Raw genomic sequence first — 57,671 nt, 5'->3', positions numbered from 1 at the left:
AAGCATAAATAGCGGTAGCAGAAGTTTCTAAATAAGAATCATTTTTATCCAAAAGTTGATGCCAAAATCCAGATCCTGACTGCAATGCAGCAAGCCCTCTAATGTGTTTTTGCAAAAGATCCAAAACCATTGCTCTTCCAGGGTGATTTTCAGGTAATACTTTCAGTACCTCAACTTTGGTCAAAAGTGCCCAGCCATTTGCTCTTGCCCAATGAAATTCAGGATGAACTTCCATGTCAGCTACCCAGCCATGCATGTAAAGCTCTTTTTCTTTATTGAACATGCGATCAGAAAAAAGTTTAATCTGATTTACTGCTTCGTCAAAGTATTTTTGTTCGCCTGTTTTTTTACCCATCTGAGCAATAGCAGGAACACTCATGTATAAATCATCCAGCCAAAGTGTATTATTCAAAGGTCTATTTCTAGCCAAAGTACCATCTTCCAACTTGAATTCTTTGTTCATGATATAATCCATAAAATTCGAAATCAATGGATTTACATTTGCATCAAGACCATTTGCTTCAGTTTTGATAAATGATGCACAAAGTGCTCCGCAATCATCCAATGCTCCAGGAGCCACTATCGAATGTAGGGCATGTCTTTTGTCACCCATTTTTTCAAAATGCGGATACAAATCTGCTAAAAACTTAACTCTGTTTTTGGTATAATTTGTATAGGATTCATCTCCTGTAATCTCGCCAGCCAAAAGCATCGCAGAATAAGTCACTCCCCATTCGTAACTCAAAAGTCTAAAGTCTCCTTTTTTCAAAACTGACTTTTCATCAGCCTTACTAAAATCGGTAATTTCAGTACCACCCTCTTCCGTTAGGATTGTCGTATGGGTAGTTTCCTCCAAATATCCTTTTACACGATCCAAAACAGCCTTCACTTCTGAAACTTCAGGAGCTCCGTAAGGTGTCGGATAATCCGGCTGCAACAAGTGTAGCGGTGTATTGCTATCGGTCATTTCTTCCTCTGCTGTTGTGTTTTCCTCTTGTTGCGTTTGGCAATTCAAGAGAAAAAGTGAAAACAAGATCAAAGTAAAAGGCTTTGTAATTCTGGTTATAATGTTGTTCATCGTTGTTTTAATATAGTTTACACCAAATATAATTCAAAAATATACATCTGAAATTGAATTCCTTCCTGTAGTGTCGGGATAATGAATATGATTTACAAATTAATTATTATAGCTTATACTGTAGAGTGAATTCAAAACCAACTCCGCTCTTTATAGAAACTCCCAAATTTGATGTTAGAAAATTAAATCATTTGTAGTTTCTACTCAGTTTAAAACAAAAAATCACCAAAGGATAGGTATTGATCCCTTGGTGATTAAATTTTTAATTTGATGCTCAATTCTTGTCTTAGTATCCTGGGTTTTGATACTCTGATCTAGCTGCTTCATTTAGCGGTACTCCATTTTGGTCAGTCAACTGCACCAAGTAGTTAAATGGCCAAGGTCTAAAGGTATGGAAAGGTTGCATTTGACCTTTTCCATTCCCATTTTGTCCATTTCCTCCAGCTGTATTCGTAGCAGCGGGCCAGAGACCAGTTCTGTTTGATGCCATTTGGTTGAAGTGCATCACTCTATCATAAAGTATCCCAGCATTATGTAAGTCTTCCCACATAATTCCTTCGGCTAAGAACTCGCGGTTTCTCTCATTATAAATAAAATGAATAAACATGTCCTTTTTTGTATTGACATTAGTTATATATCCTTCACGAATGGCTTCGGGAGTTCCTGGAGTGAAGTGGTTTTCAGACACCATAATAGCATCATAAGAATTTCCTGCAGCTGCAAATGGGGGCTCCAGTTCAGAACCGTCCAGCTCTTGAGCTTCAGGATACCATTCTGCAAAAAGAGACGGACGATTTTCTCCACCTTTAAATGCAGCTCTTTGTCTCAAAACATTAATATCGTCTACGGCTAATCCATAGTCTCCTTTTCTACCATATGCTTCAGCTCTAATCAGGTAAGTTTCTGCCAATCGCATCAATATTGCATCTCTAGTACCTGCCTCAGAATTGAAATTTCCTTCGTCTGTACTTCCTCCTCTTGATGGATCTACATATTTTTTGACCGAAAGATATGGTGCTGTTTGCGTTGCCAGACCCATGTTAGCCCCATTGATAAATAGACGATAGTAATAGTTTCCAGTTTTTGAAGACCTTACCCATCTTACCATAAATTGATATGGCTGGCTCATGACCTCCATTGAGTCTAGGGCATTATCTCTATCATTTTCTAAATAAATGATGGCTCTTTGTCCATTTTGAATTCTTCTTTCACCAGCTCTCACTTCAGGTTGATCGGATGGTTTGTTGGCATTCCACCACGCAGCAGTTTCTTCTGTCCATCTAAACGAAGTAGAGTTAGACCCCATATTGCTTATATATTCATGGCGGAATGTCTTCGCAAACCTAGAATCATGCATTTTATCCTTAAAATTATCATAACCATAGTCTGTCGGCTTAAATGTACCGAAGGGCCTTCCATATATCATGGCTCTGTTGACTCCTGATTGTTCAGTATAGTTTCCAACATGATAGTTCACAGATCTATTTCCTCCAAATCGACCATTTAGTCCAATATTCGCATCAAACTGGGCTGACCAGAGTACTTCTGGATGCGGGCTTGTCTCAGAGATTGCTGGATCAAATAATGTTTCATAGTCAGGCGCTAAACCTCCTGCTCCTGAGATTACTTCAGATGCAATTTGAATAGCATTATCCAAATCTGTGGGTACATTTCCTTTATATAATCTTCTCAATGATTCTTCACCACTATTTGCAAATTCCGCAGCCTGAGCTCTATTGAGGTAAAGCTTTGCAAGGAAATGACCTGCGGCCCACTTATTCAGTCTTCCTCTTGGAGCAGAAGCCGGTAAATTTTCATAAGCAAAGGTTACATCGTCAATCATTTGGCTATAAACCTCCTCCAAACTAGCTTTGGGGAAATAATAGATGCCATCATCTTCTCTCCTAGGCTCCAAAAGCAATGGAATATCTCCCAATTGATTAGAAACTAAATAAAAAGCCCATGATCTCAAAAATAAAATTTCCCCCTTCCTTTGATTGGCAAAAGACTGGTTTGTACCAAAGATTCCTGGACGACCATTTTCGAGAACATCTAATGCAATATTACAATTATTGATATGTGGATAAGCCCCCATAGGAGCAAAGCTGGCATTTGAATTTCCAAGGTAATTGAATACATTATTTGCAATATTACTGAGGTCATTTCCATAAATACCCACTTCCATCCTTGCCCATGGAGCACTCGAGGTCATATAAGCGTCAGTCTCTGCTTGTGTCAACCTTGCCCCATTAGCTTCCCATTCGTGCTTTACTCGAGCGTATACATAGAGCCCATTAATTAAGGATTCTAATCCATTCTCGTCATTAAAATAATCTTGTGTAAGATTGGAGACTTGTCTTTCTTCAAGAAAATCTTGGCAAGAACTAAATATCCCAATTGCACCAATTAATATTATCCAAATATATTTTTTCATCTTTTCTGCTATTTTGAATTAAAATCCTGCTCTTAGTGTAAATACCAAGCTCTGTGGTAAAATGGTATTGTTATTCATCCCGCCAAGAGGATCTCCGGCTGAATTTCTATTTTCCCAAGAAGTGTCATCATCAGGGTTGATACCCCATCTTACTACATCTCCACCAAAAATAAACGGATTTACAACTTGCATATTCAGCTGTAGGGTTGACATTCCCAACTTCTCGATATACTCAAATGGAAAATCATAGGCTAATGAAATGTGTCTTATCGTGACGAACGAGCCATCATTAAATTGTAAAGGATTTACAATATTTTGAACATTTGCACCTATAGATGGTAAAGGCCATCTTCCATTCGGATTGTCAAAAGACCAGCGGTCATTTTCAACTCTTCCGTTTGGAAATATCCCACCGATACTTGGTAAACCTCCAAAATAAGTCTGTCCAAATCTACCATACGCCATGAAACTCAACGTCCAGTTTCTATAATTCATCGTGTTTGTTATACCACCTGTCCATCTAGGTTGTCTGGTACCTACTACTACCCTGTCATCACCATCTATTCTATTATCGCCATTTTGGTCAACGATTTTTACAGAGCCAGGATAGAAATTATGTCCATTCGCATTAAAGAGCGCCATTTGTTCTAAATCAGCCGTTGTATTTTGCCAGATACCATCGTGTCGATAATCAAAAAATGAATGAATAGGAAAACCAATAAATAAGTTATTGGCAATCATATCTTCAGCGCCATTTACCAATTCTAAAATTTGCTCTCGATTCGCTCCAAAATTGAAGTCCGTTTGCCAAGTAAAACCATTTCTTTCCAAATTGATGGTTGAAAGTGTAAATTCTATCCCCCTGTTTCTGGTGCTTCCTATATTTTCAAATTTCTGAACATATCCTGTAACCGCTGGAACGGATCTTCCAAAAATCAATCCTCTAGTAGTCATATCATAAACCTCCAGAGCACCTTTAACTCTTCCATTAAAAAGCCCAAAATCTAGACCTGCATTCCATTGTGTTGTTTTCTCCCATCCTAAATCAGGGTTTTGTACAAGCTGTGGTAAAAACCCTATTGCTGCATCACTTCCAAAAGAATACGGATTCTGACTCAATGGTCCCGTTGTTGTATATGGATTTACTGCTGAGTTTCCAGTAACACCAAAACCAAATCTAGGCTTCAATTCATAGATCCAATCAATGTCTCTCAGAAACCCTTCTTCTTGCATTTTCCAAGCTGCTGAAAATGACGGGAAAAAATCCCATTTATTCCCAGGAGCTAATACAGAGGAACCATCATACCTACCTGAGGCTGTTAATAAATATTTATCCTTTAGTGAATAATTTACCCTTAACATCCAAGATTGAAGCGTATTCTCTGTAAAAGAAGAACCATAGCTGTCAGGACGACCTACCGTGTTTGAATTGAGGTTGTACCATAAACTTGCTGGAACCACTGTGTTGGAAACATTCATTCCCATTCCTTCTCTTCTAGAATACTGCGAAGATTGCAATAATGTGAATCCAAAAGAATGGTCACCAAAAGTCTTATCTGCAAAAAGGAGATTTTCTGTTACCCAGGAAAAATTCTCATCTTTGGACATCCCAGCTGTATTTGGACGCAGATTGATATGATTAGATGAGTTTGGGCCAGTCCAAGAACCACTTCTAAAATTTCTTATTTGTCCGCCAAAATTAACTCTATACTTCAACCAAGGAGTAATCTGAACCTCAGAGAAAATATTTGCTAAAATGGAGGTAGTCCTTCTTTCATTAAGTGCCTGACCTATATCCATCAAGGGATTCCACAAGTTGAGATTACCTCCTGGGTTTCGTATCAAGTTGCCTTCATTATCTCTAGGGACGGCATAGGGGAATTGATTATTTGCGCGTGAGAATAAGTCTTTTGAACCTGTATTACTCGTATTTGGCCCCATGAAACCATAGTTTTGGATTGAAAATGATCCCAATACAGAGGAACCAACCGTCAGCCACTTCGTTGGATTTACATCCCCATTTAAGTTTAGTGTGAACCTTTCAAAATCCTGATCTTTTTGAACTCCTGTCTGATTGTGATATCCAAGAGATAAGTATAATCGTGACCTTTCTGTACCCGAAGACAATGATATTTGGTGAATATTAGTGATCCCCTGACGAGTGACGTCATCTTGCCAATTGTAATTCCCTACATTTTCTGAATTGTAGATTGGCACTTGATTAGGCCATCCTAAAGCTCGCTCCTCTGGAGTAGTCGGCCTAAACCGAGGAGTTACACCAAACTCTTCCCACTCGTAACCTTGCCAAACCATATCTCTGGCAACTGGATCTTGGCCAAGCCCCATTACTTGCTGATCTAAAAATGGGTCTGGATACCATGGTTGTGCGGGAGTATTCAAATCTTCATTATTCGCATCTCCATATAATCGGCCATTGATCAACGATTGTCTCCAGATATCTACATATTGCCCTCCAGACATCCAATCCGTCAAGTTTTTGTAGGAGTCCATTGAGACTGATGCACTGTAGTTAACTTTTATCTGACCTTTTTTACCCTTCTTGGTAGTTACTAAAATTACTCCATTTGCTCCCCTAGAACCATAAATTGCTGTAGCAGAAGCATCTTTTAAAACCTCTATAGACTCTATATCATTGGGACTTATATCGTTCAAAGAAAAAGAAGTAACTCCCAATTGAGACACTACTGGAATTCCGTCTACGACGTAAAGTGGTTCATTTGAAGCGTTTATAGATCTGTTTCCACGAATCCTGACAGCAGGCAATTCACCTGGTCGCATATTCGTTGTCACATGTACTCCAGCAGCATTCCCTTGGAGTGCTTGAGAAATGTTTGCAATTGGTCTTTCTTCCAAGGTTTTAGAACCTACACTTGTGATGGCACCTGTTAGATCGCTTTTCTTTTGAGATCCATAGCCTACTACAACCACTTCTCCGAGCTGTTGCAAATCCTGGGCAAGTTCCATGTTTATCGTACTTGAGGATCCTACACGAATTTCTTGAGTAACATACCCAATAGAAGAAAATACCAAGATAGTATTGTTGTCTGGTACAGAGATAGTATAGGTCCCGTCAATGTCGGTTACCGTTCCCGTTGTAGTACCTTTGATTACAATATTCACCCCAGGAAGAGTGACCCCATCATCTTTATCCGTTACGACACCAGTAATATTTATGTCACTGACATTTTCAGAAACAGAACTGAAAGCATGGGAAAAACTTGTGCTAAGTGTTATCGATAATACGACAAAGAATGCAGTGCGTATCCGAAAGTAATAGTGATAAATAAAATTTTGCTTCATCAGGAATTGGGTTTGGTTTCAGTTTTATTCTTTATATTGACTATATAAAATATTCTCTTTCACATCATTTTTTCAAAGAATAAGAAGGTTTTTAAATGAAAGAATTATAAAATTATATTGACTTAAATAGAAATCAATCCTGTTCTGTCATGCTTATATATTTTGAATTTTATCTTTATCCAATTTTTAAAAATCAGGAGGGAACAGGATAGGAAAATCAAGCTTTTGCCCTAGATTTCCATTTAAGCTATTTTAAGTATAAGATATAAACAGCATCAATAACCAAAAATCACCTACCCATTTCTCTAAATAATGCCCAAAAACCATGAAGATAAAAGCCATTCAATTTTCCTTGAAGACAATTTTCTCACTGCTCCTCCTTTTGGCAATCTCCAGTTTTGTGATTCAAAATTCCTCCAATCCAGACTCGGAAAAAACATCCATTTTCTTGATTGGAGATTCCACAGTAAGGAATCAATCTGGCAATGGCGGTTCAGGTCAATGGGGTTGGGGTACGTTTTTGCAGGATTTCTTTGACAGCACAAAAGTTGAAGTGCATAATCATGCTATGGCTGGTCGAAGCACTCGGACTTTTATCAAAGAAGGACGTTGGGAAAAAGTGATGGAATCGCTAAAACCAGGCGATTATGTCATCATGCAGTTTGGGCACAATGAAGGCAGCAAGCCTGATACCACAAGAGGAGGGTATCGGGGAGTTCTCCGCGGAATGGGTGATGAAACTCAGGAATTAATTTGGCCAGATGGTACCGTGGAAACTGTCCATACTTACGGTTGGTATCTGATGAAATTTATCAAGGAAGCCAAGTCAAAAGGTGCCTATCCAATCGTAGCCTCTATGATTCCTAGAAACAAATTTCAAGATGGCTCAGTGGAGAGAGCCAATATGGATTTTGGGCTTTGGGCAAAAGAAGCGGCAAGGAGAGCGGGAGCAGGATTTGTGGATTTGAATAGCATTGTCGCTGATCAATATGATCAATGGGGGCCCGAAGTAGTCAAAGGGCTATTCGAAAAAGACCATACCCATACCAATGAAGCTGGAGCTCGAATCAACGCGTGGTCGGTCATCCAAGGTCTCAAGTCACTTGAAGATGAAAAATTACTGGCGCTTTTGCCAAGTAAGAAACCTACACTTTATCTTATTGGAGATTCTACAGTCAAAAACGGCCAAGGTGATGGCTCTGGAGGGCTTTGGGGATGGGGAGATTTTATTGCACCCTATTTTGATAAGGAAAAAATCAAAGTGGAAAACCATGCACTGGGAGGAACAAGCTCCCGAACATTCCAAACCTACGGGCTATGGAACAAAGTGCTTGATAAAATTGAACCGGGAGATTTTGTGATTATGCAATTTGGCCACAATGACAGCAGTCCGCTAAATGATGATGCACGTGCAAGAGGGACGATTCGAGGTTCAGGACTTGAAGCGCTGCATATTTACAATCCTATCACCAAGCAACAAGAAACAGTCTATTCTTACGGCCAATATCTTAGAAATATGATTTTGGATGCCAAAGCAAAAGGCGCTACACCGATAGTTTGTTCGTTGGTTCCTAGAAATAGCTGGAATGAAGGTAAGGTCAATCGTGCCTCGGATGGCTATGGACTTTGGGCCAAGGAAGCTGCTGAAAGAGCCGAAGTGATTTTCATTGACCTCAATACCATCATAGCAGATGGTTACGAATCAAAAGGCGAAGCCTTTGTTCGTGAACATTATTTTAACACAAAAGATCACACCCACACGATAGAAGAAGGTGCAAAATTTAATGCTGAAGCCGTAGTCAAAGGAATTTCAAGGAATCCTGAAAATCCACTCAATGGATATTTGAAAAAATGATGGCATTTTAATATTTATACTTGGGGAAATATAGCTAAATGACTTTCAAATTAGAGTCAGTAAATTGAAAATCAAAACCTGACAGGTTCGTATCGAATTGGGTTCGATTAAGCCTTTTCTGAATTATAAACCTGTCAGGTTTGACTCCTTTTTTTGAGACAATGTAGAATCAAACTTACCTTTCAATTTCATAATATTCAGGAGAACCAGCTGACGTGACAGATATTTGATCCAAAACGATTCCGGTCTGATTGACATAAATTCTCAAAACCTGCTTGCCCGATGCATCAATGCTTACTGGATAAGTAACCTTTGCATGATTCTGTAGCGTATTTTGTTTCCATTCCTCGCTCCTGCCTCTTGTATTGGTCGAAAAAGATTTGCTGTTTTTACCATTTATTTCCAAAGTCACTTTATGGTCAAAGGCATTGGCATGGGTTGGCATCAAGCGAACTTCTATGTTATAAACTCCAGTTTTTTCTACATCAAATTGATATTCCAAATAGGGTTGCTCCGCCTTATCAAAAGTAAAATTATCCAAGGGAAGCAAAGTGACTGCCTGACCACTATAGCCCAAAGCCTCCACCCTTTTCCACTCGTAATTTCCTGAGCTCTTTGACCCTATATAATCCATTGCCTGAATGGCTATTGGCTTGGCAAGATTATCCTTTCGATCAATAGACGTCTTTTCTTTTTCCTCCAAGTGAAAAGTTGGCATATCAAATACAGGGAGTTTGCGTGGATTCATGGCCATCATCTCATTCCATTTTCCATTACTGACCTTTTGATTGTAGATTTCAGTCAAGCTGTTGATTTCTTGATAAGCTTCTTCCACTAGCTTGGTCAATCGCTCTTTTTCCTGTTGGTTTTCGGATAAAAAAGCCTGCTGTGCAAAGAGAAACTTATGATTCATCAAAGCCGCACCTTTCACCGGATAGGATACCAATTGGAAAAATGCATCTTGTCTATCTTCGGGAATTTCTTTCTGAATGGTTTCTACCTTCCGCACCAAATCATTATAGTATTCTATCCTTCTACTCACTTCATCATTATTCTGATCTGCTACAAAAGTTCCCATTTGTGTTTTGGTAGTCGGCTCCGTTTGGCTCCAGCCCATATATTCCGGCTTTCTCAATACCGCCAAGCGGTAATATTCTTGCATGATTTGTGAAATTTGCTCTGCATTCCTTTCACCAAACTCCCTCTTACTCCAAGTCAAGAGGTGTTTGTCGATGCTCGATTCGGAAACACTGTTGATGTCCCAAGCCATATCCAAGAAAAGCTCCATGGTATATTCTGCGGGCTTGATATCTCCTACATTGGCAATCCAGATTTTATGCGCTCCATTCTGATAGGCTCTCGACATCTCGTACCAAATCAATCCCGGCTGTGTAGTGGCGAGCCACAAATAATCATGTGGCCTTCCCCAATAACTCAAATGATAATAAACCCCACTCCCTCCTTTGCGCTTTTGCTCTTCAGCATTGCTGAGCCTTCGGATATAGCCATAATTGTCATCTGACCACATCAAAGTCACATCTTCTGGCACTTCCATTCCTTCATCATAAAGATCCAAAACTTCTTTGTATAAGGTAAAAACCTGAGGAATATCCTCAATTGGCTTCTGATAAGTGTTAGCAAGCATTTCCCTTTGATCTGAGATAATCTTCTCGAGCAATTCTACTCGTTCGGAAGTACTGGCATTTCCTTCCATTCCAGAATCATGGATTCCTCGCATCCCCAAAGTAATCAGCCCTTTGGTTTCCTTGGTTTCCGAGATTCTTTCTTGCCAATATGCCTTAACTTGATCACTATTTGTGAAGTAATTGAACTCGCCGTATTTTTCCTTATCCCATTCATCGACATTATTCCGAAGCATGGGTTCGGCGTGGGAGGTCCCGACGAAAATCTGATATTTCTCAGCCATCTCTTTGTTGCCCGGAATGCTGAAGAAAGCCTTGGTAGACGGGTGCATCGCCGGCCAAATGGTATTGGCTTTTAGCCGGAGCAGCAATTGGAATATCTTTTCGTAAGTTTTCGGACCAATGTCTCCCACTTCAGGTTCAAAAGTCTTAGCTGCCCAAGGTTGCAACCCCCAGTCTTCGTCATTCAAAAATATCCCTCGATATTGCACCGATGGACCTGAGGCAATTCCCCCTTCAGGTATGTTTATTGCAATTCTGTCACTTGGCTGAACGGTTACATCTGCCCACCATTTCCAAGGGGAAATTCCCAAGCGTTCTGCCAATTCAGAAATTCCATACACCGTCCCACGAGCATCACTCCCAAGGATAATAAGGCTATTTTGATTTTCCTCAATGATAAAATTCTCCCATTTTCCATCAAGTTCATTTGCAAAATGTTCTGAAAAATTAAGTGAAGAACTGGCTGTACCAATGTAAATCCCATTTTTCTCCGCATCATATTCCTTCACAAACTCGATTTCAATTTTCCTACCGGAAATGATTTCCAAGTCCCCCAAAAAATCTCCCACAGCCCATTTTACAAGTTCTTCAGCTTCCTGATCGACATAGATGCTTGTGATGTTTTCCCGATCTGCAATCAGAAACTCAGTATGCTTTTGCGCCGAACAAGCGAAAAGAGACATCAGGAAAATGGAAAATAAAATCGACTTTTTCATGGCTTGGGTTCAAGGTCATTCAATGATTTCTGTTTGCTAAAAAACAGAAACATGGTTTCAAAATCAATAAAAAGAAAATAACCACTGTTCCCATCCTGTAGTATGGTGGTATTGATTCATTCAGTTGGCAATACAAGTCGGCCCTTACTACAGGACAAATCAGGATAGATACGAGATATTCATCAGCTAACTTCACTTTTTACAATTTCAAACCTCTAAACCAAAAAATCAATGAAAGAATTATTTGATCTCAGTGGCAAAAATGCCCTCGTAACAGGCGCAACCCACGGGTTAGGAATGGCGATGGCTACTTCCTTAGCAAAAAGTGGTGCCAACCTGATTTTCAACGATATTGATCAGCAAAAAATCGATCAGGCAGTCCAAGATTATGCAGCTAATGGCATCACCGCTCACGGTTATCTTTTTGATGTGACAGACCAAAAAGCGGTGGATGAAAATATCACAGCTATAGAAAATAAATTCGGTCCTATTCATATTCTTGTCAACAATGCCGGAATCATCATGCGGGTTCCTGCTTTGGAAATGGATCCTCAGGATTTCAGAAAAGTCATAGACATTGATTTGGTATCTCCCTTTATCATGTCTCAGCGCGTGGCCAAAACGATGAAAGAAATCGGTGGTGGCAAAATCATCAACATCTGCTCCATGATGAGTGAACTCGGCCGGGATTCTGTGTCTGCTTATGCTGCTGCAAAAGGTGGTCTAAAAATGCTCACCAGAAATCTTGCCACTGAATGGGCAAAATACAATATCAATGTCAACGGCATCGGACCAGGCTATTTTGCAACTTCTCAAACAGCACCGATCCGCGTGGGAGGTCATCCATTCAATGAATTTATCATCAACAGAACTCCCGCAGGACGATGGGGCGATCCTGAAGACCTTCAAGGAACTACGGTTTTTCTAGCAAGCAAAGCAAGTGACTTCGTAAATGGTCAGGTGATTTATGTTGATGGCGGCATCCTCGCCACAATCGGCAAACCTGCAAACGAGTAGTGAATGTCTTATACCACTGATAAACACGGTTTGTTCTCAGTCAATTCTGTGTTTATCGGTGGTTTTCTTTAGGTAAAAGGATATAAAGTTTTAAAAGCCTTAAAATAGTCTAAAAACGGGTTTGACAGGTGGATACAAAAAATAACACTATTATTTCACCCAAAAACTTTCACGACGCAATAGAAAAAAGCGAATCATAAATGAAAATGAAAGACAATGTTCCTTCTTAATCTATTGGGGTAAATAGGTCTAAAGTCTTTTGTAAAAAATATAGTCTGTCTTGATAGGGTCTATATTTGATTGACGGAGGTCTGAGATTATCTGTCCTCTATGGTGAGTATGATGATTTGCAATATGAAATAAGATTTCTTGAATAGAATTTCTGTATTCCTCGCCCTGGGAATTTCGGTAAAGGATCTCATTATCCAGTTTCAATTCATTCAGAATCTGTAAAGTCTGATGGTAGTTTTCATCATCCAATCTTTGGCATTCCTCAAGCGTGTGCACTTGGAAGACTGCCAAGCTCTGTGCTCCCTTGATAATTCGGGTGATCCAAATTTGCTGCGCATTGATGATATGGGAAAAAAGTGGAATAGTTCGCTCAGAAAGTGTTTCTTGATGCTCGATCAGCTGTTTGCACAAGTTCTGATTGATGTAATGATGGTAAGTAAAGATATCGGTGAAGAATGGAATCATATTTTTTTGATCTGGATTTGCTGAATCTATCAATGTTTGAAATTCAGGTTTTAATACTTTCCGGGATTGTTTGTTGTGTGATTCTGCTGCAAGAGAAGAGGAGAAAGGTTTCTAAAATTTTAAAGGTCAACATGATTCAGCTTGGAAACGTGGGACATTTCGAAGCGATTAGCTATCGGCCTTAGATAATGTTACTTCGAGGAACAAACCCTTCGGATTCCACTTACCGCCCCATGCTATCTTAGGTGCTGTTGCCAGTATTGTCCTTATTTTCACGCTACATTAAATTCCAATTCGTTCATTTCTACACTAAACTTAACGTTAGCTTTTAATGCTTTAAAGACTTTCAAGATCGTTTCGATGGTAACATTTTTTGTACTCCGTTCTAATTTCGAAATCTGGGATTTTTGGACACCTATAAGTTCTCCAAGTTGTTCTTGGGTCAAATTCCTTTCTTTCCGCACGGATTTTATCATTTCTCCAAGTAATTCCATTCGCAGGTCAAATTCATATTTGTCCCTTTCTGGAGTTCCTATTTCCCCTATATCCCTGTCTTTGAGCTGGCCAAGGGTCATCATTTTCATTTTTTTATTCTTTGTTTCCATAGTTTTATTGTTCAAAGTATTCTTTTCTAATCCTTTCCGCTTTTTCGATATCTGCTTTCGGAACTTTATCAACTTTTTTCACAATTCCATGTGTTGAAATGACAAGTGTTTCAGATTTGTCAGTTTTGTCCCAAAATGCGAAAAGTCGATATTGCAGTCCGCTATATTTTGTCCTGAACTCCCAAATTTCATCAGTCAGTTTTTTGAACAGTTTCGGGTCAAGTCCAAGTTTGGCCTTGTCAACGTTGTAGTATATTTTTTGTCTTGTTTTCAAATCCAACTTTTCTAAAAACTCGAGAGCTTGTTCAAGAAAAATGACGTCAAAATATTTATCCATTCAGTTTTTTAAATCATAATACAGAACAAAGATAATAAAAAGTTGAATTATATGGAAACATTTTGTGGTTTGTTCACATTACTGGCAATCGGGTCAGGCGAGGGAATTGCACCCCCACCTTCCCACAGAACCGTGCGTGAGACTGTCTCGTCCTGAAAATACTTGACACTTTTTTTATTAATTTCTCTTTATTTCCGATAGCCATTCAATTGCCTCCCGATAAGGATGCGGGACAGGCTTTTCAGGGCAAACGTTCAACTGAAATCTTTTTAGACATCGGGTCATGACCCGATTCTTGGATCATAAGCCCTTTCAAGTCTTTCATCTTGAATCTTATGTCTCAAATCTCACATCTCACCCCTCACTTTTCCCCCAAAATAGCGAGACAATGCATCGCGGCCAAGCCCCATTGGGCAGTCGCGTTTGTGGAAACGCCTAGGGCTTCGGTGCGGGGGGTGAGGACTTCGGGGCCGGAGATTTCTTTGGCGACTCCATGTCTGCGGATGCCGCCTTCTCCTGCGTAGAATTCTTCCCATGCTCGTTTTGCCAAGCGAGGATCTGATTTTTCTTTTGCTACGAAGGCTGTCAAGCGCGCATGACCTTGTTGTAAATTGAGTTTTCCAAGACTATTCCCGAGGACTTTTTCTTGTTCTTCAGGGCTGGCATTGTACATTTCGCAGTATTGAAGCCAAGCTTTGTTGAAGGACTTCATGTCCACCAATTCATAGAGTTCGATGGCGATCTCGGTCAGCCCAAACACCGCTGAAAGATGGGAAGCGGAGGCTCTTTTGGTTTTGACTTTCTCGAATTCTCCTGTTTGTAGGTTCATGCGACTTCCCATGGAGTAGAAACCTTTGGGTTGGTTGCCGATGGAGCGCATGCTGTTGAGGAGTTTTTCGCGAATTTCTTTGTCCTCTGTTCTTTCCCATTCGGTAAGCCAAGCGGCGGCTACAGAACCCCAGTCTGTACCGAACCCAAGATAAACTCTGTTTTGATCGTCCGTTCCCCAAGTTTCCTTGGGTGCTACTTTTCGGATCGGTACGACTTTGAGCAGTGCTTCAGCGGCATTGACCTGCTCTCGCATCAAGTCGCCTGTGCGCTCGTCTGCTGTGAGGTAGTAGAAAAATCTTCTGTTGGCAGCGGTACTGATTCGGAGCTGCTTGGCGCTACATCCCCAATGCATCACATTGTGCCTACTTCCGAGCGGAGCAAAAGGCCCAGAATGGTGAACATCAACTTCTCCCGTATGTCGGGTCATGGCTTCTGCTATACGGAAGGCTTCTTTCTTTCCCGTTTTCAGATAATAATACCAAAGCCAAAGGTCCGTGGACAGTTCTGAATTGTCCCATGCAAAGCCACCTACGTCATACCTCCACATATGTCTATCGGTATCGTAAGTATGCATAAAGTCCCCAAAATCCCAGAATCCATACCATTTGTGCTCCTCGACTTGCTTTTGGTAAAAGTGGAAATACCAGTCAAGTTGCTCGTTGAATTCTTTGGCGCGATCGCTTTGGAGCTTGTCTGTGTACCACAATCCTCCAAAAACACCAACCTGAAGCATGTATTCGGAGTCTGCTGTCAGCAGTGGTGGCTCTTCGAGGTAAGTACACATGTCGTTGAACTGGCTGTGACTAGGCGTGGAATCCAGTGCCCAGAAATTCAACTCTGAGGTTCTTGCCACTCCTTTGGCTGTGCCAAATCCTGGTTCGTAATCTTCATAAGTGATATCCAGAGCATCCAACTGCTTGGGATAGGTGTCTTGTCCCATGCCATCATGGTAGAAGCGCAAATCCATGGCAGGGGAGTTTGGCGCCCAAAGCCAAGCCGTCACTTCGGCTGTATCGGTATGGGCATTTTTGATGTCCAACTGTCCGGGAAAACTTTCCCAAAAATTCCTTACTCCAAAGGCAAAACTCCCGCTTGGCCCACCTACTGCTGCCAATCCTCTGGCACGCTGACCATGGGCGGAATTCAGCCAAGAGTGTCCTTCGGCGGTTCTTTTTCTGATGGAAAATGAATCTGCATCCCCTTGGAAAAGTGTGTAATCCCCAAAAGCTGGAATATAGTTGATGTTTTTGGAGACATTTGCTGGGAATTCGCTGATTGGAGGCGTCTTTTCTCCTGCAAGCTGCGCCGCAATGATGACTTTTCCTGGATCTCTCCTCAGACCTGTAAGTCCTCTTACCGCTTCGCTAAAAATCCCATCATTCTGACCCGCAAACCGAATATGCCTATCATGCAATTCATCCTGCATGGGTACATCGAACTTCACCCCAATGCCTTTGATAAAATCGGTCTCTTCCTCTCCGTCAAAAATAATGGTATGCACCATTTTGAAGGAAGCGGCTTGATGGTAAAAGTACAATCTGACCACGTAGGTGATAAAATCTCTTCCCGCTTCAGATCGGTGCGAACCTTCTATCTTCACCACGCTTCTAAGTGCGCCTTTTTGCTCAAGGGAAATCTTGGATATATTTCCCTGAAAATTAGTTTTCTTAATCTGATCGGCAGCATCTTCATCTGAGACATTTTGGTGCAAAACCACCAATCTCCCATTTTGGGCTAAGGTTTTTTCACCTTTTTGGATGCTGGTGATGATTTGATTGCCAGATTTGGGGATGGTGTACAGCAAGTCACCTGTATCGATCTTGATTGTCGTATCTGATTCTTCGACTTTCATCCCTTGCAGCAATTTTGCTTTGCTGGTAGGTGATAGTTGGAAAGCTGTATAGCTAAGTTCTATCGCAGGAACTGCATGCCCTGTCCACTTGAGCGAACCATCCGGCCAATATGCCAATGGCCAACTTTGCACAGGAATATCTTCCCTCTCAGAAGAAACCAAGTCAAAGCCAGATTCTCGCTTGACTTTTCCCTTAGGCCAGCAAGTCCCCCAAGTGAAACCTTGATTGTGCTTTGGTGCAGTATTTCCCAACCAAGCGAGTTGCACGCTGTCTTTACTTCTTTGGAAAAAATGGGCATTTGCCATCATCGGGGAAAGCAAATACGCTCCGCCAGTAAGGGCTGTAGATGCTTTTACAAAGGATCTTCTGGATATTTTTGGTTTATTTTTCATAGTGTCTGATGTTAATTTTGAGGACGGAAACCTGACAAGTTTTTTACAGATCCGCATTTGTTTTTAATCCATTTCTGGTCATCAAACCTGTCAGGTTTTAAATGGTAGGTTGAAGTTTACGAACAACCAAATCACTTATTTCATGTCTTGACCAGGTAGATCGGAATCCAAAGTATCCCTTTTCCAATGGCTCTGGGTCTTCATATTCGAAAAACAAGATCTCATCTACCCAAAAGCTAACTTTTCCATCCTTGCAGATGGTTTTGATTAGGTAATCACGATTGGCTTCGAGTAGGTAAGGAGCTTCCAAAAACTCCCCGAGAACAGGTTTTTCTCCTAGGTAATATTTCCGGAATCTGGTAGTAGAATTGTAATTTCCACCAAAACCCACATAGTACAAATGCATGTCATCGTAGGATTCGAATTTTCCAGATCTGTTGAACATCCCAATCTGAGTGGGATCACTTGCTGCCCAAAACTGATTTAGATCCGAGAGTCGATCATTTCTTCCAGAATCCAACACAACTTTTCTTTTATAGCTGATTTCATAATTCCCCTCTAATTCCAAATCCAACCAAACAGTCACGCCTCCTTCTGTGTCCATGATCAGCTTTCCATCTTCTGTAAATACCTCCGATTGGGGATTAGAATCCATTTCTACTTTCCAAGTCTTGAGGTCTAAGGGTTGAGAGAAATTGCTTTCGAATATGATTTCTGCTTCTTGATTTGAGATTACTTCTTTTTCGTTACCTTCTTTTTTAGAATTTTGGCAGGAAAATAAAAGAAGAAGGATTATGAAAAGAGAAAATTTTGATTCTTTCATTTTTAGTTTGCTTAGATGATTTTAAAGAAAATCGTAAATATTCAACCAACTCGAGGCTGTTGTACTTCAGTTTTAATACTTGCCTCTTGTTTCTAGTCTTTCACATCTCGAATCTCGGTCATTTCCTTATTTTAATAGGAACTTTGTTTACACTTATCACTTAAATTTAAAGTACTAGTCATATCGAACAAAGTGAGATATCTCCCATATAGTCAATATGACTCGCTATTTTTTCTTGGTACAGTCAAGTCCTAATTTTACATTGACGCTTTTTTCTATTGATTTTACCTTTTTATACTAAGCTATTCAATTGCCCCGTCAGGGCAAAAGTTCTCAGATATTTACTTTGACATTGGGTTGAAACCCAATGTTAGTTTCAATTGCCCTTTCAGGGCATTTCAAAGGCATCTTAACTCTTGTATTTTGCACCTTAAATCTTTGCTACTTGATTCTAGTTTCTTGACTCTTATTTCTAATCTCTCACCTCTCCATCCCTTCTCCGATAAAAAAGCTCGGATGCGGGGGTTGATTGTAAGCTACATTTTGCCAAGCAATTGCCAAGCGATACATAGGATCATGCATTAAGGTAACGATTCTGTTTTGGGCTGGAATGGTAGTGGTATAAATCCGAAGTTCGGAATTGTCAGCAGTCCTCCATATTACTTCCTCCCTCCAATCTCCTAATAAATCTGCGGTAAGGCAAGGTGTTGATTTTGTTCCGTTGTTGGAGTCTACACCTTCGGGTGAAAATATGGGAACAGTCTTTTTTTCCTCCCAATTCCATTTGGAAATGGTGGTTTTATCTAAGAGTTCTCGCAATAAATCCCCATCCCACCAGATTCCAAAATTAGTGGAATTGGGTGTTTCTGGATAAATTACTTCACCAGTATCTACTCTCCTCGTTCCGCCTGGCGCTCCCCAAAGTTCCACTCCGGGATAACGAGGGTCAATATCAGCAGTCATGCCTCTCCCAGCATCAGAACCGGGATTGTTTGACCAGATGATTTCCCCTGTCTTTGCATCAAATAGTGCAGAAGCAGGAGTTCCCAATGGAATTGTTCGGCCTTCGTTTTCATGGATACCAAAAACTTCCATCCCAGGCCTATTTGGATCCAAATCTCCAGCATGAAGTGCATCACCATGTCTCAGGCCAGTGGTGAAAAGTCCCTTTCCATCATGATTGATAGTCATTGCCCCAACACAAATTTCATCATTTCCATCTCCGTCAAAATCACCTACAGTTACAGAGTGGTTAGCCATACCAGAATACCCTTCCCATTCGGGCAAAGATGAATCAAAAACCCATTTTTGGGTTAATTTACCATCTCTGTAATCCCATGCTGCGGCAACAGTCCTTCCATACCAACCCCGAATCATCACAGCACTAGGAAGCATTCCGTCCAAATAAGCAACACACGCACTGAATCGGTCGGAACGGCTTGCGCTGTCATCATTTCCACCATTGCCACCTATTCCTCCCCAACCATCAATAGGATATCTGTTGGGGACATAAATTTCTGACTGTAAAGCCTTGCCAGTTGCACCTTCGAATACAGTCAGATACTCTGGACCTTCGGCTATTTTTCCAAAAAACTTTCTGTCTTGAGAATCATGGTTTCGCCAATCTTTATTGGCTTCTCCTATAATATTTCCCAGTCCATCAATACTTCCATCGGCGGTTTTGCAGATCATTTCTGCTTTTCCATCACCATCAAAATCATACACTAAAAATTGAGTGTATGCGGCTCCTGATCGAATATTGATTCCTAAATCAATTCTCCACAGAAATGTACCATCCATCTTATAGGCATCTAAAATCTGATTTCCCGTAAGTCCGAGTTGTGGTGGGTTTTTGGCATTTGAAGGCTGCCATTTGAGGATGATTTCATATTCACCATCTCCGTCCAAGTCTCCCACACTGACATCATTAGCTGAGTAGTCATACTTGACTCCACCTATTTCACCTCCTTCAGGAATTTGAAGTGGAATAGATAAATACTGTTCAGTGGTAGTGTTAGCAGGTATTTTTGCAAATTCAGATTGTCCAAGCTGTATCCCATTGAGCAAGGTTACCAATTCATATTTTGTGTCTCTATCTATTTGAAAAGTGTGATCTACAAAGTCTGTGGTTGCGGAAATTGGCTCCTGATTGAGTTTAATTCTTTGCTCATTTTCCTGGCGAAAAAGATCAAAAGTGACATTTTCAGGATCATTTCTCAAAAGCCTCCAGCCAATATAACTTTGGTTTCCATTGAGAGGAATGACTACCATTGCTCGATTTAGGTCTTCTATCAGTCTTTGAGCGAAAAGCGAATTTCCTATCAAGAAAATAACAAAACAGATCAATGGCGCTTTTAAGATATTCACAACGAAAGTATTTTTGGGTATTTGAAAATTACTTTATTCCTCCGCAAAAAGTCTCCTGTGGTGTCATGGATGGGGAAGATTGGGGTCTTTATTTATAAAAAAATGAATATTTATTTTTGGATGGATCTATGCTGAAAAACCTGAGGGCGTGTTGTGACAAGCCCTCAGGTAAATTATTTTATGTCCATCTATTGGGTATTGCTTCTTGAGTTATAGGTATTATAGGACAAGAAGCTTATTACAATTAATTATCCACAATGTTTCCTTCAACTACCGTTCCTTCTCCATTGGAAATAAGATTGGCTGTGTATCCACCATTACGCACATCATTGTTCAAGATAAAATTCTTATTCGTCCTTGGCAAAGTTTCCCAAATTCCATGACTTTGCTGTTTTGGATTCCGATCATCATAAACTCTGAGGTTCTTTACTGTCACATTCGAGGTTGCGTGATGTTGCTCGGATGCCCTTGAGGTAATACGAACACCTTGTGCACCTGAATTTACGACAGTTCCTCCTTCGACGACAAAATCTTGCGTGTCCTCGATCAGCATTCCATGACTTGTGCTGCCAGAGATATCTACTTCTTTGATGGTAATCCCTCTACTACCTGAGACAGTAAAAACACCTCTTCCACATTCTCTAGCGATAACTTTCTCAACAACTATATTTGGACCACAATCATTTGCGGTACGGAAACCTGCATATCCTCCACCGTTATTGGCACGGTAAGCATCGACTAGCTTCACAGTACCATCTTTAGTATCATTCAAAAGAAGTCCAGCACCTCCTGTGTTTTTGGTCGTAATCGTACCAATAGTAATATTATCCACGCCGTAAGTTTCCACTGCGTGGTGTTTGGTGTTTTCTACGTAGATACTATCCATATAAACATTCTGTGATCTGCTGCCACGGGCTTGATCTATTCTGATTCCCAATCCAATGCTGACAGCTTCAGGGATATTAACATTTATATTGGTTAATCGGATATTTCTACAACTTTGCAACCAAATCCCATATCTTGGATTACCTGTAATTTTAAGGTTCTTGATTTCGATATTTTGAGAAGAAAGTCCTCTTATGGGAACAATAAGATCATCCCCGGTATCATTGACATGCATGGTATGACCCTGAAAATCTAAAATTGTGTAACTAGGAATATCAACTGCTTTGAGACTTCCACTATTTGCTCCAGTTTCTCCAGATGCATGGATGAATACAGTCTGCTTGAAATTTCTCACGGCAAATAATCCGCCTGCTGCTTCTTGTATGGCTCTGATCATATCCGTCCCGGTGTACACCGTATCTTCATTGACTTTTACGATCCATTGATTGTCTTTTTTATAAACATTCCCTTCTCTCGCAAAAGGGTCTGGTGCTGGTGGGGGCGGAGTTGTTTCTTTTGGCTCTTCTGGAACTACTACAACTTCATCGTCGTCATCTTCTACTACAGGCTCTTCTGGACTGGAGCATGCTCCAAGCATGATGAATCCGAGCAAGAACATGCTCAAGGTGTAATTTTTCATTAGTTTAATCATAATTTTTTAGTTAAAACAGTTTAAAGATTGATTTTAGGTTATTGATTTAGTGACCTTCAATAGGCTGGAGATTTATTGAGATTGCTATACCACTTCAGGAGATAGGTTTTGGTTTAGATTTAACCACATAAAGGATTTTCTTTTTTTGAGGTTAATTGACGATTTTTCTTTCAATTAGAAGAGTTCAACCCGCCTCGGGGTTGCTGTCCATAACCATCCTCTATATTCCCCGCATTTCATACGGGGCTACTGAAATGTTGAAGCCCTTCAGGCTTGTATTTCCTGAATAAAATCTTGTGTCTTACTTCTTTTCTCTTGTTTCTTTTTTCTTTTTTCTTCAATCTTGTATCTCACGTCTCAAGTCTCACATCACTTCCCTTGATACTTGATCGTGCGGATAGCTGGTAACTTTGGCATATCCATGTCATAGCCAAAGTAATAGTCTGTGTGTGGTGGTTGGTTGTAGGCTACATTTTGCCAAGCGACGCTGAGTCTGTAATGCGGATTGTGCATCAAAGTGTAAATTCTATATTCAGTAGGAATGGTCGTTGAAAATATCCTCAATTCCTTTCCATCTTCAGTTCTCGTAATCAATTCTTCTCGCCAATCACCAAAGATATCAGCCGATAGATTTGGGTTGGATTTTGTACCATTGTTTCGAACTACTTGGTAATCCGCTCCGGATAAAATTCTATTGGATTTGCTGTTTTCCCAGTCCCATTTATCAATATTTACCCCATCAAGCAATTCTCTAAGCAGATCACCATCCCACCAAATCGCCATGTTTGCTGAGGATGGCTTTTTGTCTGAAATCTTTTCTCCTTTAACATTCCAAACGCCACTCAGACCATCGCCTGATGCCCAGCTTTCAAATCCTCGATATCTTGGGTCAACATCAATGGCTATTCCTCTGCCGACATCAGCAGATTGGTAGGACCAAATCACTTCACCTGTCAAAGCATCTCTGAGATTTGCCCCATGTGGGTGTCTAGCACGTTCATGAATTCCAAAAATCTCCATACCAGGACGATCAGGATCTATATCAGACAAATGCATCGCATCACCATGACCTAATTGGGAACTGTAAAGTCCTCTTCCGTCATGATCAATGACCATGGAACCAAAAACTATTTCATCTTTTCCATCACCATCAATATCACCAACAGACAAGCTGTGATAACCTTGACCCGCATATTTTTTATTTTTTTCATCACCATCATGACTATCAAAAGTCCAAACTTCATTCAAGCTACCTTCTCTCCAGTTCCATGCAGAAATCACAGTTCTGGTATAATATCCTCTACTTAAGATTAAACTTGGTTTTTCTCCATCCAAATAGGCAATTCCTGCCAAAAAACGATCTATTCTATTTCCATATCCATCTCCCCAAATGTCTTTCATTTCATCTGAATTGGGATTTTCGATACTTGGATGTCTGCTTGGAATGTAATCTGTAGTCGCCAAAGCAGCACCTGTCAACCCATCAAAAATGGTGAAAAACTCAGGGCCTTTAAGAATATAGCCGTCTGCATTTCGATGATCTGCATTGACATCACCAATGACTTTTCCTTGACCATCCGTGGTGCCATCAGCAGTCTTGCAGGCTATCTCCGCTCGACCGTCTCCATCCAAATCATAGACCATAAACTGCGTATAATGGGCTCCTTCTCTTATATTTTTGCCAAGATTGATCTCCCAAAGAAAATCACCTGCCAAAGTGTATGCCTGTAAAATTGGGTCTGTTGTAATCCCTTTTTGGGAATTATCTTTTCCATTTCCAACCATATGGACTACAATTTCATATTTGCCATCACCTGTAAGGTCTCCTACGGAAGCATCGTTGGCATGATATCCTTCAGGGGTTCTTAGCGGAATTGAAAGATATGGCTTATCCCAAGCACTGTAAGCTTCATCTTGTTTGGATTCCTTCCCATCATGTAGTGTGGTGACATAATAACTGTTGTCTTGAATGGGGTCAGCCGAGGTGTCTAAAAAATTGTTGCTATCCGAAATTGGATTGCTATTGACTTTGACTGGATCGCCGTCATTTTCAATTCTGTAAAGGTTGAAAGCTAAATCTTCCGGTTCTGTTCCAAGCTGTCTCCAACTCACAAAAATTCCATCTTCAGATTGAATGGCTACCAAACCTCTATCCAGATACTCCATTTGTCTCTGCTGCGCAAAGGACAAAATAGGGAAACATAGGAGTGTAAAGTAGATAATATGGAGTGATATGAATCGTTTCATTTAAGCTTTATTTAATTTGATCCATGTGGACCTAATATTTGGATATGTGGAAATAAAAAAGGGAAATGGCATAAAATAGGCCATCTCCCTCGCATATAACCCAAATAAATTAATTCGCGTCCCAGTTATACGGTAAAAACCAATCTCCACTGAGCAATTTTGTTCTCACAGCTGAGGCTCTGTTTCTGTCCACTGCATTATTTGATTTAGACAGTTTTTCGAATACTTTATCAGCAAGTACTGAAGGGTCTCTTCTCATAGCAACTCGCAAAAGAGTCTGCCATCTGTGTCCTTCAAAAGCTAATTCCAAAGCTGATTCATCAATAATCAAATCTTCTGTCCAAACTACCTCTGCTTGACCTTCTAAATCATCAGGCATCACAACAGAAGGCAAATTAGCCCTAGTTCTCACGCCTAAATGTCTATACCAAGGACCACGAAGGAAGGGAAACTGACCTTCTCTTGCATCGAAATCGTAAGGAGCAGGATAAAAGAGCGTGTTCATCACTTCTGTTGCATCCATCAAGTTTTTGTTGAACCCTGGAGGCGTATATTCTACATGTATACCATTGTTGACAAATGATCTTGCTAATCTGCTCAAACCAGGAAGGCTACCTCGATTAGTTGCTTCAGCAAATTTAAGATGCAAGGAAGCTGCTCTTTCCAAGAACCATTTACCATTCTGTGTAAGTGGTGCTGTCAGGCCGTTGTAATTAAAAGTATATTTTCCAACTTCTGGATTTACACTTTCATAGTTTTTAGTAGAAAGTCTACCTCGAGCATCAAATTCGAAATTGTTGAATTGTGTTTGACTTTCCCAAGCATCTATGATTGCTGTAGAAGGACGAAGTTTGTATTCTCCCGCTCCTTCATTGGCAAAAAGATTTATAAAGGGATAATTTGGAGCAAACTGACTATCAAAATGTATCGCCCAAACCCATTCGTAATTGAATCCTGCGTCAATATTTCTTCCAAAAATCGATCTCCATCCGTTATTATTATTGTTGACCAAAGAATTGATATCATTGGCTTTAGTATATTGAACAGCATGTTCTGAATTACTTCCCCAAGAGATTCTGAAGTTATCATAATACACCCTTCCAGCTCCTCCACCTAGAGGAGTTGAGGTTTCCAAAACTGCTCTATAATTTTCTGCTGCTCTTTGATAGTTACCTTTCCAAAGGTTCAAATCTCCTAAGAGCACACGTTTGTTGATGAAGAATTTGGTGGTTGCATAACCATCTGTACCCGCTGTAAGGTCGATGTTATTTGGATATACATCAAGGTAAGGCAAGGCCTCCATGGTATTGATCAATTGATCCAACAAAGCATCAAATTGAAGTCTTGGAAATAAGGACTGATCATTTACTTCATCAATAGATGTAAGCGTAGTCGTCACATAAGGAACAGTTCCAAAATGAATCCCAAGCTGAAGGTAAACCCAAGATCTTACTGCGGTGATATCCGATACTCTTTGTTCGTACTCACTTGCGCCAATTCTATTTTCGGCTCGCATTCTTCCTAGACCCTCTATTGCATCATTACAATTTAGGATAACCTTGTAAAACTGCTTAGGGTTGGCATATTTGTTATTGTCTTCTGCTCTTACATTGTGTGTACTGATCGCTATCAAATCAGCATCAGCGTTCATTGTTGGCTCAATCAAATCCGCTCTCAGTTCGTTGAGGACGACGTATTGCTCTGCCAACTGCATGAGTTGCCCGTAGATACCGATGATAGCTACATCTGCATCGAATTCATTTTGATAAAACCGGTCTTTATCAAGATCCATCTTTGGCTCTACCTCTAACATATCTCCGCAGCTTGTTACCGCCAATCCTAAAGCGAAAGCAAAGGCAACACTTTTAAATAAGCTTTTATAGCTTTTAAATCCTGATGGTGAAATTTTAAATATATTTTTCATCAGCTCTTTATTTAGTTTTTTATTAAAATTCTTGATCATTACAGTCCGATTTTAAGTCCTAGCAATACACTGCTGAATGTTGGCATCAAGCCATAATCCACACCTTGACCAAATACGCTTCTTGTAGCACTAAACTCTGGATCATATCCTAAGTAATTTGTCAAAGTGAATAGGTTTTGTCCTGAACCATAGATTGTTAGATCCTTCACCATTCTGCCATTGATTGGAATATTGTAAGTGATGTTGAGCGCTTTCAATCTCAAATAAGACCCATCTTCTATCCACCTGTCAGAGAATCTGCTATTTCCATAAGGATCACCAAAAGACATTCTAGGCATATCTGTAATTTGTCCTTCATTTCTCCATCTGTTATTGACAGATATCAATTGATTGTCAAAATTCGTCATCGACTCCAATTGATGTCTTTGATAGTTGTAAATATCGTTGCCAACTGAGAATGTAAAGGCTGCATCAAAAGTAAATCGCTTGTAAGATGCATTCATGCTAAACATGCCAAATAGATCTGGATTTGGATTTCCGATGATTTGTCTGTCATTGTCGTCAATAATCCCATCACCATTGAGGTCTATAAATCTTACGTCTCCCGCTCTAAAAGGAATCAATGTCCCATCTGCTGCTCTAGTTTGTAAGCCTGATGCATTTGCTTCCGAAGTAGTACTAAATACTCCGTCTGTTTTGTGTCCATAAAACATCGCGGCAGCATTTCCTTCCGTGGTGATAACCTCACCTCTCCCAACCGGAGTCAGACGCTGATCATATGGCAATGCCGTCACTTCATTGATATATCTGCCTAAAGTAAGTCCGAGATCTACCTTCAATTCTCTATCATAAACCCTAGAATTGATTGCAAAATCAATCCCTCTATTGGTCATTGCACCAGCATTAATCATATAAAAATCAAGTCCTGTTGCGACACTTAGAGGCTGAAAAGTCAGCATGTTTGATATATTATTTTGATAGAAATCTAGGCTGAAAGAAAGCTTTTGGTTAAAAGTAGCGATGTCAATACCAAGGTTAGTTTTTTGATTTGTTTCCCATTGGATCTCTGGATTTGCTAAGTTAGATCGCACTAATCCTTGCATACCCAATAAGTTACTCCCTCCATATAATTGGAAAGAACCATAATTTCCAATTCCATCATTACCTGTAATACCAAAACTAGCTCTCAATTTCAGTAGGTCTAATGAAGACTCACTCATAAAATCTTCAGATGATACAAGCCATGCACCACTCACAGATGGGAAAACACCGAATTTGTGTCCAAATAGAGAAATACCACTATTTGCTTCCTTGCCTATTCTTGATGATCCATCTATAGAAAGAACGGCGTTCACAAAGTATTTACTCATAAAATTGTAATTGGCATTGGCATAGTAACTCATCCATGCCCACTCGCCTGAAGCGCCTGATGCTCTATTTAAATTAAGTACACCTGATTCCAAGGTGATCAAGTCATCAGTCCCGGAGTTGAATGCTAGGCCTCTATCTTCCTCTATATCATTCCCTTGGTATCTAAATCCAAGACCAACATTGAGGTTATGATTGTAATTGAATATTTTGTCATAATTCAATCTAGTATCACTGTAATTTGATGTCAACCTTTGAACTTGACCACCCATTCTATTGGTGATCAAGGCATTTGGTGTGATCAATTCTTCAACTCCAAGATTGGGAACGAAGAAAGACTCACGAACCTGATCCAAAGTCAATCCATATAAGGAGGTGATATTTAGATTTTCATTAAAATCATATTTTGCATTGAATGATCCGAAAAATCTGAATCTTCTATTTTGACCTTGCATGTTATTGTAAATCGCCATAGGATTCGTTTTCCCAAATTCATCTACATCCGAAATGTTTGGAGATCTAATACCATCTTCTGAGAAAATATTCGGAGCTAAGAAGGGAGATTTTGTTAAGGCGGTATGAATAGGAGAGACTGTCTGAGTCCCTTGACCATACATATATTGGTTTGCAATTGCATATGCAAAAGACATATTGGTACCAGCTGACAGCTTTTCAGTGATTTTAAAATCACCATTGAACCTCACACTTGATCTCGAAAACACATCATTTCCAATGATTCCTTTGCTGTCAATATGGCCTAAGGATAGTGCGTATGTAGCGATATTATCTCCTCCAGATACTTTGATGTAATAATTTTGGTCAAAAGAAGAATTCATCACCAAATCTTGCCAGTCTGTATTGTTCTGAGAATTGAAGTATCCGAGTGTATCGGCTCTTTCATTCATGTAAGGATGAAGCAGTGCTTCTCCTGGAGTCAATCCACTATTGACAAGCATCTGTGAGAAATATGGTCTATACTCTCCTGCATCCATCACAGGCAATCTTCTTGGGCTCATGTTCACACCACCATACGTGTGAAAATCTATTTGAGTGGTAAGACTCTCTGCTCTTGAAGTTGTAATTATTATTACTCCATTTGCGGCTTTCGTTCCATATATTGAACTTCCATCTTTGATAAATGTCACGTCAGCAACATCTTTGATATCTATAAGCGAAAGAGGGTTAGAGAAATAACCATCGATAATTGAATTGTCATATTCATTCATATCGTAAATCATCCCATCCACTACGACCAAAGGCTGAGTGTTTGAATTCAAACTTGCTAAACCTCTGATGAATGTATTAGCACCCATAGCCAGTGTTCCAGATCTTCTGATCATATTGACACCTGCTGCACCACCTTGAAGAGCTGTTTCTGGAGAAACGGCATTCATAGACCAAGAATCTCTTAAATTAATTGTAGAGGTGGCCTCCGTATTATGATTTTCAAATATCCTTCGGTAAGGCAGTTGCACTGAGAAGCCTGATTTGTTCAGATCTGCATCTGTCAATACAATTTCTAATTGCTGTTTGCCACGAATTGGAATTTCCCTGATGACTCTGTCATCCCATCGAAGCTGAATTGTACTTTTCAGAGAAGGGACAAGGATTTCAAAGACACCTTCCGAATTTGAAAACGTGGAAGTAAAGTCTCCAAATGAAACTCCAACACCTTCTATTGCTTGACCATTAGAGTCAAATACGATTTTCCCTTTTACGAGTATTCCTTGTTCAATTGTGGTCGTGTTGACTTCCACAACTTCCTGGTCATTCTGAGCAATCGATGGAGTACTTGTAAATAGCCCAAATAGTAAAAGACCTAAGGCAAATTTTATATATGTAGTATATCTTGTCATGGTTTATTATTTAGGCTTATTCAAAAACTGGTTCAAGTCTGATATAATCCAACACCATTGTGTTCCAATCATTGTTGGTAACAGATGCTGATGTTAGAAGCAAATTAAGATTGCCATGTAGGTCAACTTCGTATTCACCTATTAATACCTCTTCGAAGGTATTTCTTTCAACCCAACGATAACCGAATGTTGAGTTAGTGATATCATTTATTGCAATTCTTTGCTCGTTATTCCTAGGAATATAATTATCATTCACAGCTCTCCAGTAAACCCGGTATTTTACAGAATGAGCTTGAGGAACATTGTAAATCAAATGAAAACTTGCAGTGCCGTGACCTCTTACTAGAACATCTCTCCCTCCTGAAGCCCAACTTCTTGGCCTGATGCTAACAAAGTTACTGCTACCACTTATCCCATTAAAATTTTCTCCTTCTATCTTAATCTCAGGTATTTTGTCTGAAAGCTTGAAATCAAACTTGTTCATAACGTAGACCACTCCATTGCTGCTGTTGATTTGTTCGACAACATTTGCTTGATCGAAATAGACCTCAACACTATCCAAAGACAACATCATAGTCGGTAACTGATCGTAATGAGCTCCTTTCAAAACAAGATCTTTTGTAAGCCCTTTTGCATATGCTTCCAAAATTTCATTTTCGGGTAAGGTGTCTTTGAAGTAGACTTTCAATTCATCTTTGAAAAGATCAAATGCCTCGTCAGTCAACATGATATAAGTATACAAAGAGTCTTCAACACTCAAATCGACAATTTCAGTTTGGAAGTAATTCGAACTCACATTGGTTATCATGTCAGTTCTTTTCATATCGAGAATAAAGTTGTTTACTGCACTTGCTGACTCTTCTTGGATTATTTTCCAAATATTGTCTTTAGGTTCTAATAAACCGTTGACTTTATGTAGCACTCCATTTTTAGCCAGGACATCTTTGGTTGTTAGATTCACTGACGCTCCAGCAGATTGAAAAGAAGCTCCGTCAAACGTGTTAACTTTACCATTGATCATTTTTACTCTAACTGGCTCTGATGCATTTGAACTAAAATTCTCAAGAAAACCAATGTGATTGCCCAAGAAGCGTTTTAAAGCTTCATTATTATTTCTAATAGATGTTGGAAGCGCCTGCAATGCGGTGTTTGTTGGTGCCCAGATTGTATAAGATTTATTATCTGTGATCTCAGCACCAAGTCCGGATGTTCTTATCAGCTCTGCAAAATCTGTCAACTCAGGATCATTTTCCAGAAGTTGTGTCAATTGTCTGTTGCCATCTCTATTTGATTGATTTTGATCATCCCAAGGGTCAGTACATGCCCCAAGAAAGACCAAGACGATAGCGTATATTAATATTCGGTTCATAACATTCATTTTTGAGTAATTAGGTTTTTGAAACAGTTCGGGAAATCTTATTTTATGACCCAAACTAAAGCTTGATCTAATATCAATCTTGGAAATAAGCTTGTCCATCTCGGCCAAACTTAGGCCAAATCTGCTCCATATCTTCTGGAATAAAGTGTATCATATCCAACCAAATTCCACCATTGGCACGACCATTTCCAAAAACTCTATCAAAACGAAGTATATGTTCCCCTGTGCTTGTTACATCTACTACCCCAATAAGTCTTGCAACATGTCTATTCCCATTGGTTCCATTAATGAGGTATTCTTTCCAACCTCTTGCTTCTAATTCATCTTCGGGAAGAGTCGGTGGTGTTTCTTTGGTATCAAATAATCTTGCACCTGGAATTTCTTCTCCGTTAAAACTTATACGAGTGATACAGCTTATATTAGAAGGAATAGGTCTATAAGCCATCCATATTTTGTATCGTCCTCTGATCAATAGCGGCGTTCTTATTTCTGTCCATTCCAATCTATTGTTGTTGATCTGAATCCTCATAAAATCCCCATGATTGAAAAATATTTCATTCAGACCAGGAGGCATGTAAGATACAAGGCCATTGACGGCACCACCTGCCCAAGACATCCTTGACAATTCACCTAATCTAAAGGTATAGATTGGAGCACCTGGGATTCTGAAAACTGATGTCAGTTGTCTAATTTCCGCCTGATCGGCTACGTCCCAATACACAGGTGTAGGAGCACGTAACTTGATTGCGAAATGCTTATCTACACTATGTACAACACCGTTTGTAACAGCAATATCACTTCTCGATCTCACTATTGGAGCACCCTCTTCGAGCACACCAAAAAACACATCCTCGTTGACTAAGACCGTTTCACCTTTGAGACGAATAGTAACCACTTCATCAGGTGCTTTGGTCGCATGGGCTGTTGAAGTCAATAAATCTGCAACAAACTTGATGTCACTTAGGACATGGTATGCCACGTATAAATTCAAACTATCGATTGGATTTGTAGGATCATTCAAATGTGAAAATCTAGAACGAAGATCTGCATAACTATTAAACCCTGCATTTGACAAGACCGCATTTGACTCAGCCAAAACTGTGTACCATACATTCTCTTCCTCTTGGTTTAAAGTTTCAAACCAACCTGTTTCTTTCAGTGCCTCTGTAAAAATTGAATAATTAGGGTCTGATTCTAACTGCTTAGCTGCAGTCAAAACTGGCGGTGACAACACATTGTCTATTACGTGCAAGACCCCATTACCTAATGTAATGTTACTTTCTGTTATGGTTGCTTGTCTATTTACTCTATAAACTGCGCGTCCGTCAAGAAACTCAGCACCTGTGACCAAGTACTTACCGAATTGAGTTGGTATTCTTAATTTTCCATCTGTAAAACTTGCTGTAGATAAAGTATCGCTCAACAAATGAAACCTTACAATATCTGCAGCTTCAGACTGCGTAAGGCTGTTCAGATTCAAACTATTGTCTGCAAGATATCGATCCACAGCATCATTTGTGGGAGCAAAGAAAGTGTATGTTCCATAGGCATTGAGATAGGAGGCGGTGTTAGACACTTCCAATATCTGCTCTAAGCTGGAAAACTTCTCGGGGTTATTTCTGATGTAACTTGTAATGTTGACATCATCAGAAACGTTGACATTTGCAGGCGGCTCAAATTCACATGCAAACAAACCCAACATCAAGAGTAAAGTCCAGACACCACTCTGCATTAGTGCTTTTTTGGTTATATGGGGAGTATTCATATCGTTAATGTTTTAGGTTATTGTCTCTTATCTTAAATAATATTCATTTTGAACCAAATTAGGATTCGCATTTAGCTCTTCATTAAAAATTGGTAAATAATGACTTCTCGTATCACGCAATTGATTGATTATTGAGTTCAGATTTGTCACTGGGGCATTTTCAATGGCAACAGAAATCAACACATCCAAATTGCTGTAATTATTCATTTTGGCTATCCTTAGCAAATCGAACCATCTTTTTCCTTCAAAGGCTAATTCTCTCGCTCTTTCATTGAGTATATATCTCAAAATACCTTCTGAATCTGTATCAGCAGGGTTTTCTAAGGTAGACTCACTTGCCCCACCTCGTTCTCTAATCAGCGCTACAATTTCCAAGGCTTCTGCACCTCTATCCAATTGTGAAAGTGCTTCTGCTTTCATCAACATGACATCTGCAAGTCTATAAACTATCCAATTTGCAAATGATTCGGTAGCTGCTCTTCTCGTGTTAGGTCCAAGGCTCGTATACTTAAATATCTCTCCAGAAGGCTTCAAGGACGCATCAATACTTCTCAAATCGATATCATCCACTCTATCTGGGTCAAATCCAAAAATATCTTCTAGTACAGTTGGATAGGCGATAAATCTTCTACCTTGATCCATGCTAAACATTTGGAAAAAAGGATTATTCTGAGGTGTTTGATATTGAATTTCAAATATACTTTCTACCGAATTTCCCTCTATAAATAAGGCTCTTGCCCAATTCTCCTGAGGCACTAGACCATAAGGGCCTGCTAGTACTTTATCTGCAGCTTGCAAGGCTAAGTCGTAATTTTCCATCCAAAGATGAACATCCGCTTGAATCGCATTTACTGCATACTTGGTCATTCTGCCTTTTGAAGCAGCTGGAGTCTCGTGCCCTTCATAAATATCTACTTCTGCTAGTCTGAGATCTTCTAAGATTTGGGCCAAAACAGCTTCTTTAGAAGATTTTGCAGGTGCTAATTCGTCTTCATCCGTATCTACTGCATCAATCACTAAAGGTACTTCACCAAAAGTCCTCACAAGATAGAAGTACATTAATGCTCGAAGCGCTCTTGCTTCTGCAACATAATTTTTCATATCAGCTTCCCTAAATGTCTGATCTGTCTCCAAGGCTAATGGAGCATAGTCCACAACTAGGTTACATAAATTGATCGTTCCATAAAAAGAAGCCCAATCTGCGATATTATTTACTGGCTGAATATTTCCAAATATTATTTGAGTGTCATTAAAATTCGCTCCTTGGTTCAAACCAACCATGTAAGCTCTCAATTCACCCCAGAGAAACATCATCTCTGTATTTTGACGCCCTCTAAAGTTACCATTCAATGATGCATAAGCTCCAAACATCGAAGCGCGCACTTGCTCTTTGGTTTTCCAATAATCCTGCTTCACTACGCCATTGATTGGTCTCATATCCAACCAACCATCGCAACTCGTACTCATGATGAGGAGCAAAGCAATCAAGAAAGTATTTATATATTTTTTCAACATGATAAGTTCTGTTTAAATGTTACTTCACTTCCTTAAAATCTTGTATTAATCCCTAAGGTAAATGTCTGAACAGGAGGAGTTCTTGCGACATCATATCCAATTTGGAATAACCTATTTGCATTGTTACTTGTCATACCAACTTCTGGATCTTGTCCCGTATAATTAGTCCAAGTAAATAGGTTCTCAGCAGTCAGGTAGAAGCTCAACTCACCAAGTTTGGTTCTATCAAGGAAGGTCTTTGGCATGGCATATCTTACTGTCAGCGTTCTAAATCTTAAGAATGAACCATCCTCAACATATCTATCAGATCCTAACCAATTGTAACCTGTCCTGATCAATGCTCTTGGCATATCTGTTACATCTCCTGGATTTCTCCATCTATTCAATGTAGCAGCATTCTGATTTTCATAATTGAACATATTCTCAGTGTCCATCTTAGTTCTGTTCACAATAGATACTCCATATCTAAAGTTGAAATAACCAGATACCTGTAGATTTTTGTATTTCACTCGTGGGCCAAAACCACCAAATAATTTAGGGTTTGCATCACCCAACCACACCAAATCCTTGTAATCTATGTTACCATCATTATTGATGTCTTCATACATAGCGTCTCCAGCTTGAAACTGGTAATTGGTGTTGGGGTAATTGAAAGCCATTTGAATAGGGTCTCCATTGGGACCTATAATCGGATTGCCATTTGCATCTCTAGCTATGGTTGCTTCTCCATCTTTATAGACTCCTTTATATTTATAGCCATAAAATGAACCTAAAGGCTGACCCACTTGAATATTGACATAATAGTTTCCGTTGAACTGCATTTGCTCAAGGTTGTCTGTCTGATACAATTCACTGATTGCTCTTACGATATTATCATTTCGAGCAATATTCATATCAAAATTGATCAATAGATCTTTTGACCTATGAAGTGTAGTAAATACTGACAATTCATACCCTTGATTATCCATTGTTCCAATATTCATATTGATAGAATTGAAACCTGTGGTACTAGGAATTCTCAAATTATCTAAGAAAAGATCCGTGGTTCTATTTCTGTAGACATCCAAGGCAATGTTGATTCTACTTTGCCACACTTCAAGGTTTAATCCCAAGTTGATTTGAGATACTGTCTCCCATTTGAAGTTTGTCAATTCTAAACTTTGAGGGATAATTCCAGCTTCACCTAAGTAATTCCATGGAAGATTGGCATAGGTACTAAAATGAAGATAATCAGCTCGGGGTGTATTTCCACTTTGACCATAACTCGCTCTAAAGCTTAATTCATTTACGAAATTTTGGTCTAGCATAAAGTTTTCACCTGATACTCTCCATCGTCCAGAAATACTTGGGAAAGTTCCCCATCTATTGTTGGAGCCGAATTTAGAGCTACCATCTCGTCGAATAGCCCCATTGATAATATACTTGTCTCTAAAGCCGTATTGAAAATTCGCTACTGCACCCACACTTCTTGATTGACTCGTGAAGGTGTTTAAGGAAATGTTATTATCTCTAGTAACAGACCCTGGATCTTGTAAAAAAGAAGAAGGTGAATTGCTAGTTCCTACTCTATAGCTATCATTTCTTTGATCCCACGTGGTGAATAGTAACATAGCCATCAAGCTATGATCTTCATTAAAATCTTTGGTGTAATATAATTTAGTAAAGGTCTGCGTAACTAACTGATCCGAATTTAGATTAGTCGCTCTATTCACATTTTGATTATTCATCGGAAGACCTGTCACAATCTGCGGAAGGAATTCGTCAGTTTTCGTATTGTTGATATCAAATGCTACGTCAGATTGAAACATCAACCCTTCAAGAATATCATATTGAAGCGTGAACTTTGGAATAATCCTGTTACTCACAGCCACATTTTGTGACTCTCTGGCCATGGCTACTGGATTGTATGTGCCAGGAAATCCTCCCTGAATATTAAATTCAGGTGAAAAATAATTAGGCGTTCTATTTCCATTGATGTCGTATTCATAAATCGACATATTTGGCATTCTTCCATATGCAACACTTCTTACATTTGGTCTCCAGTTTCTAGTAGTTTTAGAATTTGTATAAGCTAAATCTGTCAAAATTCTAATTTTGCTCGATACAAAATAATCCAAAGCTATTCTTGTCGAAAATCGATCGAAACCAGTTCCTACATTTGTACCTACTGAATTGTTTTTATTGACACCTACTCGATATCTGGTTTTTTCACCACCACCTGAAAGTGCAACATTGTGATCTAACATGTAACCAAGTTGCGTGATTTCATTGATCCAATCCGTATTGTTATTGTAGTTATAGAAGTAATAAGGATCTCTTGGGTCATATGAAAACTCTTTGGTGTTTTCTGTATTCAAAGGAATACCAAAACTATTCATGAAGCCTTCTGCAATCAATGTAGAATATTGGTTTCCATTAAGCATTGGGATTTGATCTGGCTGTCGCGTCACTGCTCCTCTGAAGGAGTAGTTGATTGTTGGTTTTCCTTTTGCTCCTCTTTTTGTTGTGATGACCAAGACACCATTTGAACCTCTTGTTCCCCAGATAGCTGTCGCTGCTGCATCTCTTAATACAGTAATCGATTCGATATCAGCTGGTGCCACGTTTAGTAACTGAGCATATTCTTGCTCATTGGCATTTGCAAAATCAAAGGAAGAAGTCTCAGTTTGGAAAGGAATTCCATCTACTACGATCAAAGGCTCAGAAGTGGAATTGATAGAAGTAGTTCCCCTTACACGGATCGACATCCCTGCACCTGGATCACCTGAGTTGGATACGATGTCCACACCAGCCATTCTTCCTTGCAGCGCCTGATCAATAGAAAGTGCTGACATTTCTCGTAATAATTCCGCATCTACAGTGGTAGTGGCAGAAGTCATTTCTCTAGGGTCGATTTTCATCATACCCTGATCGACATATTTTTGAGCAGTCACCTCTGCTACATCCAGGTCACTGATGTCTGATACCAATGTAATATTGATTTCTGATCTATTATTAATCGGAATCGTTTGCGTTTTGTAACCAATAAATGATACTCTCAGTAAATTTTGTTTGCTGTTTACCCTCAAAGAGAAGTTCCCATTAACATCGGTAGCCATCCCTCGAATCGTTCTTTCATCGTTTCTATCTATTTCCATGATAGTCGCTCCAATGATTGAGAGTCCATCATCTTTATCTATGACTTTTCCTCTCACAATCTCTGTGGCCTGCTGTGTTGCAGCTGTCTGAGCTTTTACTCCTGGAAGAAAAATCCAAAAGCACAGTATTACCCAAAGCGCTTTTTTAGTAAAATTATACATATAAATTTCTTTTAGTTTTGGGATTATTGATTAAAACTCTAGGATTCTATCCAACTGATGAATGACAGCTCTATTGGCCAAGACATTACTTTGAGGAATGATAACATTCGCTATGTTACCTTGACCATCTCTCACTGTCATCGTAAATGGTGGGGTATTACCATTTGCACTATTGTCAATGATTACCTTCTGTACTTCTCCACTGAGTGTAGCATAGAGCGTGTTAAATTCTTCTCCGCTTGGATTTACTATCTTTTTTCCGTCAGGTACAATGGTGTTTCTTGGAATAAAATGATACTTTAAAAAAGCAGCGATTTGCTCTCTTTCTTCTGCATTTCCTGTATTTGGATTTGCAGGCAATTTCCCATCAATTATCGCTTGATCTATAGCATCATTGGATGGAACCAATACCGTAAAGAAAGCACCTGAGCCTACTCCTTCTATTTGCAAGGTCTGTCTATTGTAGATTGAAGATCCATTTAAATATTCTGAGAATCTAGAAAATTGAGGTGTCTCAAAAATCGTTTGGGCGAGTGTTTTTTGTGTAAAAGTCAACAAGCCGTCCGTGTACAAAACATACCCGTTATTTGCCAAATGTGATTCTGAAACAATGAAATTTAGTTTTGTGTCATTATCAACATTTCCCGAGGCAAATATTTGATTGTTTTCAATTCTTACATATTCGCCACCAAACGTCTCAAAGATTTTTGGTGTATTCAAATCTGCCAATTCAGAAGGATCACCCAATCTAATCATAGACAGTTCAAGCATTCTGTTGATCCTATCAAATGCAAGATTTGCTACCCCGTTAAAAGTCCATTCAGTCGGAGTACCTTGATTATATTCAAACCCTGCATCTACAATTTGCTGATTTGACATCATGATAAGACCGAAATTTTGTCCAGGAGAGGAGATCGTAAACCTGTAATTATTTAGCAAAGTCCTCATGATACTATAAGCTGGATTCAAATATGGTTTCCCATAGACTGAGAAGAAAAAGTTTCCTTCTTGAACCTTATTTGTTCCATAAAAGAGTCCATTGCTCAATATTTTTTTATCTGTAATATTCGATCCTAAATCAAATCGGGCAGCTTCACCAAGGGCATTAGCGTTTTCAGAAAATTTACTCGGCCATACAGCTGATTGGAACATGTGCATGTTCACGAAATCAAATATGATTTCATCTGGCACATTGCTAAGTGCTCCATAATTTTCTAAAAGTATATCGTCTAAGAATTGCTGTAAAGCAGTATTTTCAGGAGCAAACAATGTCCAAGAATTTGATTGAGCATCGTTTGCATTTCCCCTTAGGAAATTTTCGTTATTAGGTGCAAAAGCCAGCTGACCGGTGTAGGACTTTACGTGGACAGGTCCCATGAGCTGCTGAAGTGCTCCGTACCTTTCTGTAAGCTGAGGATATGAATTAGCATCATAATTCACAGCTACATTATTATTTCTTGGTCGATAATCCATTTCTAGGATGGATTTGAATAAGCTATATTGAGGCTTACTCATTAAATAATCTTCAATGTTTGGAAGTGGCTCAATCACCCTATCCAAAACATGAATAATACCGTTTTCAGCACGAACGTTTGAAATCGAAATATTTGCCCTATCTACTTGAGCACCGCTAAACGATCTATTATAAAAAGCTTCAATATCTTGTCCCGTGATATCTTGTTGTCTCAAATAATGATTCAAGAAATAGGGAACATGTTTGTGATTGTTATCATTGATTGCAAAATTACCGATACCATTTCTATTGGTCGCGATAACTTCCATTTGCTGACCGTCTACTTCTCTTCGTGTCACCCCTGTGTAGTATGCTGTCTTCCTTCTAAATGCCGAAGAAAGCGTATCAGCTCCAGGACCTGTTTGGTAAAAACCTAAAGCAGTCAAGTCATAAGCATTATAAATCAGTGAATAGGCAACGAGCTGAAACGCTGTTTCGTCATCGATATCCTCCACACCAGAGATTCCTTTTTCATTAAAATATGCCTCAAAAGCATTGTCATCTGGCGCAAATACTGTCCAAAAACCAGCTGAGCTCAGGGTTTCTTTGTACCCTGCCTTTTCTACCAATCTCAAATAGTGATCAAAATTTCCGCTAAACCTAGAAGAATCTGATAACACCTGAAAGACTGGTCCCGCTAAAGTTGCAGGTCTAGCGTAATATTCATCAAACTCCTGCTGGCAACTTACCATGGATAAACTCATAATAATTGCCAATAGAGGTAGATAAAATCTAATGGTAAATTTGTTCATATATTATTTTGGTTTATTGAATTTTGTATAAAGAAGATAGAGACTCTTAATTTTCAACAAAGTCAGAATTACTGATTCTTCGAAAGAAATATAATTTTGCTATTTCACCTTATTTCGAAATTTATAAAAATCAAGTACCCTTGGTATCCTGTACTATACTGTAATTCAAAAATATATTTGAGATCAGAAATACTATTTAAATAAAAAAAAACACGCTATGAATCTGAAAAATTGCTCTGGAACATAATTGTTTAAGGAAAAGGCTATTTTTTTTCTAAAAATTCATTAAAATCATATAACTATTGAATATTCCATAATTTGTCGTTTTGACAATAGTTAATTTTGATTATTAAAAAATGAAAATCTCCACGAAATCATCGTTCTAAAAATCACATTCCGAAAATTCAAAAAGGGCTTTCGCCCTTTTATAATATTTAAATTTACCAATTTTTTGGAATCGGAATGATGCAAATATTCATTGACCTATCATCTTCAGAAAGCATGGCAGATTGAATTTGGATCTTGGTCCCTTCTGGATTGAATGTAGGATGTGGATGATCAGCTGCTGTGGCCTTATGACCCGTAGAGAGAACTTTCATCTCCTTGGTATTTCTATCAATCAAATAAATTGTACGGGAAAAATCATCTCCCACAGCCCATCTTCTATCGGGTGATCCATGAACATGCCATAAGCCACTTCCACTTTCTGTCTGTCCTTCAATTCTCATTTCTCTTGTCCTTAAATTGACAATAGCTAAACCTGTGGGTTTCTCTCTTGTCCCTGAAGGACCCCAAGATGTTTCTTGTCCAGGGTTTGCAGCAGAAGATTCATTCCTATTTTCTGTACCAAAATCAACTGGTCTATGACCCATTATCGCCATAGCGACTTCATCTTTGGAGATCACTGCTTCATGCGTGACCCATTCATATTCAGACTCGGGATACAATGGCCTCAATCCTGTTCCATCTGCCAAAACTGTCCACGTTCGCTGTGGAGATTTCCCTCCAGTTTCCCAACAAAAAATGATCTCATTGGCTACCCAAGGATTGGTCTGAACATGCCCTACCTGAAAAGGTACAGAAACTACATGGGAGATTTTTCCAGATTTCAAGTCCATCGAAGCGATCCCTCCCGGACCAGCACCCATATTCCTTGGTCCAAATGTTGGCTCAATTGACACATTTGCAGCCAAATGTTTTGCAGACTCTTCCTTATTGGTTTTAAAATAGATTTGACCCTCTTCCGCATCTAGCGCCATATCTCCTCCATTACCTATGGATTTTGGGACTACCCCATGAATAGTTTCATATACTGACTTTACTTTGAGATTCTCTGTCATACTATCTTCAAAAAGCTTTGCAAGATCGATCGAAACAACTTCCATATCTCCTGCATCCAACTTCCTCATATAATAGAGTCGCATTTCTTTTCGCGCTAAAGTCAACATACCATCATAACCTCCTTCGGTCACTTGGATAATATCTCCTGTCGTTTCATTCACTGCCATCGCTTCTCCTTTGACGCGATTGGAGCGGAAAATCAGCCAATTCCCATCTGCTGTCCACTGTGGGTGCGTAGGATAAATTTTCGAATCGCCCGCAGGAGTACTCGTCAAGAATATTAGATCAACTCCTGTAACGGGGTCTTTTACTACTTTTCTCTCTGATGGAAATCGGGTGCCTATTTGTGATTGAACCTCACAAATACCAATAAGAGCACTTAATATGATTGTGAAAATAAATGTCTTCTTCATTATTCTTGGGTTATTTTGTTCACTTGAATATCTACTTGAATTTCGCTGACTAAATCACGGAGGTATTGTTCGAAATATGCTGCTTCTCTAAAACCTTCATCACTTAACTCCCAGGCACCAATAGCGTAATATTCTATGGGTTCATTATTGACAGTTTTCATTTTAGCTAGGTACGAATCCGTTACATTTCCTTCCTGCGGTGCTTCTATCATTTCTATGAATTGAGCTTTAGGAAGAATCAAAGCCATCCCAATGATCCATTCTTTCTCATAACCCTGTGCATCATGCGTCATCAAGACTACCCAGTCCTCGAAATCATCAATTTGCTTGATTCCTTTATCATTGTGGATATTGACCAAGCCGATAGCAATGTGCTCGTCACCTTGTAATCCATCGAACTTCACCTCGTTTTTGAACCCATACATGCCAGGTACAATGCTCACTTTTTCTTCTACTTTTGGATATTTTCGATCAAATGCATCCCAATTATTATACTCAAAATGAATGATGGACCGAACAGATCCTTCGGATAGGATCTTAAAAGTGCTTTTCTCAATGTTATTTACCGAATCAGTAACCAAAACACCCAATCTTGCTGGCTTATCATCTTTCAGAAGGGTAAAACCACCAAGACCAACGGAATTCCCAACTGCCAAAATATCCCTTCCCCAATCTTCCATCGTGTGATAATTGTCCTCAACTTCTCCCTTTGAATTAACGCCAACATCCTTCGGGCTCATGGCTGAAGTCTTTTTCCCAAACAAATCCTTTGAATTTCTGCCATCAAAATAATGTCTAAACCCTACTTTATCATTTTCCCATGAAGGGCCATCAGTCTGATAAGGCTGGTAACCTATACTTCTTGGAAGCTCGTCAGCAAGCAATACATCCCCTTTTCTGGAGGTAACTGCTTGATCTATTGCATCTCTTTTACCAAACCTTACAGCTGTTCGTTTTTCGTATTCTCTTGCCTCCTCTACCCACGCTAAAGAAATCTCTATTTCTTCATTTGGCGCAAAATTCCAAACTAAGAAAATTTCATCCCATTCCCCATCGCCATCAATATCATCCAACTGTGAAGGAATGATTTCTCCTGAAGCAGTTTTTATCAATGGATATACAGCTTTTGAGCTATCAAAATCAATTTCTGTTCTTGCTATTTTGACCCCTTTGTCCACCAATTCTATCGTGGAAGGATTACTTAAAAGGAAAGTTATTCCTGTATTTTCTTTCTCAGAAGTCTGGCAACTTTGAAAAGCGATTGTAATTACTGCTAGAAATAGAACCTGAACTTTTTTCATAATTGGTTTGGGTTTGTTGTGTAAAATAGGTGTGTTTTTTCAATGAATAGAAAATAAAAAACCACACCACAAAGAGGCATGGTTTTCAAAACTAAATTAACCCTATATATTAAAACATTTTTTTATGGCTTCGCTAAATATGCTTTCAACTTAATCACTTCAATTCCTGCATCTATCACTGAGCCAACCCCATGTTTTTCATTTGGTCTTGCTGCTCGATTATAATAGAAGATCAAATCATCACTAATTCCAGTACCGACACAAATATCCTTTACTTGACCATCCTCTGTGATCATAATTTTTCGTAAACCTTCCCAACCTCGCAATGCTACAGAAGCAAACCGCTTGTCAATCCAACCTTCTGTAATCGCTTTTGCGAAACCTTGGACAAACATGGCCGAAGCGGATGTTTCTTGGTAAGAGTCATTCTTGTCAAGCAATTGTCTCCACAGACCATCCTGATCTTGGTATCTCGATAACCCAATCAATTGCTTTTCAAGATTCTTTTTTACTTTTTCTTTCCCCGGATAGCCATCAGGCAATCTTTCTAATAAATGGATCTGAGATAACACCAACCAGCCATTACTTCTCCCCCAATGGGCAACTCCATTTTCCTCTGTATCGGAGTAATAGCAGTGGAAATACAATCCGTTGTGTTCATTCCAGAGATATTTATCAAAATTCAAAACTTGATTGATGGCATCATCAAAGTATTTATTCTCTCCCGTATAAACTGCCAATCTAGATAAAAAAGGAACGCTCATATACAGATCATCTGCCCAAAGTGTCATTTCTTGTGGAAAGGTTCTGACCAAAGTTTTGTCAAATAACCTGTCTTGTCCATAAGTAATCCTTTCGGTTCCATTTTCGATATATTGCTTGTATCGTGGATTGTCATCTTCTTTCATCAACTCCAACATACTCGCCGAAATCGCTCCAAAATCATCCAATTCCAACATCGTCCAAAGTTGTCCTAAAGGATATCTGTGGTGTGGCCTGTCGTTTTTAAATCGGTTTTGGAAAAATTCGTAATTATCAAAACCATGAGCTATATGATTCTTTGCATAATTGTAATACTTCTTGTCTCCTGTATGTTCTGCTAAATGCATCATCGCAAGATTAATCACACCATTGGTGTAATGCCACTCTCCATATTTCGATGCAAATGAAACTTCCTTGTCTTTAGGAATATCTTTGTAAGAGGCATAATAATTACCTTGCTCATCGACAAACCCTAACTTATTTTCCGACAATATAAAATCTGCTATTTTATGCACGACGGCTATATCAGACGCTTCGTTACTTTGCTGCGCAAAAACTTGTGTTGTAGATAAAAATGCTACTAGGGTTGCCACAAAGGCAAATTTTAGACAAGATTTTTGAGTCATAGTTTTGGGTTATTGCTTTAGGATTCGCTAAGAATTGAGTTCTAAAGTGGATGATCAGCTAAATTAATCTATCGAAAATTAGAGTTCTTCTTTTGATTTCCTATCCTGTACTTACCCGAACCTAAAAATCAAACATAGTAATGATTTTTACCTCACTGTACTGTCCTGCCCGGGACAGGCTTTGCCATTTTTTAATTTGTCCAATAGAAAATATTCCTTTAATCTTATACTTCTAAATAAAATCCAAGCCTATGAAAACTTTTGCTCTTTTTGTATTTTGTGCATTTGCTTCCTTGCTAAATTTCAATTGTACATCTGAAAAAGCAGAGGTTTACGTCTTCTCCTATTTCACAGGAAATGGGGAAGATGGACTTCACTTGGCCTATAGTATAGACGGACTAAACTGGGGAGCTTTGCAAGAAGGAAAATCCTTTCTAACACCAACAGCAGGAGATGATAAATTGATGCGGGACCCGTGTATTATCAAAGGAGGCGATGGACTTTACCACATGGTTTGGACAGTGAGTTGGACTGAAAAAGGCTTGGGTTATGCTTCCTCTCCTGATTTGATTCATTGGAGCAACCAAAAAACGATCCCCGTAATGGTGCACGAAGCAGGCGCCAGAAATACTTGGGCTCCTGAGATTTTTTACCATGAAGAAGAGGAATACTACATGATTTTTTGGTCTACAACTGTAAAAGGTAAGTTTCTTGAAACTCAATCAGAAGAAGAAAATGGCTATAACCACAGGAAATATTTTACTACTACTAAAGATTTTGTCACTTTCACTCCAACAGGACTCCTTTACGTACCAGGCTTTAATGTCATAGACGGCACAATCATCAAAGAAAATGATGAATACATCATGTTTGTCAAAGATGAAACAAGAGAGCCTGCCCAAAAGAATATTCGAATTACCAAAAGTAAGTCACTCATTGGTGGGTATGGGCCAGCGTCAGAACCGATTTCAGGTGACTATTGGGCAGAAGGGCCGACAGTGACTAAAATTGGAGATGAATGGATCGTTTATTTTGACAAATACATTGAAAAAAATATGGGCGCTGTTGCTTCAAAAGATTTAGTCAATTGGACTGACATTTCAGATCAAGTTTCTTTTCCAAAAGGAACGAGGCACGGAACAGTCTTTAAGATCAGCTTGGCAGAATTAGAAAAACTCAAAAAGGCTGTTTTATAATTTCCCCGAAAGTACAGGATACATATTTGGATAAGATAGCTGTTATTAGGCTATTCATCTCAACCCAAATCACCATGTACAGAAGAATTTCCGCAATGCTATCCATTGCCTTACTTCTTTGCTTATCAGTTATTTTTCCAAGCAAAGCACAACACACCGAGAAATTTTTTCTTAGTGGGACCGACAATGAAAACACTGAAACATGGGAGTTTTTCTGTTCTTCGGGAAGAAAAAGCGGTTTTTGGAGTACGATTGAAGTTCCTTCGCATTGGGAACAACAAGGGTTTGGAACTTACGATTATGGTAGAGACTATGTGACTTATGGTCGATCCCACGAGTTTGCTGACGAAGTGGGATTTTATAAAAGGACTTTCAAATTACCATCAGATTATAAAGGAAAATCTCTTGAATTGGTCTTTGAAGGCTCAATGACGGACACTGAAGTGAAAATTAACGGTAAAAGTATTGGGCCGATACATCAAGGTTCATTTTACAGGTTTTCGTATGACATTACAGACTTTGTAAACATTGGCAATGAAAATTTGATAGAAGTCAAAGTCAGCAAAATGTCCGCTAACAATTCTGTCAACCGTGCTGAGCGATTTGCTGATTATTGGATTTTTGGAGGAATTTTTCGACCTGTTTACATTACTGCAAAACCAAATCAACATATTTCACATCACGCAATCGTCGCAGAGGCAAATGGAAATTTGGAAGTTCACCTTGAAATGCAAAATGTCACAGCCTCCAATAAAATCACTGCATCACTTTCAGATTTCGATGGCAAAACCATTAAAGAATGGACTACTGCAGCAAATGATGAGGGAAATTTGATCTTAAAAAACAAAATCGAAAACGTCAAAACTTGGAATGCAGAATTTCCAAATCTATATCAACTCAAGATTTCACTGAAAGACAACAAAAATAAAACTCTTCATGAAGTAGAAGAGCGCATTGGCTTCAGAACTATCGAGATCAAAGAAGGAGATGGTATCTACGTCAATGGGGTAAAAGTAAAAATGAAAGGTGTCAATAGACATGCTTTTTGGCCGGAAACAGGTAGATCTCTCAATCCTTCCTTAGACCTTATGGATGTCATGCTGATGAAGGAGATGAATATGAACTCTGTGCGAACAGCCCATTATCCACCTGACAAATCATTCCTCCACATCTGTGACTCACTTGGGCTCTATGTTATGGACGAGCTAGCAGGTTGGCAAAATGCTTATGACACGGAATCAGGCCGAGTTTTGGTCAAAGAATTAGTAAGGCGAGATGTCAATCACCCTTCGATCATCTTCTGGAGCAATGGTAACGAAGGAGGAACAAACAAAGCTTTGGATGGAGATTTCGATCTTTATGATCCTTCCAAAAGACCGGTGATTCATGCCCATCACAGACCCGGAAATGAATTCAATGGAATCGATACTGATCATTATGAAAACTATGCAAGTTTGCAAAGAAAATTTGCCGACTCTACCTTGATTTACATGCCAACAGAGTTTTTGCATGCGCAAGATGATGGTGGTGGAGCAGCCGGACTCCATGATTTTTGGGAGTTAATGTGGGCTTCCAAGATGTCAGGTGGAGGATATTTGTGGGTATTTTCTGATGAAGGTTTAGTCAGAACAGATATTGGAAACAAGATCGATGTCAATAGAGTGAATGCTCCTGATGGATTGCTCGGCCCACACAGGCAAAAAGAAGGAAGCTTCTATGCCATCAGGGAAATTTTCAGCCCTGTGAAAATATTCATAGAAAAACTCCCTGAGGACTTCAATGGGGAAATAGAAGTGGAAAACAGATACCATTTCACCAACTTATCTGAAGTAAATTTTGAAGTGGAATGGGTCAAATTTAGAAAACCAGGAGATCCTATTTCTGGTCATGAAGTGATTCAAAAATCCAGTTTAGAAAGTCCAAAGATTGCTCCTGGAGAAAAAGGGAAAATCAAAATAACCGATCTCACGTTGCTCGATGAAGCTGAAGGTCTTTACCTAAAAGCAATAGATCCACATGGGGAAGAGGTTTATAAATGGTCTTGGAAAATCAACCCCCTTCAAGCTATTTTTGATGCGATCACTAATTCACCACAAGAAAAAGCAAAATCAGAACTCACGCTAAGTGACAGTTTAACTGTGATCTCTGCGGGAGGCTTCACATTAACTTTTGACAATTCGAATGGAACGCTATCTAGAATCCAAAAACCGAGTGGAATGGATCTCAGCTTTGGTAATGGGCCCATTTTCACTTATGGAGAGCAAGAAGTAAGCAATGTTGAAATATTGGAAGAGGGAGAAACCAAAACTTTGGTCTTTGAATACGAAGGTCACTTAAATCAAACCAAATGGACAATCCACCCAAGTGGATGGGTGGAGCTGAATTATACCTACACACTTCCTGAAGGAGGGTATGCTTATCCGGGTATCAGTTTTGACTATCCTGAATCAAATGTCATCAGTGCCAAATGGCTCGGAAAAGGACCTTATCGAATCTGGAAAAATCGTAATCAAGGAACAATTGATGTTCATCAAAACCTATACAACAACACCCATGCAGGAAGTACTCCATGGGATTACCCTGAATTCAAAGGTTATTTTGGAGATATCTCCTGGATGGAAATCAACACTGCGCAAGGTAAATTCTATGTGGTTTCAGAAAAAGAAGGCTTGAATGTCAGACTATTTGACTTTTACGGGATGGCAGGTCCTATCAGTCATCCTGAATTACCAAAAGGAGATATTTCATTCTTTGATGGAATTCCGTCCCTAGGAAGTAAATTAGCTCTTGGAATTACTTCCAATGCTGCCGTATATGGTCCGCAAGGCGAAAAAAACGCTATGAATGGATCTTACTCCCGAACTTTATATTTCTATTTTGATATCATCAAAGATCCAACATTAAGTCATGATAAAACAAATCGCTTTCCGAATGAAGATTAAGCCTGGTGCAGAGGCAGAATATAAAAAAAGACACGATGAAATCTGGCCTGAATTGCGTGATTTACTGAAGGATTCTGGCGTAGTCAACTACAGTATATTTCTAGATAGAGAAACCTCTACACTTTTTGCTGTACAAGAAGTCACAGGAGAAAGTGGTTCACAAGATTTGGGAAATACTGCGATTGTTCAAAAATGGTGGGCCTACATGGCCGACATTATGGATACCCATGAAGATCATTCACCTGTTTCTGTTCCCTTGGAAGAGGTTTTTAGACTGTAAGCTATTTTCACCATCTTCAATAAACTCGCCTCAATGAAATTTCCCAGTCATAAATACCTCTCTCTGATTGCCAGCATCATCATCTTCTTTGGAGTAATATCGTGCGGTGATAACAAAGAGGAAGAAATCATCGCCTTCGAAACAACCGTAGACCAATGGCCAATAGTCACCAAGGAAAGCAAGCCTTGGACAAGATGGTGGTGGATGGGAAGTGCGGTTGATAGGGGAAATATTGACTTTCTTCTAGAAGAATATGAACAAATTGGACTAGGCGGTGTAGAAATCGCACCAATTTATGGCGCAAAAGGATTTGAAGATAGGTATCTAGAATTTCTATCTCCTGAATGGATCGCTGTTCTAAAACATACTGTGGATAAGGCTGGTGAACTTGGTATGGGAGTGGATTTAACACAAGGAACTGGTTGGCCATTTGGTGGTCCTCAAGTAAGAATGGAACACGCCGCTTCCAAGATGATTATTCAAGAATACGGACTCACCAGTGTACAACAAGTGTTAGAAATTATTCCTCAAGGTAAAAATGAAAAAGAGGAAGTAATGATTTTGCTCCATGTCATTGGTGTTTTTAAGAATGGGGAGCGAAAAGAAATCACAAATTTACTTCAAGGAAATGTCTTAGAGAAAATCCCTGGTGATCTTGAAAAAGTACAGGCAGTCTATCTTGGAAAAACAGGCCAAAAGGTCAAAAGAGCTGCACCAGGTGGAGAAGGATTTACTTTCGATCATTTTTTCAAAACAGCAGTCAACAATTACCTACAATCATTTGACGAAACTTTTGACAAACAATTTCCAGATTTTAGAGCATTTTATAATGATAGCTTTGAAGTGTATGGGGCAGACTTTACAGCAGATTTTTTTGATGAGTTTGAAAAAAGAAAAGGCTATGATTTGAAATTGATGCTTCCTGAATTCCTTGAGAATAATGGAAGCGAAAAATCAATTCGTGTCAAATCTGATTATAGACAAGTATTAAACGACTTGTTAATTGAAAATTTTACGGAAAACTGGAGTGATTGGGCTAAGGAAAGGGGCAAACTCACCAAAAACCAAGCACATGGATCTCCGGGCAACTTACTTGATATTTATGGAGCAGTAGACATTCCAGAGTGCGAAACTTTTGGGTCTAGCTATTTCCCTATTCCAGGCTTGAGGAGAGACAGTGCTGATATTCGAAACGTAGACCCTGACCCAATCATGCTCAAATTTGCATCTTCAGCAGCACATTTGACAGGTAAAAACTTGGTTTCTTGTGAGACATTTACATGGCTGGGTGAGCATTTCAAATCGTCTTTTTCTCAAATGAAACCTGAGCTTGACCAAACGTTTTTGGCTGGAGTAAATCATGTTTTTTACCATGGTGTCACTTACAGTCCTCAAGATGTGGCTTTTCCGGGTTGGCTTTTCTACGCCTCTCTCAACCTTAATCAACACAATAGCCTCTGGGACCATCTCCCAGCATTCAATCAATATATTACTAGAACACAATCAGTACTTCAGGCAGGAAAACCTGATAATGAATTACTTGTTTATTGGCCAGTTTATGATGTCTGGGCAAATCCGGAAGGGAGAATGGAGTTGATTTCTGTACATCATATTGATAAGTGGCTACATCCCACAGAATTCTACAAGCAGTCAAAATCTTTAATGGAACTCGGGTATTCTATCGACTTCATTTCTGACAAAATGATCTCAGGCGCTGATGTCAGAAATGGACAAATCAAAAGTCATGAAAATGCAAGTGCTGCTAAAACGCTAATTATCCCGAAAGTAGAATTTATGCCATTAGAAACATTGGAAAATATTTTGATGCTCGCAGAGAATGGAGCTACAATTATTTTTCAAGCCAAACCCGCAGATATTCCAGGGCTTCAAGATTTAGAATCAAATAGAGAGAGCGTATCTAAACTTTGGAAAAAAACAGGACTAGAAAGCAAAAACCAGGTTTCATACGGAAAAGGGAAACTTTTACTTTCAGAAAATATAGCTTCAAGTCTAGAGCAAGAACAGATTTACCCCGAAGGCATTTCCGATTCGGGACTAAAATTTATCAAAAGAAAAATAGGGCATGACAAATACTACTTTGTCGTCAACCATACCTCCAGACTCATCAGTCAACCTGTAAATTTTCTGACCAATTCTGAAAATGCATACCTCATGAACCCCTTGGATGGAAAAATTGGACTTGCAAATTCAGTAAGAAAAGACAAATACTTGGCAATAGATCTTCATCTAGAATCTGGAGAATCGATTATCATCAGGACAACTGACCAAAAATCAGATCAAGTATCAGGTTGGAATTACTATACTGATCCTACTTCAATATCAGAAATCTTTGCTGATTGGAGGATATCATTCGATTCAAAGGGCGGTCCAAAGACTCCTAAAGATCAAACAATTCCTAGCTTAGCAACATGGACAAATCAAGGTGACACTGATGCTGATTTTTATTCTGGAAAAGGGACTTATCATGGTTCGTTTAATTTTGACTTGGATAAATCAATGAATTACACTTTGAATTTTTCTAAGGTACATGAAAGTGCTAAAATCTGGATCAATGGAAACTTTGCTGGCCAGGTTTGGAGTCTTCCTTTTAAATTGGACATCTCAGGCCTGCTGGTACAGGGTAAAAATGAAATCAAAATTGAAGTTGCTAATTTGATGGCGAACCACATCAGGTATTTAGATATCAATAATATTTCTTGGAGAAATTACCACGAAATCAATTTCGTCAACATTGACTATAAGCCCTTCGATGCATCTAGCTGGAACGTAATGCCCTCTGGATTAGATGGAAAAATTGAAATCAAAGGATTTAAAAATTAATTGGTAAAAACTTAAGCTTTTTTTATGCAGGTAAGTACATGTAAGTTGACAGCGAATTAATTTCTGTATAAGTGTATGAAAAACAATTAATCTATAAAAATATAGTGGTCTTGGGATAAAAACAGAATTTTATTTGTTTTTCAATTATAATATAAAATTTTATTGACTATTTTTTTATAAAGCTATGCATAGCATATCATAAATCCCTTTTATAAAAAGATATTTTAATCTAAATTACAATCGATTGCACAAATAATAAACCCACTATGATCACACTTGATACTCTAATTAGAATTGAAAACGATTCGCGCGTTCCGAAGTACCAGCAATTAGTCCAATCCATCATTGAAAACATTGAAAGAGGATACCTTACTATTGGAGAGAAGATTCCATCTATAAATGAAATTAGTGAAGAGTTTTATCTCTCTCGGGATACCGTTGAAAAAGCCTACAACCAACTTAAAAAACAAAAGATTATTCATTCAGTAAAAGGAAAAGGATACTATGTCGCAAGGAATGTATCTCAATCCCAGACAAAGGTTTTGTTTTTGCTCAATAAGCTAAGCAATTACAAACTAAGGATTTACAATTCATTTATAGAAAGTCTTGGCAATTCCTCAAAGGTAGATCTCCACCTCTATCACTGTGATCATAAAATCTTGCTCAACATACTAGAAGAAAATATGGGAGCTTATGATTACTATGTGGTCATGCCACATTTCAAAGACGAAAACCAAAAGCACCAAAATGATAATGCACAAGTAATCGAGGCGTTAAAAAATATCCCTTCTGAAAAATTGGTGATTATGGACAATATGATTCCTGAATTAGGAGAAAATGTCGCTTCTATTTATCAAGATTTCAAATCAGATATCTATAAAGCCTTAAAAGAAGGAATTGCGAGACTAAAAAAATACGAAAAGATCGTCCTCGTCTATCCAGAAAATGTGCTTTATCCATATCCAACAGAAATCAAATGTGGCTTTCATAAATTTTGTGTCAACCACGGTTTTGATTTTGAAATCATTCCAACCATATACCCTGAAATGGAATTGGAAACCAATGATGCCTACATCACTATAGAAGAAAATGATCTCGTTTGCTTGATCAAACAAATACGAGATCAAAAATTCACCATGGGAGAAGATATTGGGGTTATATCTTACAATGACACTCCTCTTAAAGAACTTTTAGGAATTACTGTAATGTCAACCAATTTTAAAGTGATGGGCGAAACTGCGGCCTACATGATCAAAAAACACAAGCATGAAGTTGTGAAAAATGTGTTCAACTTTATCGATAGAGGATCGATCTAAATAGTGTACAACAAAGTACAGGATAGTTCTTTTATCTATTGCTGATATTTTGAGCATTCTTTTCAACCCAAAATGATTATGAGCGAAAGCACAGGCTTAATTGCAAAACTTAATGCAATCAATGAATACGAACGTCAACCCATACCAGAGAATAAACTTAGGGGTTGGAAAAAATTTATCGGAACGTATGCAGGCGAACATACAGCTGGAACAGAATTCGTACTAGGCCCACTCTTCGTAGCTCATGGAGCAACTGCTATTGATTTAGTCACTGGATTATTAATTGGGAATATTTTAGCAGTATTAAGTTGGGCATTCTTTACTGGGAGAATTGCCGTCAAAACCCGACTTACACTCTATTATCAGTTAGAGAAAATTGCTGGTTCCAAATTTACCTTATTGTATAATCTAGTAAACGCAGGACTATTTTGCTTTTTGGCTGGAGCAATGATCGCTGTATCTGCTACCGCTGTTGGTATTCCTTTCAATTTGGAAATGCCGACACTTACAGATGTTTTACCAAACTCGCTGGGTTGGGTATTGACCGTATTTGCTATAGGCACCATTACGACAATAGTCGCTATGTTTGGTTTTGAGCAAGTTTCAAAATTTGCAAATATTGCAGCACCTTGGATGATTATGGTATTTATCGCTGCCGCTGTAGGTGTTCTTCCTCGACTAGGAATCAATTCAATTTCTGATTTTTGGCCTGTAGCCCAAGAGACAATCTGGAGTGGTGTACCCTTAGAAGGACAAAGTAAATTCACCTTTTGGCACATCATGTTCTTTGCATGGTTTTGTAATATGGCTATGCACATCGGAATGGCTGATCTTTCAATTTTAAGATATGCAAAGAAATGGACAGCTGGATTTTCTACAGCTTCTGGGGTTTTCTTGGGACATTACATTGCTTGGATAGCTTCTGGAATTCTATATTCTCTCTTTTTATTAGAGTCAAACAATAGCCTCACTTTCGCTCCAGGACCGATAGCTTATGAAGCAGCTGGAATAGCAGGTGCAATATGTGTAGTGATAGCAGGATGGACCACAGCAAATCCAACTCTTTACAGAGCAGGTTTAGCCATTCAATCCATAAATCCAAATTGGAAAACCTGGAAAGTAACCCTGTTTGTAGGCCTTTTCACCACGATAGCCGCTTGCTTCCCTGCTTTGGTGATGCAATTGTTAGAGTTTGTCGCTTTATATGGATTGATTTTGATGCCACTTGGAGCAGTGATTTTCATTGATGTCTACTACATGGAGCGTTGGGGACTTAGGAGCAATTATGCCTCTCTATCAGGCAAAAAGTTGAATCCAGCTGTGGCATTCACTTGGGTAGTCACTTTAGGATTTTGCTTGGCACTAAATCTCTTAATGGGAATTGAAATTTTCTTCTTAGGATTGCCGGGATGGTTTATAGCGGTCATTGCTTATTTGGTTTTCAGTAAATTATTTCAAAAACCCTTGGTATCTTCAGCTTATCTTCAAGAAACCATAGCAGAAAAAGAATTAAACTAAGAAAATGACATGAAAAATCTAATAATCATATTATCAATCATTGGATTACTACTCACTATCATCCCTTCATTCTTAGTTTTTTCAAAGTATATCGAACCCGCAACTTCAAAGATACTCATGTTTATAGGAACTTTGATTTGGTTTTTGACCGCACCATTTTGGCTTAATAAAAGCACAGAAAAATCTGAAATATGAAACAGATCTTCTTCACGATTGCTCTTTTCTGTGTTTGCTTCAATTCATTTTCTCAAAAAACAGAGAAAATCAAGCTCTGGGAACGCGAAGCTCCATTTACTAAAGAAGTCATCGAAGAAGATAAAATTAATGAAAGAGGGAACGTTGAACGTGTTGCCATTCCTGATATTACAGTTTACTTTCCAAGGGAGGAAAATGCAAATGGGCGTGCTATTTTAATCTGTCCTGGTGGAGGATATAGCAACCTAGCCATCAACCACGAAGGATATGATATTGCCAAATTCTACAGTGAAAAAGGTTATGTTGCCGCAGTTTTGAAGTATCGATTGCCAGATCCAAACATGGTCTTCGAGCCTTGGAAAGTTCCTTTGGAAGATGCCAAACAAGGTTTAAAAATTCTGAGAAATTACGCTCAACAATGGCGCATCAATCCAGAAAAGATTGGTGTATTAGGCTTTTCAGCAGGCGGACATTTGGCTTCTTCTCTTTCAGTACATGGAAAAGCAGAAGATTCTAGTCTTCCAAATTTCAGCATTCTAGTATATCCTGTCATCAGCATGGATAAAGGGGTGACGCATGAAGGTTCGAGAAAAAACTTACTCAGAAATCAATTAAACTCAGAATGGGAGCAGTTCTATTCTAATGAAAAGCAAGTTACTAAGGAGACTCCTCCAGCATTTTTAGCCCACAGTTGGGATGATCAGGCAGTTCCTGTAGAGAATACCATTCGCTATGCAAGTGCTTTAGCAGCGTTAGGTATCAGAACAGAAGTGCATCTTTTCGAAAAAGGGGGTCACGGCTATGGCATGGGAGACCCCAACAGGCATGGTACCGCTTCACAATGGATTGACTTGAGTTTGGACTGGCTAGATCAGTTGTTGAAATAGAATCTGAACAGGTGAGTAAAGGATAGTCGGCTCAATGGATTTGGGTATTTTTGACTGATTAGGTTTTCATCTTTTTGAGAAAATTCTCTTTACTGAGTAGTCAAAAAAACAGAGCTTAATTTATAAAGATGGCAATATCTTTCTCTTTTGATGGATGAATTAGGTTTAGAATTTCTAATGATTATTACTCTTTCAAGACTTGAATTGCCTTTCTTTTTTAAATTCAAATAAACCCAAGATCAAAAAATGAAAAAATTCGCCTTTTTTCTCTTCATAATTTTACTTCGTTTTCAACCAAACGCTATAGCTCAATCTCACCATGAGCAATTTTTTCAATCAGAAAATATCACTTTACAAATTGCATTCTACAAGCCTGATTTGTTCAGAGTAAAAATTGGAAATCAAATCCCCGATGATGAATTTTCCTACATGCTTGCTCAACAACAATGGCCTGCTATTGCAGTGAGCAGGGAAGAAAATCCCGAATCCTATTCCTTAGAATCCAAAGCGCTCAAAGTTGAAATCGATAAAAAAACACTTTCAATTAAAGTGTATAATGCTGACGGCGATCTGATTTCTTCAGAAGAGGCCACAAATCACGGGGGCTATTACCAAAAGGAAGTCAGTGTTGGTATTTCCAAAAACATATTTTCTGACGAACATTTTTTTGGGTTTGGTGAAAGAATGGATTTCATAGATCAAAAAGGAAAATCATTAGAAATGAATGTCGGTAGAGGTCTTCAAAGGCCGCATATTATTGGTGCATACAATATCCTAGAAGCCAATTACGCACCAGTTCCATTTATGATGAGTACCAAAGGTTATGGCATTTTCTACCACACTACACAGCCTAGTACTTTTGATTTGGGAAAATCGCAGAAAGACAGATTGACGTTCCAAGCTGAAGGAACACACGTGGATTATTTTTTCATGTATGGTCCAGAATTTACTCACTTGATCAATCATTACACGGACTTGACAGGAAAATCTCCTTTACTTCCCCGCTTTGCCCATGGTTTGCATGTTGGGACTTACAGCGGAGGAACTTGGGGGCACGAGCATCTGACTTCAGGAGAGTACGTCATTGCGCTTGCCAAAAGATACAGACAAAAGGGAATCCCATTTGATGTCCTACACTTAGATTCTACTTGGAGGCTATTCGGTAAAAACGGGGGAAGCGGAGCCACCTCTTTCGAATGGAGAGAAACATTTACCGATCCCAAAGGAATGTTTGATCAGCTCTATAATATGGATGTCAATATGGTCGGCTTACACGTTAGACCCCGATTCGACAATGGAAATAGCCTAAATTTACTTGACCAAGCACGTGAAGCAGGTCATGTCTACCCAGAAGAAAATAATAAGGGCGAATTTGTTAATTTTTTCGATGAAAAAGCAGTCGATTGGTGGTGGGAAAATGGTGTGATGAAGATTGCTGAAATTGGCGCCATGTTTTTGAAAACTGATGAAGGCAGCGCATTTGGAAGACAAGCGAACGAAAGCAATAAAACAGGTCCTACGAGTGCTGAGGCAAAAAAATTGCATAATGTATTTCCTGTAGCCTACGCGAAAGCACCTTTCGAAAAATTCAAGAAACACAACAACATGCGTGGAATGAACCACACGCGTGAAGGATATGCTGGCATACAGCGTTATCCATTCATTTGGGCAGGAGATTGGCCTAGTGAATGGCAATATTTCGCTCCGGTAATCCGTGCCGGAATCAATATAGGACTTTCTGGAGTTGGGTATTGGTCTCACAATATGGGAGGTTTTGAGCATGATGCAGATCCCGAATTATTTGCAAGATGGGTTCAATTTGGGATGTTTAGCCCTATTGCCCATGTTTTTGGAATGGATCATCCCGGCTACAAGGAGCCTTGGAACTATGGGGCAGCTGCTGAGGAGATTTTTACCAAATATGCAAAGCTACGGTACCGCTTGATTCCATATATTTACTCTACTGCATTCCAACAGCATCAAACAGGAATACCAATAATGCGTGCATTGGCTTTGCACCATCAAGATGATCTCAACACCTATACAATTGACGATCAATATTATTTTGGAGATCAGATGATCATTTGTCCAGTGACCACAAAAGGTGCACAGACAAGAGTCGTATATCTTCCTAAAGGTAAATGGTTTGATTTCTGGACAGGAAAATCCTACGATGGGAACGAATATTACAACATTGTAACTCCTTTAGAAACCCTTCCAATTTTTGTCAAAGCTGGTGGAATTATTCCAATGCAAGACGATATTCTTTTTGATAATAGAAAAGATTATGGAAGGATTTCGCTGGAAGTATTCACTGGAGCTGATGGGAGTTTTGAGTTGTATGAAGACGATGGTTTATCAGAAAAATATACAGAGAGTCAATACGGTTCTACGCGAATAGAGTCAAGAAGTATCAACAACTCTAGGCAGATAACACTTTTTGAAACAACTGGAAATTACGATATACCAACCAGAGAATTTCTTTTGAAAATCCATTATGAAAAAGTGCCACAACTTGTCCAAATCAATGGAAAGGATTTTTTTCAGACGGATGATAACCAAAGCTGGAGCTATGACAGTGCAAAAAAAGTGATTTTGTTGCACACCCAAAAATCTAAAAATCAAAAACTTACAATAGATATAAAATAA

At 39.0% G+C, this 57,671-nt stretch carries 32 protein-coding genes (1 of these 32 only partly in view); 10 read left to right on the top strand and 22 right to left on the bottom strand.

What is annotated here, in order from left to right; genetic code table 11:
- The 3 genes from IEV57_RS01650 to IEV57_RS01640 form a co-directional block, all read right to left on the bottom strand.
- A protein-coding gene (locus tag IEV57_RS01650) for a glycoside hydrolase family 88/105 protein (protein ID WP_188438955.1) crosses the window boundary here: on the bottom strand, positions 1 to 1,078 show its 5' portion. It extends 293 nt beyond the left edge of the window; only the first 1,078 of its 1,371 coding nucleotides appear in the window; it begins with the start codon at positions 1,076 to 1,078; its stop codon lies beyond the left edge, outside the window.
- A 286-nt stretch (positions 1,079 to 1,364) separates the two neighbouring features.
- Complete coding sequence (locus tag IEV57_RS01645; protein WP_188438953.1) at positions 1,365 to 3,512, bottom strand: RagB/SusD family nutrient uptake outer membrane protein; 2,148 nt, start codon at positions 3,510 to 3,512, stop codon at positions 1,365 to 1,367.
- A gap of 18 nt (positions 3,513 to 3,530) precedes the next feature.
- Positions 3,531 to 6,833 carry a SusC/RagA family TonB-linked outer membrane protein gene (locus tag IEV57_RS01640; RefSeq protein ID WP_188438951.1) on the bottom strand — a complete coding sequence of 1,101 codons (3,303 nt, stop codon included), beginning with the start codon at positions 6,831 to 6,833 and terminating at the stop codon, positions 3,531 to 3,533.
- Between the two features lie 325 nt (positions 6,834 to 7,158).
- On the opposite strand from IEV57_RS01640, the gene IEV57_RS01635 reads away from it, so the two are divergent.
- Positions 7,159 to 8,688 carry a rhamnogalacturonan acetylesterase gene (locus tag IEV57_RS01635; RefSeq protein WP_188438949.1) on the top strand — a complete coding sequence of 510 codons (1,530 nt, stop codon included), beginning with the start codon at positions 7,159 to 7,161 and terminating at the stop codon, positions 8,686 to 8,688.
- Positions 8,689 to 8,863: 175 nt separating this feature from the next.
- On the opposite strand, the gene IEV57_RS01630 is transcribed toward IEV57_RS01635, so the two are convergent.
- Complete coding sequence (locus IEV57_RS01630; protein WP_188438947.1) at positions 8,864 to 11,329, bottom strand: glycosyl hydrolase 115 family protein; 2,466 nt, start codon at positions 11,327 to 11,329, stop codon at positions 8,864 to 8,866.
- Positions 11,330 to 11,560: 231 nt separating this feature from the next.
- Here IEV57_RS01630 and IEV57_RS01625 point away from each other — a divergent pair, with 231 nt between their 5' ends.
- Positions 11,561 to 12,346, top strand: coding sequence for a gluconate 5-dehydrogenase (locus IEV57_RS01625; RefSeq protein ID WP_188438945.1), 786 nt, complete (start codon positions 11,561 to 11,563; stop codon positions 12,344 to 12,346).
- A gap of 249 nt (positions 12,347 to 12,595) precedes the next feature.
- Here IEV57_RS01625 and IEV57_RS01620 read toward each other — a convergent pair whose 3' ends face one another.
- The 18 genes from IEV57_RS01620 to IEV57_RS01535 all read right to left on the bottom strand — a co-directional run bounded on the left by IEV57_RS01620 (position 12,596) and on the right by IEV57_RS01535 (position 43,814).
- Positions 12,596 to 13,075, bottom strand: a complete 480-nt coding sequence (locus tag IEV57_RS01620) for a DinB family protein (RefSeq protein ID WP_194383014.1) — start codon at positions 13,073 to 13,075, stop codon at positions 12,596 to 12,598.
- Between the two features lie 239 nt (positions 13,076 to 13,314).
- Positions 13,315 to 13,626 carry a helix-turn-helix domain-containing protein gene (locus IEV57_RS01615; RefSeq protein WP_373282203.1) on the bottom strand — a complete coding sequence of 104 codons (312 nt, stop codon included), beginning with the start codon at positions 13,624 to 13,626 and terminating at the stop codon, positions 13,315 to 13,317.
- 25 nt (positions 13,627 to 13,651) lie between these two features.
- Complete coding sequence (locus tag IEV57_RS01610) at positions 13,652 to 13,984, bottom strand: type II toxin-antitoxin system RelE/ParE family toxin (protein ID WP_188438939.1); 333 nt, start codon at positions 13,982 to 13,984, stop codon at positions 13,652 to 13,654.
- Positions 13,985 to 14,345: 361 nt separating this feature from the next.
- A complete protein-coding gene (locus tag IEV57_RS01605) occupies positions 14,346 to 17,060 on the bottom strand; it encodes an exo-rhamnogalacturonan lyase family protein (protein ID WP_188438937.1) in 2,715 nt (904 codons plus the stop codon).
- A gap of 97 nt (positions 17,061 to 17,157) precedes the next feature.
- Positions 17,158 to 17,883, bottom strand: coding sequence for a DUF6250 domain-containing protein (locus tag IEV57_RS01600; protein WP_188438934.1), 726 nt, complete (start codon positions 17,881 to 17,883; stop codon positions 17,158 to 17,160).
- Between the two features lie 480 nt (positions 17,884 to 18,363).
- Complete coding sequence (locus IEV57_RS01595; protein WP_229744203.1) at positions 18,364 to 20,250, bottom strand: rhamnogalacturonan lyase; 1,887 nt, start codon at positions 20,248 to 20,250, stop codon at positions 18,364 to 18,366.
- Positions 20,251 to 20,494: 244 nt separating this feature from the next.
- Complete coding sequence (locus IEV57_RS01590) at positions 20,495 to 21,775, bottom strand: right-handed parallel beta-helix repeat-containing protein (protein WP_188438932.1); 1,281 nt, start codon at positions 21,773 to 21,775, stop codon at positions 20,495 to 20,497.
- 381 nt (positions 21,776 to 22,156) lie between these two features.
- The gene (locus IEV57_RS01585) at positions 22,157 to 24,034 is read right to left on the bottom strand and encodes a rhamnogalacturonan lyase (RefSeq protein WP_188438930.1); all 1,878 of its coding nucleotides are present in this window, start codon (positions 24,032 to 24,034) and stop codon (positions 22,157 to 22,159) included.
- A gap of 109 nt (positions 24,035 to 24,143) precedes the next feature.
- The gene (locus tag IEV57_RS01580; RefSeq protein WP_188438927.1) at positions 24,144 to 25,958 is read right to left on the bottom strand and encodes a RagB/SusD family nutrient uptake outer membrane protein; all 1,815 of its coding nucleotides are present in this window, start codon (positions 25,956 to 25,958) and stop codon (positions 24,144 to 24,146) included.
- Positions 25,959 to 25,996: 38 nt separating this feature from the next.
- On the bottom strand, positions 25,997 to 29,182 hold the full coding sequence (locus tag IEV57_RS01575; RefSeq protein WP_188438926.1) for a SusC/RagA family TonB-linked outer membrane protein: 3,186 nt from the start codon (positions 29,180 to 29,182) through the stop codon (positions 25,997 to 25,999).
- Positions 29,183 to 29,198: 16 nt separating this feature from the next.
- Positions 29,199 to 30,551: a fasciclin domain-containing protein gene (locus IEV57_RS01570; protein WP_188438924.1), complete on the bottom strand. Its 1,353-nt coding sequence runs from the start codon at positions 30,549 to 30,551 to the stop codon at positions 29,199 to 29,201.
- An 82-nt stretch (positions 30,552 to 30,633) separates the two neighbouring features.
- Positions 30,634 to 32,325 (bottom strand): fasciclin domain-containing protein, encoded by a 1,692-nt coding sequence (locus IEV57_RS01565; protein WP_188438922.1) that lies wholly within the window; start codon positions 32,323 to 32,325, stop codon positions 30,634 to 30,636.
- 27 nt (positions 32,326 to 32,352) lie between these two features.
- The gene (locus IEV57_RS01560; RefSeq protein ID WP_188438920.1) at positions 32,353 to 33,840 is read right to left on the bottom strand and encodes a RagB/SusD family nutrient uptake outer membrane protein; all 1,488 of its coding nucleotides are present in this window, start codon (positions 33,838 to 33,840) and stop codon (positions 32,353 to 32,355) included.
- Positions 33,841 to 33,872: 32 nt separating this feature from the next.
- A complete protein-coding gene (locus IEV57_RS01555; RefSeq protein ID WP_188438918.1) occupies positions 33,873 to 37,139 on the bottom strand; it encodes a SusC/RagA family TonB-linked outer membrane protein in 3,267 nt (1,088 codons plus the stop codon).
- Positions 37,140 to 37,169: 30 nt separating this feature from the next.
- The gene (locus IEV57_RS01550; protein ID WP_229744202.1) at positions 37,170 to 39,404 is read right to left on the bottom strand and encodes a fasciclin domain-containing protein; all 2,235 of its coding nucleotides are present in this window, start codon (positions 39,402 to 39,404) and stop codon (positions 37,170 to 37,172) included.
- 440 nt (positions 39,405 to 39,844) lie between these two features.
- Entirely contained in the window at positions 39,845 to 41,158 is a 1,314-nt protein-coding gene (locus IEV57_RS01545; protein ID WP_188438916.1) for a TolB-like translocation protein, read from the bottom strand.
- Complete coding sequence (locus IEV57_RS01540) at positions 41,158 to 42,459, bottom strand: DUF4861 domain-containing protein (RefSeq protein ID WP_188438913.1); 1,302 nt, start codon at positions 42,457 to 42,459, stop codon at positions 41,158 to 41,160. The genes IEV57_RS01545 and IEV57_RS01540 overlap by 1 nt, the downstream gene beginning before the upstream one ends.
- Before the next feature lie 122 nt (positions 42,460 to 42,581).
- Positions 42,582 to 43,814, bottom strand: coding sequence for a glycoside hydrolase family 88/105 protein (locus IEV57_RS01535; protein ID WP_229744201.1), 1,233 nt, complete (start codon positions 43,812 to 43,814; stop codon positions 42,582 to 42,584).
- A 284-nt stretch (positions 43,815 to 44,098) separates the two neighbouring features.
- On the opposite strand from IEV57_RS01535, the gene IEV57_RS01530 reads away from it, so the two are divergent.
- The 8 genes from IEV57_RS01530 to IEV57_RS01495 all read left to right on the top strand — a co-directional run bounded on the left by IEV57_RS01530 (position 44,099) and on the right by IEV57_RS01495 (position 57,671).
- On the top strand, positions 44,099 to 45,043 hold the full coding sequence (locus tag IEV57_RS01530; RefSeq protein WP_188438909.1) for a glycoside hydrolase family 43 protein: 945 nt from the start codon (positions 44,099 to 44,101) through the stop codon (positions 45,041 to 45,043).
- Between the two features lie 74 nt (positions 45,044 to 45,117).
- Positions 45,118 to 47,985, top strand: a complete 2,868-nt coding sequence (locus IEV57_RS01525) for a glycoside hydrolase family 2 TIM barrel-domain containing protein (RefSeq protein ID WP_188438907.1) — start codon at positions 45,118 to 45,120, stop codon at positions 47,983 to 47,985.
- A complete protein-coding gene (rhaM, locus tag IEV57_RS01520; RefSeq protein WP_188438905.1) occupies positions 47,951 to 48,265 on the top strand; it encodes an L-rhamnose mutarotase in 315 nt (104 codons plus the stop codon). The genes IEV57_RS01525 and rhaM overlap by 35 nt, the downstream gene beginning before the upstream one ends.
- Before the next feature lie 33 nt (positions 48,266 to 48,298).
- Positions 48,299 to 51,106 carry a glycosyl hydrolase gene (locus tag IEV57_RS01515; protein WP_188438903.1) on the top strand — a complete coding sequence of 936 codons (2,808 nt, stop codon included), beginning with the start codon at positions 48,299 to 48,301 and terminating at the stop codon, positions 51,104 to 51,106.
- A gap of 266 nt (positions 51,107 to 51,372) precedes the next feature.
- Positions 51,373 to 52,422 (top strand): GntR family transcriptional regulator, encoded by a 1,050-nt coding sequence (locus IEV57_RS01510; RefSeq protein ID WP_188438901.1) that lies wholly within the window; start codon positions 51,373 to 51,375, stop codon positions 52,420 to 52,422.
- 78 nt (positions 52,423 to 52,500) lie between these two features.
- A complete protein-coding gene (locus IEV57_RS01505) occupies positions 52,501 to 53,940 on the top strand; it encodes a purine-cytosine permease family protein (RefSeq protein WP_188438900.1) in 1,440 nt (479 codons plus the stop codon).
- A 191-nt stretch (positions 53,941 to 54,131) separates the two neighbouring features.
- A complete protein-coding gene (locus IEV57_RS01500) occupies positions 54,132 to 55,022 on the top strand; it encodes an alpha/beta hydrolase (RefSeq protein WP_188438898.1) in 891 nt (296 codons plus the stop codon).
- 246 nt (positions 55,023 to 55,268) lie between these two features.
- On the top strand, positions 55,269 to 57,671 hold the full coding sequence (locus IEV57_RS01495) for a glycoside hydrolase family 31 protein (protein ID WP_188438896.1): 2,403 nt from the start codon (positions 55,269 to 55,271) through the stop codon (positions 57,669 to 57,671).

Origin of the sequence: Belliella aquatica (assembly GCF_014637795.1) — a bacterium.
Lineage (GTDB): Bacteria > Bacteroidota > Bacteroidia > Cytophagales > Cyclobacteriaceae > Belliella > Belliella aquatica.
The sequence above is the reverse complement of the archived record's forward strand: the minus strand, read 5'-3'. Positions and strand labels throughout refer to the sequence as shown.

Coding starts and splice junctions, on each gene's coding strand:
- IEV57_RS01645 (WP_188438953.1), bottom strand. CDS start 3,512: ATGAAAAAATATATTTGGATAATATTAATTGGTGCAATTGGGATATTT.
- IEV57_RS01640 (WP_188438951.1), bottom strand. CDS start 6,833: ATGAAGCAAAATTTTATTTATCACTATTACTTTCGGATACGCACTGCA.
- IEV57_RS01635 (WP_188438949.1), top strand. CDS start 7,159: ATGAAGATAAAAGCCATTCAATTTTCCTTGAAGACAATTTTCTCACTG.
- IEV57_RS01630 (WP_188438947.1), bottom strand. CDS start 11,329: ATGAAAAAGTCGATTTTATTTTCCATTTTCCTGATGTCTCTTTTCGCT.
- IEV57_RS01625 (WP_188438945.1), top strand. CDS start 11,561: ATGAAAGAATTATTTGATCTCAGTGGCAAAAATGCCCTCGTAACAGGC.
- IEV57_RS01615 (WP_373282203.1), bottom strand. CDS start 13,626: ATGAAAATGATGACCCTTGGCCAGCTCAAAGACAGGGATATAGGGGAA.
- IEV57_RS01610 (WP_188438939.1), bottom strand. CDS start 13,984: ATGGATAAATATTTTGACGTCATTTTTCTTGAACAAGCTCTCGAGTTT.
- IEV57_RS01605 (WP_188438937.1), bottom strand. CDS start 17,060: ATGAAAAATAAACCAAAAATATCCAGAAGATCCTTTGTAAAAGCATCT.
- IEV57_RS01600 (WP_188438934.1), bottom strand. CDS start 17,883: ATGAAAGAATCAAAATTTTCTCTTTTCATAATCCTTCTTCTTTTATTT.
- IEV57_RS01590 (WP_188438932.1), bottom strand. CDS start 21,775: ATGAAAAATTACACCTTGAGCATGTTCTTGCTCGGATTCATCATGCTT.
- IEV57_RS01585 (WP_188438930.1), bottom strand. CDS start 24,034: ATGAAACGATTCATATCACTCCATATTATCTACTTTACACTCCTATGT.
- IEV57_RS01580 (WP_188438927.1), bottom strand. CDS start 25,958: ATGAAAAATATATTTAAAATTTCACCATCAGGATTTAAAAGCTATAAA.
- IEV57_RS01575 (WP_188438926.1), bottom strand. CDS start 29,182: ATGACAAGATATACTACATATATAAAATTTGCCTTAGGTCTTTTACTA.
- IEV57_RS01570 (WP_188438924.1), bottom strand. CDS start 30,551: ATGAACCGAATATTAATATACGCTATCGTCTTGGTCTTTCTTGGGGCA.
- IEV57_RS01565 (WP_188438922.1), bottom strand. CDS start 32,325: ATGAATACTCCCCATATAACCAAAAAAGCACTAATGCAGAGTGGTGTC.
- IEV57_RS01560 (WP_188438920.1), bottom strand. CDS start 33,840: ATGTTGAAAAAATATATAAATACTTTCTTGATTGCTTTGCTCCTCATC.
- IEV57_RS01555 (WP_188438918.1), bottom strand. CDS start 37,139: ATGTATAATTTTACTAAAAAAGCGCTTTGGGTAATACTGTGCTTTTGG.
- IEV57_RS01550 (WP_229744202.1), bottom strand. CDS start 39,404: ATGAACAAATTTACCATTAGATTTTATCTACCTCTATTGGCAATTATT.
- IEV57_RS01545 (WP_188438916.1), bottom strand. CDS start 41,158: ATGAAGAAGACATTTATTTTCACAATCATATTAAGTGCTCTTATTGGT.
- IEV57_RS01540 (WP_188438913.1), bottom strand. CDS start 42,459: ATGAAAAAAGTTCAGGTTCTATTTCTAGCAGTAATTACAATCGCTTTT.
- IEV57_RS01530 (WP_188438909.1), top strand. CDS start 44,099: ATGAAAACTTTTGCTCTTTTTGTATTTTGTGCATTTGCTTCCTTGCTA.
- IEV57_RS01525 (WP_188438907.1), top strand. CDS start 45,118: ATGTACAGAAGAATTTCCGCAATGCTATCCATTGCCTTACTTCTTTGC.
- rhaM (WP_188438905.1), top strand. CDS start 47,951: ATGATAAAACAAATCGCTTTCCGAATGAAGATTAAGCCTGGTGCAGAG.
- IEV57_RS01515 (WP_188438903.1), top strand. CDS start 48,299: ATGAAATTTCCCAGTCATAAATACCTCTCTCTGATTGCCAGCATCATC.
- IEV57_RS01510 (WP_188438901.1), top strand. CDS start 51,373: ATGATCACACTTGATACTCTAATTAGAATTGAAAACGATTCGCGCGTT.
- IEV57_RS01505 (WP_188438900.1), top strand. CDS start 52,501: ATGAGCGAAAGCACAGGCTTAATTGCAAAACTTAATGCAATCAATGAA.
- IEV57_RS01500 (WP_188438898.1), top strand. CDS start 54,132: ATGAAACAGATCTTCTTCACGATTGCTCTTTTCTGTGTTTGCTTCAAT.
- IEV57_RS01495 (WP_188438896.1), top strand. CDS start 55,269: ATGAAAAAATTCGCCTTTTTTCTCTTCATAATTTTACTTCGTTTTCAA.